Source organism: Streptomyces diacarni (assembly GCF_003323715.1).
Taxonomy (GTDB): domain Bacteria; phylum Actinomycetota; class Actinomycetes; order Streptomycetales; family Streptomycetaceae; genus Streptomyces; species Streptomyces diacarni.
The window spans coordinates 684,310-741,980 of the sequence record NZ_QOIN01000048.1; the positions used below are offsets into that span (position 1 = coordinate 684,310).

At 71.9% G+C, this 57,671-nt stretch carries 42 protein-coding genes (1 of these 42 running past the window's edge); 34 read left to right on the forward strand and 8 right to left on the reverse strand.

The genetic code is table 11. The features are described 5' to 3' along the window. Positions 1–94 precede the first annotated feature (94 nt). The 4 genes from DTL70_RS34425 to DTL70_RS24935 all read left to right on the forward strand — a co-directional run bounded on the left by DTL70_RS34425 (position 95) and on the right by DTL70_RS24935 (position 4,811). Positions 95–1,393 carry an ABC transporter ATP-binding protein gene (locus DTL70_RS34425; RefSeq protein ID WP_245979624.1) on the forward strand — a complete coding sequence of 433 codons (1,299 nt, stop codon included), beginning with the start codon at positions 95–97 and terminating at the stop codon, positions 1,391–1,393. Continuing rightward, a complete protein-coding gene (locus tag DTL70_RS24925) occupies positions 1,390–2,361 on the forward strand; it encodes an ABC transporter permease (RefSeq protein WP_114024175.1) in 972 nt (323 codons plus the stop codon). The genes DTL70_RS34425 and DTL70_RS24925 overlap by 4 nt, the downstream gene beginning before the upstream one ends. Positions 2,362–2,501: 140 nt before the next feature. After that, positions 2,502–3,290, forward strand: coding sequence for an ABC transporter permease (locus tag DTL70_RS24930; protein ID WP_245979701.1), 789 nt, complete (start codon positions 2,502–2,504; stop codon positions 3,288–3,290). Positions 3,291–3,386: 96 nt separating this feature from the next. Beyond that, entirely contained in the window at positions 3,387–4,811 is a 1,425-nt protein-coding gene (locus DTL70_RS24935; protein WP_114024177.1) for an NAD(P)/FAD-dependent oxidoreductase, read from the forward strand. 65 nt (positions 4,812–4,876) lie between these two features. Here the strand turns inward: DTL70_RS24935 and DTL70_RS24940 are convergent, their stop codons facing one another. Both DTL70_RS24940 and gabT read right to left on the reverse strand, forming a co-directional pair. Then, on the reverse strand, positions 4,877–5,584 hold the full coding sequence (locus tag DTL70_RS24940) for a phosphatase PAP2 family protein (protein ID WP_245979625.1): 708 nt from the start codon (positions 5,582–5,584) through the stop codon (positions 4,877–4,879). A 576-nt stretch (positions 5,585–6,160) separates the two neighbouring features. After that, positions 6,161–7,510 (reverse strand): 4-aminobutyrate--2-oxoglutarate transaminase, encoded by a 1,350-nt coding sequence (gene gabT / locus DTL70_RS24945; protein ID WP_114024178.1) that lies wholly within the window; start codon positions 7,508–7,510, stop codon positions 6,161–6,163. 594 nt (positions 7,511–8,104) lie between these two features. Between gabT and DTL70_RS24950 the strand changes: the two genes are divergently transcribed. The 16 genes from DTL70_RS24950 (at position 8,105) to DTL70_RS25020 (ending at position 30,461) form a co-directional block, all read left to right on the forward strand. Continuing rightward, positions 8,105–10,174 carry a type IV secretory system conjugative DNA transfer family protein gene (locus DTL70_RS24950; protein WP_181861064.1) on the forward strand — a complete coding sequence of 690 codons (2,070 nt, stop codon included), beginning with the start codon at positions 8,105–8,107 and terminating at the stop codon, positions 10,172–10,174. A 237-nt stretch (positions 10,175–10,411) separates the two neighbouring features. Further along, positions 10,412–12,592 (forward strand): PucR family transcriptional regulator, encoded by a 2,181-nt coding sequence (locus DTL70_RS24955; protein ID WP_114024180.1) that lies wholly within the window; start codon positions 10,412–10,414, stop codon positions 12,590–12,592. Positions 12,593–12,874: 282 nt separating this feature from the next. Continuing rightward, entirely contained in the window at positions 12,875–14,329 is a 1,455-nt protein-coding gene (locus DTL70_RS24960; protein ID WP_114024181.1) for an aldehyde dehydrogenase family protein, read from the forward strand. 182 nt (positions 14,330–14,511) lie between these two features. Beyond that, positions 14,512–15,114 (forward strand): TetR/AcrR family transcriptional regulator, encoded by a 603-nt coding sequence (locus tag DTL70_RS24965; protein ID WP_114024182.1) that lies wholly within the window; start codon positions 14,512–14,514, stop codon positions 15,112–15,114. A 248-nt stretch (positions 15,115–15,362) separates the two neighbouring features. Further along, positions 15,363–16,271 (forward strand): phosphotriesterase family protein, encoded by a 909-nt coding sequence (locus DTL70_RS24970; RefSeq protein WP_114024307.1) that lies wholly within the window; start codon positions 15,363–15,365, stop codon positions 16,269–16,271. Positions 16,272–16,383: 112 nt separating this feature from the next. Next, a complete protein-coding gene (locus tag DTL70_RS24975; protein WP_114024183.1) occupies positions 16,384–17,151 on the forward strand; it encodes a metallophosphoesterase in 768 nt (255 codons plus the stop codon). A gap of 144 nt (positions 17,152–17,295) precedes the next feature. After that, on the forward strand, positions 17,296–17,442 hold the full coding sequence (locus tag DTL70_RS33700) for a hypothetical protein (RefSeq protein WP_181861065.1): 147 nt from the start codon (positions 17,296–17,298) through the stop codon (positions 17,440–17,442). A 408-nt stretch (positions 17,443–17,850) separates the two neighbouring features. Next, complete coding sequence (locus DTL70_RS24980) at positions 17,851–19,083, forward strand: sensor histidine kinase (RefSeq protein WP_114024184.1); 1,233 nt, start codon at positions 17,851–17,853, stop codon at positions 19,081–19,083. A gap of 33 nt (positions 19,084–19,116) precedes the next feature. Continuing rightward, positions 19,117–19,821: a response regulator gene (locus DTL70_RS24985; protein WP_114024185.1), complete on the forward strand. Its 705-nt coding sequence runs from the start codon at positions 19,117–19,119 to the stop codon at positions 19,819–19,821. Between the two features lie 260 nt (positions 19,822–20,081). Beyond that, complete coding sequence (locus DTL70_RS24990; protein WP_114024186.1) at positions 20,082–22,052, forward strand: acyl-CoA dehydrogenase family protein; 1,971 nt, start codon at positions 20,082–20,084, stop codon at positions 22,050–22,052. A gap of 827 nt (positions 22,053–22,879) precedes the next feature. Further along, positions 22,880–24,145, forward strand: coding sequence for a 1-deoxy-D-xylulose-5-phosphate reductoisomerase (dxr, locus tag DTL70_RS24995; RefSeq protein ID WP_114024187.1), 1,266 nt, complete (start codon positions 22,880–22,882; stop codon positions 24,143–24,145). Beyond that, positions 24,142–25,446 carry a M50 family metallopeptidase gene (locus DTL70_RS25000; RefSeq protein ID WP_114024188.1) on the forward strand — a complete coding sequence of 435 codons (1,305 nt, stop codon included), beginning with the start codon at positions 24,142–24,144 and terminating at the stop codon, positions 25,444–25,446. Before dxr ends, DTL70_RS25000 begins: the two co-directional genes overlap by 4 nt. Positions 25,447–25,616: 170 nt before the next feature. Continuing rightward, the gene (ispG, locus tag DTL70_RS25005) at positions 25,617–26,774 is read left to right on the forward strand and encodes a flavodoxin-dependent (E)-4-hydroxy-3-methylbut-2-enyl-diphosphate synthase (protein WP_114024189.1); all 1,158 of its coding nucleotides are present in this window, start codon (positions 25,617–25,619) and stop codon (positions 26,772–26,774) included. Between the two features lie 296 nt (positions 26,775–27,070). Further along, positions 27,071–27,916 (forward strand): GNAT family N-acetyltransferase, encoded by an 846-nt coding sequence (locus DTL70_RS25010; RefSeq protein ID WP_114024190.1) that lies wholly within the window; start codon positions 27,071–27,073, stop codon positions 27,914–27,916. 153 nt (positions 27,917–28,069) lie between these two features. After that, the gene (locus DTL70_RS25015) at positions 28,070–28,639 is read left to right on the forward strand and encodes a GNAT family N-acetyltransferase (RefSeq protein WP_114024191.1); all 570 of its coding nucleotides are present in this window, start codon (positions 28,070–28,072) and stop codon (positions 28,637–28,639) included. Between the two features lie 112 nt (positions 28,640–28,751). Continuing rightward, positions 28,752–30,461 (forward strand): proline--tRNA ligase, encoded by a 1,710-nt coding sequence (locus tag DTL70_RS25020; protein ID WP_114024192.1) that lies wholly within the window; start codon positions 28,752–28,754, stop codon positions 30,459–30,461. Positions 30,462–30,498: 37 nt separating this feature from the next. Here the strand turns inward: DTL70_RS25020 and DTL70_RS25025 are convergent, their stop codons facing one another. From DTL70_RS25025 to DTL70_RS25035, 3 genes are all read right to left on the reverse strand, one after another. Then, complete coding sequence (locus DTL70_RS25025) at positions 30,499–31,452, reverse strand: aminoglycoside phosphotransferase family protein (RefSeq protein ID WP_114024193.1); 954 nt, start codon at positions 31,450–31,452, stop codon at positions 30,499–30,501. An 86-nt stretch (positions 31,453–31,538) separates the two neighbouring features. Continuing rightward, entirely contained in the window at positions 31,539–32,018 is a 480-nt protein-coding gene (locus tag DTL70_RS25030) for a ferritin-like domain-containing protein (RefSeq protein ID WP_114024194.1), read from the reverse strand. Then, positions 32,015–32,707 carry a hypothetical protein gene (locus DTL70_RS25035; protein ID WP_114024195.1) on the reverse strand — a complete coding sequence of 231 codons (693 nt, stop codon included), beginning with the start codon at positions 32,705–32,707 and terminating at the stop codon, positions 32,015–32,017. Before DTL70_RS25035 ends, DTL70_RS25030 begins: the two co-directional genes overlap by 4 nt. A gap of 386 nt (positions 32,708–33,093) precedes the next feature. On the opposite strand from DTL70_RS25035, the gene rimP reads away from it, so the two are divergent. The 9 genes from rimP (at position 33,094) to DTL70_RS25080 (ending at position 45,542) form a co-directional block, all read left to right on the forward strand. Next, on the forward strand, positions 33,094–33,666 hold the full coding sequence (gene rimP, locus DTL70_RS25040; protein ID WP_114024196.1) for a ribosome maturation factor RimP: 573 nt from the start codon (positions 33,094–33,096) through the stop codon (positions 33,664–33,666). A gap of 2 nt (positions 33,667–33,668) precedes the next feature. Further along, complete coding sequence (gene nusA / locus DTL70_RS25045; protein WP_114024197.1) at positions 33,669–34,691, forward strand: transcription termination factor NusA; 1,023 nt, start codon at positions 33,669–33,671, stop codon at positions 34,689–34,691. 125 nt (positions 34,692–34,816) lie between these two features. Beyond that, entirely contained in the window at positions 34,817–35,155 is a 339-nt protein-coding gene (locus DTL70_RS25050) for a YlxR family protein (protein WP_114024198.1), read from the forward strand. 101 nt (positions 35,156–35,256) lie between these two features. After that, the gene (infB, locus tag DTL70_RS25055; protein ID WP_114024199.1) at positions 35,257–38,289 is read left to right on the forward strand and encodes a translation initiation factor IF-2; all 3,033 of its coding nucleotides are present in this window, start codon (positions 35,257–35,259) and stop codon (positions 38,287–38,289) included. A 226-nt stretch (positions 38,290–38,515) separates the two neighbouring features. Further along, positions 38,516–38,812, forward strand: coding sequence for a DUF503 domain-containing protein (locus tag DTL70_RS25060; RefSeq protein ID WP_114024200.1), 297 nt, complete (start codon positions 38,516–38,518; stop codon positions 38,810–38,812). 202 nt (positions 38,813–39,014) lie between these two features. Further along, a complete protein-coding gene (gene rbfA, locus DTL70_RS25065) occupies positions 39,015–39,491 on the forward strand; it encodes a 30S ribosome-binding factor RbfA (RefSeq protein WP_114024201.1) in 477 nt (158 codons plus the stop codon). 3 nt (positions 39,492–39,494) lie between these two features. Then, positions 39,495–40,421, forward strand: coding sequence for a tRNA pseudouridine(55) synthase TruB (truB, locus tag DTL70_RS25070; RefSeq protein WP_114024202.1), 927 nt, complete (start codon positions 39,495–39,497; stop codon positions 40,419–40,421). 389 nt (positions 40,422–40,810) lie between these two features. After that, positions 40,811–44,398 (forward strand): serine protease, encoded by a 3,588-nt coding sequence (locus DTL70_RS25075; RefSeq protein ID WP_114024203.1) that lies wholly within the window; start codon positions 40,811–40,813, stop codon positions 44,396–44,398. Between the two features lie 196 nt (positions 44,399–44,594). After that, positions 44,595–45,542 carry a bifunctional riboflavin kinase/FAD synthetase gene (locus tag DTL70_RS25080; RefSeq protein ID WP_114024204.1) on the forward strand — a complete coding sequence of 316 codons (948 nt, stop codon included), beginning with the start codon at positions 44,595–44,597 and terminating at the stop codon, positions 45,540–45,542. Between the two features lie 141 nt (positions 45,543–45,683). On the opposite strand, the gene DTL70_RS25085 is transcribed toward DTL70_RS25080, so the two are convergent. From DTL70_RS25085 to eccE, 3 genes are all read right to left on the reverse strand, one after another. Beyond that, positions 45,684–49,031, reverse strand: a complete 3,348-nt coding sequence (locus DTL70_RS25085) for an SCO5717 family growth-regulating ATPase (RefSeq protein WP_245979630.1) — start codon at positions 49,029–49,031, stop codon at positions 45,684–45,686. A gap of 113 nt (positions 49,032–49,144) precedes the next feature. After that, positions 49,145–49,849 carry a hypothetical protein gene (locus DTL70_RS25090; RefSeq protein WP_114024205.1) on the reverse strand — a complete coding sequence of 235 codons (705 nt, stop codon included), beginning with the start codon at positions 49,847–49,849 and terminating at the stop codon, positions 49,145–49,147. Then, entirely contained in the window at positions 49,849–51,228 is a 1,380-nt protein-coding gene (eccE, locus tag DTL70_RS25095; protein WP_114024206.1) for a type VII secretion protein EccE, read from the reverse strand. Before eccE ends, DTL70_RS25090 begins: the two co-directional genes overlap by 1 nt. Before the next feature lie 469 nt (positions 51,229–51,697). Here eccE and eccB point away from each other — a divergent pair, with 469 nt between their 5' ends. The 5 genes from eccB to DTL70_RS25115 form a co-directional block, all read left to right on the forward strand. Further along, positions 51,698–53,224, forward strand: a complete 1,527-nt coding sequence (eccB, locus tag DTL70_RS25100; RefSeq protein WP_114024207.1) for a type VII secretion protein EccB — start codon at positions 51,698–51,700, stop codon at positions 53,222–53,224. 13 nt (positions 53,225–53,237) lie between these two features. Further along, positions 53,238–54,512, forward strand: a complete 1,275-nt coding sequence (mycP, locus tag DTL70_RS25105; RefSeq protein ID WP_114024208.1) for a type VII secretion-associated serine protease mycosin — start codon at positions 53,238–53,240, stop codon at positions 54,510–54,512. A gap of 226 nt (positions 54,513–54,738) precedes the next feature. Further along, complete coding sequence (locus tag DTL70_RS25110) at positions 54,739–55,215, forward strand: hypothetical protein (RefSeq protein ID WP_114024209.1); 477 nt, start codon at positions 54,739–54,741, stop codon at positions 55,213–55,215. A 36-nt stretch (positions 55,216–55,251) separates the two neighbouring features. After that, a complete protein-coding gene (locus DTL70_RS33290; protein ID WP_147266813.1) occupies positions 55,252–57,003 on the forward strand; it encodes a hypothetical protein in 1,752 nt (583 codons plus the stop codon). A gap of 4 nt (positions 57,004–57,007) precedes the next feature. Next, a protein-coding gene (locus DTL70_RS25115) for a S8 family serine peptidase (protein WP_245979633.1) crosses the window boundary here: on the forward strand, positions 57,008–57,671 show its 5' portion. It continues 581 nt past the right edge of the window; only the first 664 of its 1,245 coding nucleotides appear in the window; it begins with the start codon at positions 57,008–57,010; its stop codon lies beyond the right edge, outside the window.

Consider the following 57,671-nt stretch of genomic DNA (forward strand, 5'->3'; position numbering starts at 1 on the left):
GTCGGGCAGTCGCCCGGGCCGGGTTCCGACCTCCCCGTTCGCCGCGGGAGGTCTCTCAGCCCGCCGGGATCAGCCCCTCCTCCGAGGACCGGCCATGACCATCACTCTTTCCGGTATCAGTAAGACGTTCGGCGACATCACCGCCGTCCATCCGCTCGACCTCACCGTCCCCGAAGGCTCCTTCTTCGCCCTCCTCGGCGCCTCCGGCTGCGGCAAGACCACCACTCTCCGTATGCTCGCCGGTCTGGAGGAGCCGACCGGCGGCACCATCCTGCTGGGCGACGACGACATCACGCACCTGCCCCCGCACAAGCGTCCCGTCAACACCGTCTTCCAGAACTACGCGCTCTTCCCGCACCTCGACATCGCCGAGAACGTAGCCTTCGGGCTGCGCCGTCGCGGGGTGAAATCCGTTCGCGAACAGGTGGCGGAGATGCTCGACCTGGTGCAGCTGGGCGACCTGGCCCGGCGCAAGCCACGGCAGCTCTCCGGCGGCCAGCAACAGCGCGTGGCCCTCGCCCGTGCGCTGATCAACCGGCCGCGCGTCCTGCTCCTCGACGAGCCACTGGGGGCCCTCGACCTCAAGCTGCGCCGCCAGATGCAGCTCGAACTCAAGCGCATCCAGACGGAGGTCGGCATCACCTTCGTGCACGTCACCCACGACCAGGAAGAGGCCATGACCATGGCCGACAGCGTCGCCGTGATGCACCGGGGCCGCGTCATACAGCTCGGCCCACCGGCCGAGCTGTATGAGAACCCCCGCTCCACCTTTGTCGCCAACTTCCTGGGCACCTCGAACCTGTTCGAAGCCGAGATCCTCTCCCCCCAGAGCACCCTCGGCCCGCGCGCAGAGGCGGCCGAGAAGGGGTTGAAGCCGGTGGAAGCAGGGATGTCGGCGGAGGGTGAAACACCGGAGAGGGCTGAGACACCAGCGGTTGCCGGGACAGCTGAGGTGTCGGAGGGAACGTCCGCTGCGGAGGTCCCCGGCGAGACTCGGGTCAAGGTGGCCGGCGCGGACGTCACGCTTCGGCTCCCCACGAGCCGCTGCGCCGTCGAAAGCGTCGAGGGCGCTGAGGGCGTCGAGGAGGGCAGGAAGATACTCGTCGGCGTACGGCCGGAGAAGATCGCTCTCCTTCATCCGGGCGAGGCGGAAGCCGTCCCGGCGACCGACAACCAGCTCACCGGCCGCATCAAGGACGCCGGCTACCTCGGGGTGTCCTGGCAGTACCTGGTGGAAACCCCGGCGTGTTCCGATCTCACGGTCTACGAGCAGAACGTCGAGCGCGACACCAGGCTCACCGCCGGAGCCGACGTCGTGCTGCACTGGCGGCCGGCCCACACCTTCGCCCTGGACGCGGCCCAGGACGCGGCAGCGGGCGAGGAGGTCCTGTGACGGCCCTGGCGCCCCTTGCGGGCACCCCCGAGACGCCGCCTGCGCCGGAGAGCGGCGCAGGCCCGGGCGACGGCGCGGGACCGGGCCCCGGCTCGAGCGGACGGCCAGGACGCAGACTGACCCCGTACTGGCTGCTGCTGCCCGCCGGGCTGTGGCTCGCCGTCTTCTTCGTCGCGCCGCTCTTCTACCAGGCCTCCACGTCGGTCCAGAGCGGCTCTTTGGAGGAGGGCTTCCGGGTCACCTGGCAGTTCTCCAACTACAGCGACGCGCTGGCCGCCTACGGCGAACACTTCCTCCGTTCGTTCGGCTACGCGGCCACCGCCACGGTCCTCTGCCTGGTGATCGGCTATCCGCTCGCCTACATGATCGCCTTCAGGGCCGGACGGTGGCGCAACCTGGTGCTGGTGATGGTGATAGCGCCGTTCTTCACCAGCTTCCTCATCCGCACCCTGGCCTGGAAGACGATCCTGTCCGACGGCGGCCCCGTCGTCGGCGCCCTCAGCTCCCTCCATGTGCTCGACGTGACGAGCTGGCTGGGGCTGACCGGTGACGAACGGCTGCTCGCCACCCCCCTCGCGGTCGTCTGCGGGCTCACCTACAACTTCCTCCCGTTCATGATCCTGCCGCTCTACAGCTCGCTGGAGCGGATCGACACCTCGCTGCACGAGGCCGCCCGCGACCTGTACGCCACGCCGGCCACCACCTTCAGGAAGGTGACGTTCCCGCTCTCGCTGCCCGGCGTGGTGGCGGGCACCCTGCTCACCTTCATCCCTGCCTCGGGCGACTACATCAACGCCCAGCTCCTGGGCTCTCCGAACGAACAGATGGTCGGCAACGCCATTCAGAAGCAGTTCCTCAACGTCCTGGACTATCCGACGGCGGCAGCGATGTCCTTCCTTCTGATGGCCCTCATCCTGATCATGGTCAGCGTCTACATGCGCAAGGCGGGAACGGAGGAACTGGTCTGATGCCGACGTCCACCGCCCCGCGCACACCCGGGGCCGCCGGTCCGTCGTCCGCCCCTGCGGCCGGGGGCCCGCCCTCCACCTCCGGGCCCGCTGCCCCGCCCACCTCCGGACCCGCTGCCTCGCGGTCCCTGGGCGCGCCGCTGCGCTGGCTGCGCCGGAACGCCGTCGTCCTGGCCGGGTGCGCCGCGCTGGCGTACCTCCTGCTGCCGAACCTGGTCGTCCTGCTGTTCTCCTTCAACAAGCCCGCAGGGCGGTTCAACTACGCCTGGCAGGCCTTCTCCACGGACGCCTGGACCGACCCCTGCGGGGTCGCCAACCTGTGCGGCTCGCTCGGGCTCAGCCTCCGCATCGCGGTGCTCGCCACGCTGATCGCCACCGTGTTCGGCACCTTCGCCGCCTTCGCACTGGCCCGCTACCGCTTCCGCGGCAAGAGCACCGCCAACGCGCTGATCTTCCTGCCGATGGCCATGCCCGAGGTCGTGATGGCCGCGTCCCTCGGGACCCTGTTCCTCAACATGCGCATCGAGTTCGGCTTCCTGACCATTCTCATCGCGCACGTCATGTTCTGCCTCAGCTTCGTCGTCGTCGCGGTCAAGGCGCGGGTGATGAGCATGGACCCGCGGCTCGAGGAAGCCGCACGCGACCTGTACGCCGGTCCCCTCCAGACGTTCTGGCGCGTCACGCTGCCGCTGGCGGCACCCGGAATCGCCGCGGGGGCCATGCTCAGTTTCGCGCTCTCCTTCGACGACTTCATCATCACCCAGTTCAACGCGGGCCCCTCGACGGTCACCTTCCCCATGTTCGTGTGGGGTGCCGCGCAGCGCGGCGTGCCGGTGCAGGTGAACGTCATCGGATCGGCGATGTTCGTCCTGGCGGTCGCGATCGTGCTCGGCGGCCAGATCGTGGCGAACCGGCGCAAGAAGTCCTGAGACCGCGCCTCCGCGGCGAGCCGAAGCCCGCTCGCCGTGGCGAGCCCCGCAGTCGCCGGGCTCGCACTCGTGTATGAGAACAAGGAGCCGATAACCGTGAGCGATGCCGTGGCCTCTCCAGCTGCCCTCCGCTCTCTCGCCGACGCCCAGCCCGTGCCGTTCTGGCTGGACGACCCCGCACACCGCCCGACCGCGCGCCCCGCCCTCGTCGGTGAGGAACGCTGCGACCTGCTCGTCGTCGGCGGCGGCTACAGCGGTCTGTGGACGGCACTGCTCGCCAAGGAGCGCGACCCGCGGCGCGACGTGGTGCTCGTCGAGAGCGAGGAGGTCGGCTGGGCCGCCTCGGGGCGCAACGGCGGCTTCTGCGCGGCCTCCCTCACCCACGGCTTCGGCAACGGGCTCGCCCGCTGGCCCGACGAGATCGCCCAGCTGGAGCGGCTGGGACAGCGCAACCTCGACGCCATCGAGGAGGCCGTCGCGCGCTACGACCTCGATTGCGACTTCGAACGCACGGGCGAGATCAGCGTGGCCACCGAGCCCCACCAGGTGGCCGAACTGGAGGAGTGGGCACACGAGGCGCGGGAACGCGGCGTGGGGGAGGGGCTGACCTTCCTGGACGAGAGCGCCCTCCGCGCCGAAGTCGACTCGCCCACCTTCCTGGCGGGCCTGTGGGACCGCACCGGTGTCGCCATGCTCAACCCCGCGCGCATGGCCTGGGGCCTCAAGCGCGCCTGCGAACAGGCGGGCGTCCGCGTCTACGAACACACGCCCGCCACCCGGCTGGACACCCGCGGGGCCGAGGTGGCCGCCGCCACCCCCTACGGACGTGTGCGCGCACGGCACGTCGCTCTCGGCACCAACGCGTTCCCCTCCCTGCTGCGCCGGGTAAGGCCCTTCGTCGTCCCCGTCTACGACTACGCGCTGATGACGGAACCGCTCAGCGACGAGCAGCACGCCGCCCTCGGCTGGCACAACCGCCAAGGCCTCGGAGACAGCGCCAACCACTTCCACTATTTCCGCATCACCCCGGACAAGCGCGTCCTGTGGGGCGGCTACGACGTGCTGTACCACTACGGAAGCCGGATCTCCCGGGAGTACCACCAGCGCCCCGAGACGTTCGCCAAGCTCGCCCAGCACTTCTTCCGCTGCTTCCCCCAGCTGGAGGGCCTGCGTTTCAGCCACCGTTGGGGCGGCGCCATCGACACCTGTTCGCGCTTCTCGCCCTTCTTCGGCACCGCCATGGAGGGGCGCGTCAGCTACGCGCTCGGCTACACGGGGCTCGGTGTCGGCGCCACCCGCTTCGGCGCCGAGGTCATGCTCGACCTGCTCGCCGGCCGGGGCACCGAGCGCACCGCGCTGGAGATGGTCCGCAAGAAGCCACTGCCCTTCCCGCCCGAACCGGTGCGCTGGGCCGGCATCGGCATCACCCAGTGGTCGCTGGCCCGCTCGGACGCCCAGGCGGGACGGCGCAACCTGTGGCTGAAAGCCATGGACAAGGTCGGCATGGGCTTCGACAGCTGACGGCTGCCGACCACGCGGGCGCCGACCACACAAGCGCCGACCACAGAAGCGCCGGCCAGGACGGCTCAGGCCGAGGAGTCCGACGGGGGAGAGGCAGAAGAGGCAGGAGGGGCTGAGGCTGCACGACGAGGCGTTCGACGCGACGCGCGAGGGGGCCCACGGCGGGCCAAAGCGGCGGCCGAACAGAGCAGCAGCACGCTGAGGCACCAACTGGCCGCCACGTCCAACGGCCAGTGGTAGCCCCGCCACACCAGCCCCAGCCCGTTGCCCAGGGAGAGCACCACGACACCCGTCCACGCCACGACCAGTAGCGCGCGGGAGAGCCAGGCGGCCACGACAAGCAGCGCTCCACCGAGAGCCACCGTGGTGGTGGCGGCATGCCCCGAAGGGTAGAAGCCGCCGCCTCCCATAGGCCCTGTGCGGTCCGTCCAGTTCTTCACCCCCGTGACGACCAGCGCCATGACGACCATGGACGAGGCGTAGCAGAGCACCGGCCGCCAGCCCCGCCCGCGGGTGAGCCAGAGTGCGAGAGTCATGGCGGCAGCGAGCACCGGCAGAGCCACCGTCATGTTGCCGATGTCCGACAGCAACTCGGCCGCCGTCCGGGGCGGAGCGGCCGCCCGCATCCCGTCACTCAATTCCTCGTCCCAGCGGAACAACTGCCCGTGGGCGAGTACCTGCCAGGTGCACAGCGCGAAGAGAGCACCGCACAGCAGGCAGGCAATCGACCGCAGCACGGGAGCGGCAAAAGGGGAGCGGACGGTGGCGGTCATCGACGTGTTGGGCCGCCCAGGAACCGGGGGGATTCCGGGGCGGCCGTCTCGACCGGGCTCGCACAGGTCCCGGGGGGTGTGGGACAAGCCGTCATCCGATCGAGGAGATTCGTGCGCGAGGGCACGACCGGGCCGGTCTCGGGGAAAGACGGGCTCGGGCCAGGGCACCAGGGTGGTTCCTCCCCGTATCCCGGCAACACGCAAGACCGTACGGCAGACGAGCGTGACCCGACAGACGGGACACGCACCGGACATCGGCCCCGCACACATTCTTCACCCGCACCGCTCCCCTGCTGGTCAACGCCCACAACGGGCACAGCAGGAACGCTTGGACACCTGCCGCTGAGACATCACGTTACTGGGGGCACGGGTGGCCGGAAACGTGGAACACGGGGGGAACACAAGCGCGGCAACGCGGCAACGCACAGGCGTGGGAGAGCGGACCTACGGGAACGTGGAAGCGGGGGAGAGCGGAAGTGCGGGAGAGCGAACGGAGACGTGCGGGAACGCGGAAGTGCGGGCGCCTGAGCGAGCGCCCGCACTTCCGGTGGGTGGGTCACCGAGCCCCGTCGGCTCTCACAGGCCCGAGAGCGCGTCCTCCAGGATGTCGAGGCCCTCGTTGAGCAGGTCCTCGCCGATGACGAGCGGCGGCAGGAAACGGACCACGTTGCCGTACGTACCGGTCGTCAGGACGAGCAGCCCCTGCTGGTGGCACGCCTTGGCGAGCGCCGCGGTGGCCTCCGGGTCGGGCTCCTTGCCGCCGGGCTTCACGAGTTCGATGGCGAGCATCGCACCGCGCCCGCGCACCTCGCCGATGACGCCGGACTGCTCCGCGATCTTCTCCAGCCGCGGCTTCATGATCTCCTCGATGCGGCGGGCCTTGGCCGGCAGATCGAGCTCACGCATCGTCTCGATCGAACCGATCGCCGCCGCACACGCCACCGGGTTGCCGCCGTAGGTGCCGCCGAGCCCGCCGCTGTGCGCGGAGTCCATGATCTCGGCGCGCCCGGTGACGGCCGCCAGCGGCAGGCCGCCCGCGATGCCCTTGGCCGTGGTGATCAGGTCCGGGACCAGCCCCTCGTCCTCACAGGCGAACCACTGGCCCGTGCGGCAGAAGCCCGACTGGATCTCGTCCGCCACGAAAACGATGCCGTTGTCCCGCGCGAACTGCTGGATGCGCGGAAGGAAACCCTTCGCCGGGACGATGAAACCGCCCTCGCCCAGTACCGGCTCGATGATGATCGCCGCGACGTTGTCGGCACCGATCTGCTTGGTGATCTGGTCGATGGCCTGGGCCGCTGCCTCTTCGGCGCAGTTCTCCGGGCCGGTCAGCCAGCGGTAGGGATAGGCGACGGGGACGCGGTACACCTCGGGCGCGAACGGGCCGAAGCTGTGCTTGTACGGCATGTTCTTGGAGGTGAGGGCCATCGTCAGGTTGGTCCGGCCGTGGTAGCCGTGGTCGAAGACGACGACCGCCTGGCGGCCGGTGTGCGCACGGGCGACCTTCACGGCGTTCTCGACCGCTTCCGCGCCCGAGTTGAACAGCGCGCTCTTCTTCGCGTGGTCCCCGGGCGTGAGCGCGGCCAGCTCCTCACAGACCTGCACGTACGGCTCGTATGGCGCGACCATCGCACAGGTGTGCGTGAAATCGTTGAGCTGCTCCGTCGCGCGGCGCACCACCGCTTCCGCGCTGTTGCCGACCGAGGTCACGGCGATGCCGGACCCGAAGTCGATGAACGAGTTCCCGTCCACGTCCTCCAGGACACCGCCGCCCGCCCGCCGCGCGAAGACCGGCAGCACCGTCCCGACGCCACCGGCGACCGAGGCCTGCTTGCGCGCCATCAGCTCCTGCGACTTCGGCCCGGGAATGGCGGTGACGACACGCCGCTCCTGGACAAGGGTAGGCCCTCCGGACAGTTCAGTCATTGCGGTCATAACGCACTCCTCGGGAGAAACGGGGGTCTCGTACCTCGCAGGCTAGGGGCACGTGCGCGACCGACACATGCTCCGCTCCGGAGAAGTGTGTTGCGCCGGTTGGCCACCACGGACATAGGCGGCGGACGGAGGTGGGGTGCGGGTGGCGAGCCCGACGCGGGTGCCGCCCCGCCCGATACGGCCGGCCCCGGTGACCCCGCGCACCGAACGACCCGCCTGCTGATGCGGGCGTGGACCAACTGAGGTGGTCGGCCGCTAGATTGGAGGCAGGAGGGTGTCGGCCCCACCAGGTCGACACGTCGGGGCGTCAGGGAGCTGAGGCAGCACATGGACATGGGGCTTCCCCACCGGAAGCAGGGCTCGGGCAGTCCGGACGGCTCCGCTCACCCATGGCAGGAGCCGTCACCGCGCTACGCGCCGCCCTCCCAAGCCGAGTCTTCATCCGCCGGCCCCGCGACTCCCCCCGGCGTGCCTCCCGCACGCCCCGCGCCGCCGCCACCCACCGCACCGCCCGCGACGGGCGACCTGACCGGTGCCGACGGGGGCGCGATCGGCGCACACGGGGTGGAGACCGGACCACCTCCCATGCCGTCCAGCACACCGCAGTCCGCGCCCCCGCTCGCCGACTGGCTTCGGCTGCCCCGCCCTGACGCCCTGCCCGGCGTGTGGCGCTGCGGTTACCAACCGCGCCCACCGGAGGACCCCGACCGCATCCCCGCCCGGCAACTCGTCAGCGGCGCGCTCGTCTCGTTCCTGATGGGCTGGCTGCTGTGGTCGTTGCTGTGGAACGGGTATTTGGGGAGCTATTGGAAATGGCCACTTCTCGCTCTCACGCCGGATTCCTGGCGGGAGTCTGGTGGCAACCAGATGCTGTACGTCTGGTCGACTTGGATCTATAGCGGACTCGTCCTTCTGGGGCTCATCTTCTTCTTCGGCCGCATCGGCCGATGGGACGAGCTTCTTCGTCGCGTGGGAGCGCTGCTGCGCGGTGACGGTTCACGCAGCCAGGCAGGCGTCACCCCCGACCACGTCACCGAACCCGTCCCCACCGCCCCTCCCCATCTCGACCCCGTCGAGTGGCCCGAGTTGCGGTCTGGTGGGGCCGGGGAGGCCGCCGAGCGACTGGCGGCGGAGTTGCGGGCGGGGAGGATGACGGACGTCGATCACGCCCGCATCGACCGGGCGTGGCAGACGGTGCGCGCACGGCCGCAGCGTTTGCCGGCGTTCGTGGACGGTGTGGTCAGCGAGGGGGCGGGTGCCTGTCGGCACCCTTCGGGCGCTCGGGATCTCCCTGTCAGGGCCGCGCGGCATGATCTGTCGGTGCGGCAGGTGCGGATCGGCAGGGCTGCCGACACGGAGCGCAATCCGCATGAGTACCGGGGGGCGGGAGTGGCGCTGGACCCCACGCTGCTGGGGACGTCGGCGCTAGCTGTCGGGCCGCCGGGGACGGGCAAGACGACGAAGCTGGCCCGGCCCGTGGTGGAGTCGCTGTGTCTGCAGGCGTTGGCGGGGCAGGCCGCGGTGATCGCGGTGAGCCCCGCGGGCTCCCACTTCGTGCACGACGAGTCCTTCGATCTCGTCGTGCGGTTGGGGCACCCGGACTCCACCCACGGCCTGGATCCGTACGGGGGCACGACGGACCCGGACGAGGCGGCAGGCATGCTGGCCGAGGCGTTGGTGGGGGACCTGGCGGCGGCGTTGCCCGGCGGGGACAGCCGTCGGGCGGCCACGGCGTTGGCGCAGCTCATCGGCCCGTTCGCGGCGGTGCACCGGCGTTTCCCCGCGGTGCCGGAGCTGCGTGAGTTGCTGGACGGTGCTCCGGGCGCGCTCGACGCGCTGCGGGAGGCCCTGCGCGCCGAGGGGCAGAGTGCCCAGCTGCGTGAGCTGGACGCCTTCGAGCGTCAGTCCGGGCGTGCGGGGGACGTGGCCGCGCTGCTCGCCGACCGTATCGCGCTGCTGGACAGGCCCGCTTTCGCGGATTTCTTCCTGCCCGAGGGCAGTCCCAGGGCGGAGGGGCGGCGACCCTTCTCGCTGCGGGCGCTGGAGCATCCGCTCAGGGTCCGCGTGGATCTGCCCGAGCGCGGGCACGCGGAGGCGTCGCGCATTCTGGCCCGACTGGTGCTGGCGCAGTTCACCGAGTGTGCCGTGGCGCGGGCCGACCAGTCGCTGTTCACCTGCCTGGTGCTGGACGACGCGGCGCAGACCGTCACGCCTCAGGCGTTGCGCGGGCTTCAGCGGCTGCGCTCGGCGCATGCCGGCGTGCTGCTCACGCTGCGTGCGCTGGACGACGTCCCCGAGCCGCTGCGCGGCCCTTTGCTGGGGGCGGTCGGATGCCGGATGGTGTGTGCGGGGGTCACTCCGTGGGACGCGGAGCGGTTTGCCGAGGTGTGGGGTACGGAGTGGGTGCAGACCCGCACGGTGACCAATCGGCAGCTCGTCTCGGACGAGCCGGTCACGCGGATGCTGCACGCGGTCAGGCGGCTGGCGACAGGGAAGCATGTGACGGCCGAATCGGTCACTGTCCGTAGTGAGCAGCGCGAGCGATGGTCGGCGTCCGATCTGGCCAACGAGTTGCAGCCCGAGCACGCCGTTCTCTCCTTCACCACGGTGCGCGGTGAGCGCACCCCGCCGATCCTCACCAAGCTGGGGGAGTGACCGGCCCCTGCGGACATCAAGCCGGGAAAGCGCCGGAAGGCGCCCGGGGGCGGTCGAAAGTCGGCTGGAAATCGGTTGAAAAGGTGCGGAGGGTGAGCCCAGGAAGAGCTGAGGGCTGATCGGGAGCCGGAGGGAAGCGAGGGAGCCCGGACCGGAAGCCGGGCTGAAACCCGGCGGATCCCGCCCGATCGAGTGAATGACCGAACGGCGGCGGACGCCTGTACGGTGAAATGCGTTATGCCACCGACTCTTGCCACGCTCGTCCAGAACTCCGCGCTCCGTCTCTCCGTGCTCGCGGGGCACGACCGGCTGGACGCGTCCGTGCGGTGGGCGCACGCCAGTGAGCTCTCGGATCCGACGCCGTACATGGACGGCGGCGAGCTCATACTCTTCACGGGCCTCAAGCTGGACGCGGACGATCCCGAGGTGATGGGCGCGTACGTGCACAAGCTCGTCGGCAAGGGTGTGGTCGGTCTCGGCTTCGCCGCCGGGGTCAACTACGACGGGGTGCCAGGGCCGCTCGTCGAGGCGTGCCGGAGCGCGGATCTGCCGCTGCTCGAGGTGCCGCGGCGCACTCCGTTCATCGCGATCAGCAAGGCCGTCTCGGCGGACATCGCGGCGGAGCAGTACCGGGCCGTGACGGCAGGCTTCGACGCGCAGCGCGAGATGACCCGGGCCGCGCTCTCGCGCGAGGGACCGTCCGCGCTGCTCGCCCGGCTGGCTTCGCAGGTTGACGGGTGGGCGGCGCTCTACGACGCGTCCGGCACCGTCGTCGCGACGGCCCCCGCGTGGGCGGTGCGGCGCGCGGCGCGTTTCGTGGGCGACGCCGAACGGCTGCGGGACCGGACGACGCCGGCCAGCGCGGTCGTCAGTGAGGCGGACAGTGGTGACGACCGCGTGGAACTCCAGTCGGTCGGCAGCGGCAGACGCGCCAAGGCCGTACTGGCGGTGGGGACGGCGGCTCCGTTGGGAACGGCGGAGCGCTACGCCGTGAACTCGGCGATCGCCTTGCTGACACTCACCATGGAGCGTTCCCGCGCCCTGCAGGAGGCGGAGCAGCGGCTGGGGGCCGCGGTGATGAAGATGCTGCTCGTGGGCGAGGGCGATCACGCCCGTGCGGTGGCAGGGCAGCTCTACGGGGGTTTGCTGGACGCTCCGATGCGGGTGATCGTCGCGGAGCCCGCCTCCGCTGCCGCTGCGCGGTACGCGCAGGAGAGCATCGCGGCGGCCCATTCCGGCACTTCGTGCAGTTCGGATGCCTCTGGTCTTTCCGGATATCACGCGCGTCCGCTCGGGGTGCCCCGCGCGGGATCGGGGGCCGCTTCCGTCAGCCCCCGTGCCTCTGCGGCGACAGCCGCGGTGCAGGCGTCCACCACCCTCCCCACCGGCTACCTCGCCCGCGCGGGCGAGCCCTGCGGCCTGACCGACCTGGCAGGCTTCTCCGGCGGTGCGCCCACCGTCTCAGCGTCGAGGGAGGCCAAGGCGTCTTCCGGGTCGAGGGAGGCCAAGGCGTCGGCCACGAAGCGGGTCCCCGCCCCGAAGACGGCTCCTTCCGCCCCCTCCGCGCCCAGGGGGAGGCCCGCGTCCTCGACGGCGGCCCCGTCCGCCAAGGAATCCGTGGGCAAGAAGTCCGCCGCCAACGAGAGCGCCGCCGAGGCGCCCTCCGCTCCTGGTCCGACGCACGCGCACGGCTCTGCGCACGCTCCCGGCCCCGTCGCGTCCACGGCGCCCGCCGTGGTGGTCGCCCCGGGGGGCGGCCCGCAGGTCGACGGCTCCGACGCGGGGTGGCTGGGGCAGATCGTCTGGCCGTTGGAAGAGCTCGCCGACACGATCGAGACGGCGGCCGCACGCAACGGAGAAGCCGTGCTCGTGGTGCCCGACGGTGCGCGGTTGGTGGTGCTGGCGGCGGACGGAGGGGCAGCGGTGGCCGCGTGTGCCGAGTTCGCCGCGACGGCCGATGCCGCCCAGCCGGGGCGGCGGCCCGAGGGGGGAGCCGAGGAGGGGCTGTCGATCGGCGTGTCCGCGCCCGCGGGACTGCCGGCCGCCGCCGTCGCGTTCAAGCAGGCCGACCAGGCGCTGTCCGTCGCCAGGCGGCGTGGCGTGCCGCTCGTCGAGCACGAGGACGTGGCTGCGGGCTCCGTACTGCCGCTGCTCGCCGACGATGCCGTGCGAGCCTTCGCGGACGGGTTGCTGCGGGCGCTGCGGGAGCACGACGCGAACGGCAGGGGTGATCTGGTCGCCTCGCTGCGGGCCTGGCTCTCGCGGCACGGACAGTGGGACGCGGCCGCGGCGGAGCTGGGCGTGCACCGGCACACCCTCCGCTATCGAATGCGCCGTGTGGAGGAGATCCTGGGGCGTTCGCTGGACGATCCTGATGTCCGCATGGAGCTGTGGCTGGCTCTCAAAGCCACCAGCTGAGCGGGGCCCGGACCCTCTCTCCACCTGAGTGACCTGCGTGCAGGACGACCGGCTCCAAGTGGGCGACCTCCGTGTGGAGGGCAACCGGTTGCGTGTGAGCGACATCCGTACGGGACGACCGGCTCCGCGCAAGGGACGCCGTGCGGGACGCTCGGCACTGGGACAATGCGTAGCGCGCCGCCGCACGAGTGCTACGTTCCGGACAAGAAGCGGTGGGGCTCGCACGGCCTACGGTGGACGCGGAAACCGAGCCACTCATCCGCATCCGGAAGGCGATCCGCAGTGACGACAGCGAATTCTCCTCACGCATTCTGGCTCGCCGGCCGCAAGGCCACCGGCGACAGCACGCTCGATGTCACCTCGCCGTGGGACGGCAGGCACGTCGGCGCCGTCAGCATTCCCACCGCAGAGCAGGTGGAGGAGGCCGTGGCCGCCGCTGTCGCGGTCGCCGACGAGTTCTCCGCGACGCCCGCCCACGTCAGGGCCGCCGCGCTCGACCACGTCACGCGCCGCTTGGAGGAGCGTGCGGGCGAGATCGCCGAGTTGATCTCCGCCGAGAACGGCAAGCCGATGAAGTGGGCGCGCGGTGAGGTCGGCCGTTGCGTGTCCGTCTTCCGCTGGGCCGCCGAGGAGGCGCGCCGTTTCAACGGAGGCGAGGCCCAGCGCCTCGACTCGGACGCGGGCGGCACGGGCCGGCTCGCCTTCACCCGCCGCTTCCCCTACGGCCCGGTATTGGGGATCGCGCCGTTCAACTTCCCGCTGAACCTGTGCGCCCACAAGGTGGCCCCGGCGATCGCCGTCGGCACGCCGATCCTTCTCAAGCCGGCGCCCGCTACGCCGCTGTCGGGTCTGCTGCTGGGTGAGCTGCTGGCCGAGACGGACCTGCCGGCGGGGTCGTGGTCGGTGCTGCCGGTGCCGAACGACCAGATGCCGGGTCTGGTGCAGGACGAGCGGCTGCCGATCATCTCGTTCACGGGTTCCGCGCCGGTCGGCTGGTCCATCCTCGACTCGGCGCCGCGCAAGCGGGTCACGCTGGAGCTGGGCGGCAACGGTGCCGCTGTCGTCCTGGCCGACTACTCCTCCGAGGCAGACCTCGACTGGGCGGCGCAGCGCATCGCCACCTTCTCCAACTACCAGGCGGGGCAGTCCTGCATCTCGGTGCAGCGGGTGGTCGCCGACGCGTCGGTGTACGACCGCCTGGTGCCCAAGGTCGTGGCCGCGATCGAGGCGCTCAACACCGGCGACCCCTCGGACGAGTCGACGGATGTCGGTCCGCTGGTGAGCGAGGAGGCGGCGCGCCGTGTCGAGTCGTGGGTGGGCGAGGCCGTCTCGCGCGGCGCGAAGGTGCTCACGGGCGGCAAGCGGGACGGTGCCAGCGTCGAGCCGACCGCCTTGGAGAACGTCCCTTCGGACACCCAGATCGGCTGCGAGGAGGTCTTCGGGCCCGTCATGTCGTTCGTGAAGGTGAACGGCGAGAAGGAGGCGTTCGCGGCGGTCAACGACTCCAGGTACGGCCTGCAGGCCGGTCTGTTCACGCATGACGTGCAGGCTGCCTTCCGTGCGCACCGGAACCTGGAGGTCGGCGGTGTCGTCGTGGGGGACGTGCCGTCCTACCGTGCCGACCAGATGCCGTACGGAGGCGTCAAGGACTCCGGCGTGGGCCGTGAGGGTGTGCGCTTCGCGATGGAGGACTACACCTACGAGCGTGTGATGGTGCTCACCGGCCTCGATCTCTGAGCGCCGGCCGACTCTTCCGCGCCGCTGCCGGGCGCCCGTTCCGGGGCGCCCGGCAGCGGCGTACCGGTATCCGGCCCGCTCGCCCCTCCGCGCACTTGTCGCCTTCCCTCCCTCTCCGGTGGGCGGCCGCAGGTGGGAACGTTCCGTACCTACTAGTATGTACGGTGGTCTAGAGTGTCCCCATGAGCGGTACGGACACGGCCAGGAAGCTGATCGAGGCCACCCAGGAACTCCTGTGGGAGCGCGGTTATGTGGGCACCAGCCCGCGCGCCATCCAGCAGCGGGCCGGGGCGGGTCAGGGCAGCATGTACCACCACTTCGGCGGCAAGCCCGACCTGGCACGGGCAGCGGTGCGCAGAAGCGCGGAGGAGATGCGGACGCTCGCGGACGCGGAACTGGCGCGCGAGGGAAGCGCACGCGAGCGCGTGGCGGGGTATCTGCGGCGGGAACGCGAGGTGCTGCGCGGCTGCCGGCTCGGTGGACTGGCCCAGGACCCGGACGTGGTCGCCGACCCGGAGCTGCGCGCGCCGCTCAGCCAGACCTTCGCCTGGCTGCGGACCCGGCTGGCCGAAGTCCTCGAAGAGGGACGCGGAAACGGGGAGTTCGGTCCCGCTCTGGACCCCGCCGGGGTGGCCGCCGCCATCGTCGCGGTCGTCCAGGGGGGATACGTGCTCGCGCGTTCGGCGGGCGCACCCGAGCCGTTCCGCGAGGCGACGGACGGCCTGCTGACGCTGTTGGACGCGCACGCGACCGGAACGGGCGCTGTTACGGGCGCCGCGTCGTGACGCCCGGCTGCGGGGCGTCCCAGGGCGGGAGCCGCGAGGAGGCGAGCCCGGGGGGCGGGATACCGGCCGCCCCCGTGGCCACGCCGTCACCCGGCGACGCGGAGGGCACCGCCCCGTCGTCCCGCGAGGTGCCGGGCACCGCCTCTTTGCCCGGCGGCCGAGAGGGCACCGCCCCCTCACCCGGCGACGCGGAAGGCACGGCCCCGTCGCGCGGCGGCCGAGGGGGCGTCGGTCCGTCCCCCGGCAGCGTGGATGCTCTCGCTGTCCGAACCGTCCTCGGGGATCTGCCCGCAGCCGAGTTGGGTGTCTGTGACAGCCACGACCACCTCTTTCTGCGCAGTCCGCGGCTGCCCGGCGAGGAGCTGACCGACGCCGATGCCGCGGAGCGGCAACTGCGCGAGTTCGCCGCGCATGGTGGGCAAAGCCTCGTGCAGTGGACGCCTTACGGGATGGGCCGTCACACCGGTGGGCTGGCGGAGCTGGCCCGTCGCACAGGTGTCCGGCTGGTCGCGGCGACGGGGCTGCACCAGGCCGTCCACTACGCCGAGGAGCCCCCTGCCGACCTCGCTGAGCTCTTCGTGGAGGAGCTGACCGAGGGGGTGCGTGGGAGCGTCTGCGGTGCGGCACCGAGGGCGGGTCTGATCAAGGTCGCAGGAGACTTCCACGGGCTCGGCCCGCACGCGCGGCGGACGCTGACGGCGGCAGCCGAGGCCCACCACGCGACCGGCGCCCCGATCGCCGTCCATCTGGAGCTGGGCACGGGCGCGGCTCAGGTCCTCAGCCTCCTGTGCGGGCGGTTGGGCGTACCGCCGGCCCGTGTGCTGCTGGGGCATCTGGGCCGGTGTCCGGACCTCCGGATGCAGCGGGAGGCGGCGCGCTCCGGGGCCTGGCTGGTGTTCGACGGTCCCTCACGTGCGCATCACGCAACGGACTGGCGGCTGTTCGACAGCCTCGCGGACCTGGCGGAGCGCGGGTATGGCGACCGCCTGCTGCTGGGAGGGGACACGGTCACGGCGGCGGCGCGGGCCGAGGGCGGCGTACCGCAGGTGAGTCGCGTGCTGCGGCCGCGTGTGGAGCGTGAGTTGGGCGAGGGCCTGGCCCGACGCGTCTTCGTCGACAATCCCGCGCAGGCTTTCGCCGTCGACTGGAAGGGCTGAGCCCCATCCGCTGACCGACACCGGCTGCCGGCGACACTCTCCGTCAGCCCTGGAAGACGCGTATACGGCCCCGCACCGACCCGAAACGATCCGACCAGCCAGGAGTCCTCTCTTGTTCGTCTTTGCGCAGATCAGTGACATCCATCTCGGTCAGGACCGGGGGGACGAGGGGGTGCGGGCGCGGGCTCGTGCCGAACGGGTGCTGGCCTCTCTCGCGGCTCTTCCGGGCGAGTTGGACGCCGTGCTGCTCACCGGGGACATCGCCGACCACGGGACGGTGGGCGAGTACTGGCTGGCGGCCAAGCTGTTCGCCGAGCACGGGGTCATGCCACTCATCTGTCCGGGCAACCACGATGTGCGGGGCCCGTACCGCTCCGTCCTGCTGGGCGGGGACGGGGCCGACGCCTCGCCCGTCAACCAGGCACACCACCTGCTCGGCGCGACGCTCCTGATGTGCGACTCCAGTGTGCCCGGCAAGGGGCACGGCTACCTCGACGACACGACGCTCGCCTGGCTCGACGCGGAGCTGACCGCGGCGCCGGACGACAAGCCGGCCTTCGTCTGTTTCCACCACCCGCCCGTCCCGCTGCACGGCCAGTACGTCGATGCGATCCGGCAGTTCGGCGAGGAGCGTCTTGCCGAGGTCGTCGGCCGGCACGGCAACGTCGCCGGTCTGCTGTGCGGGCACAGCCACACCCCCGCGGTCACCACTTTCGCGGGGCTGCCGTTGGTGGCGGCACCGGGGGTGGTCTCGACGCTCAGGATGCCCTGGGAGGGTGAGGACGACGGCCCCCTCGACCACGAACTGCCGCCACTGATCGCCTTCCACGTGTACGACGACGAGGGGAGGCTCACCACCCACTTCCGCGTCGTACCGTGACCGGATCCTGCTCCGTCCGGTAAGGGTCCTGGACCGGCCCTCCCTCTGCGCAGCCCGGTTACAGTGCTCGACAGTGCTCAGGTGAACGCAGTTCCGCAGTACTCGCGTGCGAGGTGGCCGCATCCACAGGGGAGGTGGGGATCGATGTCCTTGCGTGAACAGTGGCAGCGGCGGCGCGTCGGCCGCACCCTGACGACCGCCGTGGCGGGTATCGCTCTGCTGCTGTTGCTCGTGGTCCTCGTCCTGATGCTGACCGGTCACTACACGCCGCCGGACGACGCGACACCGTGAAGCGGCGCGCGCCGCACGCACAGCGAGGAGCGGCACGTCAGCGCGGCACACAGCGGCGCATCCGCACAGCGACGGGCGATACGCCTGCACAGCGACGGGCGACACGTCCGCACCAGGAAGAGGGCAGCGTCCGCGCAGTGAACAGCGCCACGTCCTGGGGCTCTCAGCGGGCGCGGCCTCCCCCCGGCCGCGGCCTTGCTCCCCCGGTCCCCGGGACGTGGCGCTCTTCCTGGAACCAGAAGGTACGCGGGTGGCGGCTGTCCGGTCGTCACCGTACGGCGGTAAGTGGAACCTGTCCTTCTGCGGTAGCCGGCGCGCAGATGTCGTACCAGCGCGGTAGAAGGCGTGCCGCCCACACAGCGCGTCCGGTGGATGTTGGCCGTCCGCAGGGGTGGCTACGCTGCGACGATGCTGAGCACGACGGCCTGGACCCAGCTGCGCCGCGCGGTCGAACGCGTACCGGCGTGGGCCTACGACGGTGCCATCGCGCTCGCCATCACGGCCGTCAGCCTCCTGCTGGGCCACGACCGCACCCCCCTGGGCTGGTCGGGTCTGGACACGGTGGGCACCCTGCTGACCTGTGCGGTGAATCTTCCGCTCGCCTTCCGGCGGCGGAATCCGGTCATTCTGTGCCTCGGCGTCCTCACGGTCTGGACCGTGTACGTCGCCCTGGACTACTGGCCCGTCGTCAACACCCTGGGACCGCTCCTCGCGCTGTACACCGTCGCCTCCTCCCGCCCGCTGCGCTCGGCGCTCCCGTGCGCGCTGCTGCTGGCCGGGGTGTGGAACTTCGCGGGGACGACGGGCCACGAGAGCGCGTGGGCCACCGTGCTCGGGCAGAGCCTGCTCTACACCAGCGTCATCTGCGGATTCGGCTACCTGGCGCGCAAGTCGGCACAGCGCAACGTCGAACTGGCGGACCTCACCGGGCAGCTGCGCCGTGAACGGGCCGGGGCCGAGCGCCGCGCCGTCGCCGAGGAGCGGGTCCGCATCGCCCGGGAGCTGCACGACGTGGTGGCGCACCACATGTCGGTGATCTCCGTCCAGGCGGGCCTGGCCGGATACGTCTTCGACTCCGATCCGGGGACCGCGCGAGGTGCCCTCGGCACCATCTCCGACACCTCCGGGGAGGCCCTGGCCGAACTGCGGCGGCTGCTGGCGGTGTTGCGCATCGAGGACGGCGACCGTCTGGACGGCGGTGACGCGCGGCTCGTCGAGCGTGGCAATACGGACGCCGCGTTCGGCCCCGCCCCCGGGCTCGACCAACTGCCCGAGCTGGCGGAGCGCGTCCGCGGGGCGGGCATAGCCGTGCGCGTCACGGTCACCGGTGAGCCCCGCGATCTGGCGCCCGGTCTCGGACAGTGCGCCTACCGTGTCGTCCAGGAAGCGCTCACCAACGTCCTCAAACACGCCTACCCCGCCCAGGCTTACGTCACCGTCAGCTACGAGCCACGCCAGTTGGCCGTGACCGTCACGAACGACGGCCGTCGTACGCCCGTGCCGCCCGGCCTGGGTTCGCCCCCTCCCAGCGGGCACGGCTTGATTGGGATGCGGGAGCGCGCAAGGATCTACGGGGGCCGGTTGGAGGCCGGGCCCCGGGCGAGCGGCGGTTTCGAGGTGCGACTGCTCCTTCCCGCCTGAGAGCCCTGACAGCGCAGGGGGGGGAAGAACACGGTGACGACCAGGGTTCTCGTCGTCGACGACCAGGTGCTCATCCGGGCGGGGGTCGCCGCCCTGCTGCGGGCGGCGCCCGGTATGGAGGTCGTCGGCGAGGCGTCCGACGGGGACGAGGCGGTCAGCTTGGCCGCGGAACACCGTCCGGACGTCATCCTCATGGACATTCGGATGCCCGGCACCAGCGGTATCACCGCCACCGAACGCATCCTGGAGGCGAGCGGCGAGCCTCGCCCCCGCATCCTGGTGCTGACCACGTTCGACCTCGACGAGTACGTCTACGCGGCGCTGCGCGCCGGTGCGTGCGGTTTCCTGCTGAAGGACACCGGGCCGCAGCGACTGCTGGCCGCCGTCGCCGCGGTCGCCGAGGGGGACACGCTCTTCTCCCCGAGCGTCACGCGCCGACTGATCGAGGCGTACGCGCCGGCGGTGGACCAGAGCGCGCCGCCTCCCGAGACTCTCGAGGTGCTCACCGGCAGGGAGGTGGACGTGCTCAGGCTGGTCGCGGGCGGCCTCTCCAACCCCGAGATCGCCGAAACCCTGGTCATCAGCGAGTCCACGGTCAAGACGCATCTCAACCGCACCATGGCCAAGCTCGACCTGGGCAGCCGTGCCCAGGCCGTCGTCCTGGCGTACGAATCCGGTCTGGTCACCCCGGGCGGCGGCCACGCGGGCGGAACCCACCCGGCCGGAGCGGGCGCGTAGAGCAGCCTCTGGTCCGAAGCGGGCACGTGGAGCAACCCTGGTCCGAAGCGGCCACTGGAGCAGCCTCTGGCGAGGCACCTGGCGCGAGGACGGTGGGCCGGTTGTGCCGGCATCGTGCGCGCGGTGAATGGTAGGGGCGGAACGAATCGGGTACACACGACCGAGCAGGATGTGACCGTGACCGCCCCGAGGGCGCCTGCCGGGCACCACCACCGTCACGGACCGCGAACCGCCTCCCACACTTCTTTGAGGTGAGTGAGATGACCGTCTCCGAACGCGAAGCCCGCGAAGTCGCCGAGGCGGCCAGGGAGAAGGACTGGCGCAAGCCCAGCTTCGCCAAGGAACTGTTCCTCGGCCGCTTCCGCCTCGATCTGCTCCACCCGCACCCGGAACCGGCGGCCGAGGACATCGCGCGGGGCGAGGAGTTCCTGGCCAGGCTGCGCGACTTCGTCGAGACGACGGTTGACGGGCCACTGATCGAACGTGAGTCCAGGATCCCGGACGAGGTGATCACCGGCCTGAAGGAACTCGGGGCGCTCGGCATGAAGGCCGGCACCGAGTACGGCGGGCTCGGACTCACCCAGGTGTACTACAACAAGGCACTCGCCCTGGTCAGCTCCGCCAGCCCGGCGGTGGGCGCACTGCTGTCCGCACACCAGTCCATCGGCGTACCGCAGCCCGTGAAGATGTTCGGCAGCCAGGAGCAGAAGGACGCCTTCCTGCCGCGCTGCGCCCGCAGCGACATCTCCGCGTTCCTGCTGACCGAACCCGACGTGGGCTCCGACCCCGCACGGCTGGCGACCACCGCCGTGCCCGACAGTGGTGGCACCTCCGGGCCCCACGAGGCAGAGGGCGAGGAAGACTACCTGCTCGACGGGGTGAAGCTGTGGACCACCAACGGGGTGATCGCCGACCTGCTCGTCGTCATGGCACGCGTGCCCGAGCCCGCCCCCGACGCCCCGCGCCGCGCCGCGGGGCACAAGGGAGGCATCACCGCGTTCGTCGTCGAGGCCTCCTCCGAGGGCATCACCGTGGAGAACCGGAACGCCTTCATGGGGCTGCGCGGCATCGAGAACGGTGTCACGCGCTTCCACCGGGTGCGCGTCCCCGCGGCCAACCGCATCGGTCCCGAGGGCGCCGGGCTCAAGATCGCGCTCACCACGCTCAACACCGGCCGTCTCTCCCTGCCCGCCACCTGCGTCGGTGCGGGGAAATGGTGCCTGCGCATCGCCCGCCAGTGGTCCCGTGAACGCGTCCAGTGGGGCAGGCCAGTCGCCGAGCACGAGGCCGTCGGCGGCAAGATCTCCTTCATCGCCGCGACGACGTTCGCGCTGGAGGCCGTGCTCGACCTGTCCTCGCAGATGGCCGACGAGGAGCGCAACGACATCCGCATCGAGGCCGCGCTCGCCAAGCTCTACGGCAGTGAGATGGCCTGGAAGATGGCCGACGAGCTGGTCCAGATCCGCGGCGGGCGCGGTTTCGAGACCGCCGCGTCCCTCGCCGCCCGCGGCGAACGCGGCGTCCCCGCCGAACAGCTCTTGCGCGACCTGCGCATCAACCGCATCTTCGAGGGCTCGACGGAGATCATGCACCTGCTGATCGCCCGCGAGGCCGTGGACGCGCACCTGTCCGTCGCCGGCGACCTCATCGACCCGGCCAAGACGTTGACCGACAAGCGCAAGGCAGCCGTCACGGCGGGCACCTTCTACGCCAAATGGCTGCCCCGCCTCGTCGCCGGCTCGGGCCAGCTGCCAGGCGCCTACGCCGAGTTCGGCACGCTCGCCCCGCACCTGCGCCACGTCGAGCGCACCGCACGCAAGCTCGCCCGCTCCACCTTCTACGCGATGTCGCGCTGGCAGGGCCGGATGGAGACTAAACAGGGCTTCCTCGGCCGCATCGTGGACATCGGTGCCGAGCTGTTCGCGATGAGCGCCGCCTGTGTGCGCGCGGAGAAGCTGCGGCGCGACGGCACCGACGGTGCCGAAGGACAGGCCGCGTACCAGCTCGCGGACGCGTTCTGCCGCCAGTCCCGCATCCGCGTCGACGAGCTGTTCGACCGCCTGTGGGCCAACACCGACTACCTCGACCGCAAGGTCGTCCGCGAAGTCCTCGGCGGTTCCTACACCTGGCTGGAGGAAGGCGTCATCGACCCCTCAACCGACGGCCCGTGGATCGCGGAGGCGGCCCCTGGACCGTCCACGAAGGAGAACGTCCATCGACGTATCCGCTGAGCGCACGCGCCAGGGGGTCGTCCTGGACCACGTGGCCCGCGCCGGCGAGGCCGACCCGCTGGTGCCCGTCTCCGCGTCCGCGGCCGACGCCGGATCGGGCGGCGATCCCTCCGGCTCGTCCGAACGTGCAGCAGACCGGCGCCGCCGCGCCCGCTGCGCACAGCGGTGCTGTTGGAGGGCCGCCGCGGCCGTACGGCAGCCCGGATACCGGGCGAGCACATCGGCGCTCCATTCCGCGGCCGAAGCCCCTCCTGGGGGGGGGCGAACGCCGGCCACGTCGCGGGGAAGCGGCAGGGGTTCCGGCTCGGCAGGCACCCGCGGCGGCGCCGGCCCCAGCAGGCCGTACAGGTGTTCCCGCAGCGGGCAGGCGGGCAGGCGTCCCCGGCCGGGCGAAGGCACCGGCCGCCGCCTGCCGTACGGGCGGGCCGGTGCTCCGCCAGCCGGCACGCGCTCCACCTGCTCCTCGTAGGGCGCCCGCTCCAGCCTTAGCCCGGATGCGCCCTCCGCCAGGTCCGCCGTGGGGGGGCGCCACGCGCCACCGAGCAGCTCGCTCCCGCCCTCGTAGGCCCCCACCGGCGGACCGGGCGCCGCCACGTAGAGCGCCGTCGGTCCTGTACGCCGTATTCCCGGTCGGGCGGCGTTCCCGGGTGTGCGCTCGACGGCGTGGCCGTGACCGTACTGGGGCGTGCCGGGTCCTCCGGGCGGGACCGGTGGGGGCGGGGGCGGCGGGCCGCGCGCCCCCGGGTGCGCCTGTCGTCGGGTACGCCGGGGGTGGCGTACCCCGGTGCGCTGTCCTGGCCGGCTCAGGGAGCGGACACAATAGGGGCATGACCGACTCCCTCGCTGACCCGCATCTGCGATACCCCGGCGCCGCGCCGGAAGCGGGCACCGCACCGCGCGACATCGTGATCCTCGGCTCGACGGGTTCCATCGGCACCCAGGCCGTCGACGTGGTGCTGAAGAATCCCGGCCGGTTCCGGGTCACCGCGTTGGCCGCGTCCGGCGGCCGGGCGGAGTTGCTGGCCCGGCAGGCGCGCCAACTCGGCGTCCGTACCGTCGCGGTGGCCCGTGAGGAGGCGCTGCCCGTGCTGCGGGAGGCGCTCCGTGCGGCCTACGGGGCGGGGGAGCCGTTGCCGGAGGTGCTGGCGGGTCCTGACGCCGCGACCGAGTTGGCCGCCTCGGACTGCCACACGGTGCTCAACGGCATCACGGGGTCCATCGGTCTGGCGCCGACACTGGCGGCGCTGGAGGCCGGGCGGGTGCTGGCGCTGGCGAACAAGGAGTCGCTCATCGTCGGGGGTCCTCTGGTGCGGGCGGTCGCCAGGCCGGGGCAGATCGTGCCGGTCGACTCGGAGCACTCGGCGCTGTTCCAGGCGCTGATGGGCGGTACCCGTGCGGAGGTGCGCAAGCTGCTGGTCACCGCGTCGGGAGGGCCGTTCCGGGGGCGGAGCAGGGCGCAGCTGGCGGACGTGACGCCCGAGGAGGCGATGGCCCATCCGACGTGGGACATGGGCCCGGTCATCACCATCAACTCCGCGACGCTGGTCAACAAGGGCCTTGAGGTCATCGAGGCGCACCTGCTCTACGACATCCCGTTCGAACGTATCCAGGTGGTGGTGCACCCCCAGTCGGCCGTCCACTCGATGGTGGAGTTCACCGACGGGTCGACTCTCGCGCAGTGCGGCCCGCCGGACATGCGGCTGCCGATCGCGCTGGGCCTGGGCTGGCCGGAGAGGGTTCCCGAGGCAGGCCCCGTCTTCTCCTGGACCGAGGCGATGTCCTGGGACTTCTACCCGCTGGACACGCAGGCGTTCCCCGCTGTCCCGCTGGCGTGCCACGTGGGCGCGACGGGTGGCACGGCCCCGGCCGTCTTCAACGCGGCGAACGAGGAGTGCGTCGAGGCGTTTCTTGCGGGAAGGCTGCCGTTCACAGGCATCGTGGATACGGTTGCGGCTGTGGTGGAGGAGCACGGCACCCCGGACGGAACCGGTCTGACCCTTCCCGATGTCCTCGCCGCAGAGACCTGGGCGCGCGCCCGCGCCCGTGAACTGGCGGCACGGCCCGCCACAGCACCAGCGGAGGCTCGCGCATGACGGCGTTCATGACCATCCTCGGCATAGTCGTCTTCGTCGTCGGCCTGCTCTTCTCCATCGCCTGGCACGAGCTGGGGCACTTCTCGACGGCCAAGATGTTCGGCGTCCGGGTTCCGCAGTTCATGGTGGGCTTCGGTCCCACGATCTGGTCCAAGCGCAAGGGCGAGACGGAGTACGGGGTCAAGGCGGTGCCGCTCGGCGGCTACATCCGCATGATCGGCATGTTCCCGCCGGGTGACGACGGGGCGGTGCGCCAGCGCTCCACCTCGCCGTTCCGCGGGATGATCGAGGACGCGCGCGCGGCGGCGTACGAGGAGCTCCAGCCCGGCGACGAGCACCGGATGCTCTACACGCGCAAGCCGTGGAAGCGCGTCGTGGTGATGTTCGCCGGGCCGTTCCAGAACCTGATCCTGGCCGTGGTGATCTTCCTGACGGTGCTGATGACCTTCGGGATCAACACCCAGACGACCACGGTCTCCACGGTGTCCGACTGTGTGATCTCCGCCTCGGCGCAGACGGACAAGTGCCCCGGTTCGGCGAAGGACTCCCCGGCCAAGGCGGCGGGGCTGCGGCCGGGCGACACGATCGTCTCCTTCGACGGCAGGCCCGTCGAGGACTGGGACGGCCTGCAGCAGCGGATCCGGGACACCACGGGCCCCGCCACGCTCACCGTCGAGCGGGACGGCGACCGGCGTACGCTGCACGCCGACCTGATCGAGAACAAGGTCGCCAAGACCGACGGCAACGGCGGCTACGTGCCCGACGAGTACGTCACGGCGGGCTTCCTCGGCTTCACCCCGGCCAGCGGCGTCGTGCAGCAGTCGTTCCCGCAGGCCGTGGACCGGATGGGCGACATGATGGTCAACGGCGTCCACGCGCTGATCGACCTGCCGGGCAAGGTGCCGGACCTGTGGAACGCGGCGTTCGACGGCGGGGAGCGCAAGCAGGACTCGCCGATGGGCGTGGTGGGTGCCGCCCGGGTGGGTGGCGAGGTCTTCTCGCTCGACATCCCGCCGAGCCAGCGGGTGGCGACGATGCTGCTGCTGGTGGCGGGGTTCAACCTGAGCCTGTTCCTGTTCAACATGCTGCCGCTGCTGCCGCTGGACGGCGGGCACATCGCGGGGGCGCTGTGGGAGTCGCTGCGCAGGAATGTCGCCAAGGTCTTCCGGCGCCCCGACCCGGGTCCGTTCGACGTCGCCAAGCTGATGCCGATCGCCTACGTGGTGGCCGGGGTCTTCCTCTGCTTCACTCTTCTGGTGCTGGTGGCCGACGTGGTGAATCCGGTCAGACTCACCGGGTAGCCGGATGTGCGTTCGCCCACCGTGACGCCCGTGCGATTCCTGTGCGGGCGTCACTTTATGCGGCATTTTCCGGGGAACGATGTGCCCGGCGGGTCACCCGTGCCGTAATCTCGGGAGCCTGGAGCCCGCCGAACCCGGGACTTGAACGACACCGTTGGGGTTGCACGCTGATGACAGCGATTTCGCTCGGAATGCCGGACGTTCCGGCCAAGCTCGCCGACCGCAGGGTCAGCCGGAAGATCCAGGTAGGAACGGTCGCCGTCGGTGGAGACGCGCCGGTGTCCGTGCAGTCCATGACCACGACCCGGACCTCGGACATCGGTTCGACGTTGCAGCAGATCGCGGAGCTGACCGCCTCCGGCTGCCAGATCGTCCGGGTGGCGTGTCCCACTCAGGACGACGCCGACGCGCTGGCCACGATCGCCCGCAAGTCGCAGATCCCTGTGATCGCCGACATCCACTTCCAGCCCAAGTACGTCTTCCAGGCGATCGACGCGGGATGTGCCGCCGTCCGCGTCAACCCCGGCAACATCAAGCAGTTCGACGACAAGGTCAAGGAGATCGCCCACGCCGCGTCAGCGTCGGGCACGCCCATCAGGATCGGCGTCAACGCGGGCTCGCTGGACAAGCGGCTCCTGGAGAGGTACGGCAAGGCCACCCCGGAGGCGCTGGTCGAGTCCGCGCTGTGGGAGTGCTCGCTGTTCGAGGAGCACGGCTTCCGGGACATCAAGATCTCGGTCAAGCACAACGACCCCGTCGTCATGGTCAACGCCTACCGGCTGCTGGCCCAGCGCTGCGACTACCCGCTGCACCTGGGTGTCACCGAGGCGGGCCCGGCCTTCCAGGGCACCATCAAGTCGGCCGTCGCCTTCGGCGCGCTGCTGTCCGAGGGGATCGGCGACACGATCCGCGTCTCCCTCTCGGCGCCGCCGGCCGAGGAGGTCAAGGTCGGCATCCAGATCCTGGAGTCCCTGGGGCTGCGCCAGCGCGGCCTGGAGATCGTCTCCTGCCCGTCCTGCGGGCGTGCCCAGGTGGACGTCTACAAGCTGGCCGACGAGGTCACCGCCGGTCTTGAGGGCATGGACGTCCCGCTGCGGGTCGCCGTCATGGGCTGTGTCGTCAACGGTCCGGGTGAGGCCCGCGAGGCCGATCTGGGTGTGGCCTCCGGCAACGGCAAGGGGCAGATCTTCGTCAAGGGCGAGGTCATCAAGACGGTCCCCGAGGCGAAGATCGTCGAGACGCTCATCGACGAGGCCATGAAGATCGCCGAGCAGATGGAGAGGGACGGTGTCACCTCCGGCGAGCCCGTGGTGACCACGGCGGGCTGAACGGAGCCCCGGCGTGCTTCCCGCGGGCCGGCTCGTCCGGGCGTGGCTCCGGAGGGCCGGCCCGCGTCGCGCGGGCGGCCGCCTGTGACGGCGGCGTAGACCGTCGCCGGACCGAGGCCGCCCCACGCCCGCCCGCAGGCTCCGTCCGTCCGCTCCGGCCGCACGACCCGCCCGCACGCTCCCTCGCCGCGCGGCCGGCCGCGGCCGTCGTCCGGCGGCGTGATGCTCTGGCCCCGGGTACAGTGCCAGCAGATCATTCCCCACGCCCACGGGCCGTACGGTGAGGCGCCGAGACGTTGCTGACCACCACCTCCCTCAGGGTCGTCGGACCCGCCGAGCTGCCGGAGGCGCTCCGCGTGCTCCGCCGGGAGCCGGTGAACAACGCCTTCGTCACCGCCCGCGTGCTGGCCTCCGGCCTGGACCCGTGGCGTCTCGGCGGCGAGATGTGGGGCTGGTACCGGGACGGGCGCCTGGAATCCCTCTGCTACAACGGTGCCAACCTCGTTCCGCTGTGCGCGGGCCCCGAGGCGGTCCGCGCGTTCGCCGAGCGGGCGCGCCGCCAGGGCCGCCGCTGCTCGTCCCTCGTCGGACCTGCGGGCCCGACGCGGGCGCTGTGGGCAGCGCTGGAGCCGTCCTGGGGTCCGGCCCGCGAGGTGCGGGCCAGCCAGCCGCTGATGGTCGCCGACCGGATGCCGGACCAGGTGGTGCCCGACCCGCTGGTGCGCCGCGTCGCCAAGACCGAGATGGACCTGGTGCTGCCGGCGTGTGTGGCCATGTTCACCGAGGAGGTCGGGGTCTCTCCGCTGGCCGGGGACGGCGGGCTCGTCTACCAGGCGCGGGTCGCCGAACTCGTGGGTACCGGACGTTCGTTCGCCCGCATCGAGGGCGGCCGCGTGGTCTTCAAGGCCGAGATCGGCGCCGCCACCCCGGAGGCCTGCCAGATCCAGGGCGTGTGGGTGGCGCCAGAACGGCGCGGCGAGGGGCTGTCCGAGACGGGGATGGCCGCCGTCCTCGCCTACGCGCTGCGCGACGTCTCGCCGCTGGTGAGCCTGTACGTCAACGACTACAACGCCCCGGCGCGAGCCACCTACCGCCGCGTCGGCTTCCGCGAGATCGGCACCTTCACGAGCGTCCTGTTCTGACCGCCGGACACGACCGCTGCGCCGAGCACGACCGCTGTCGCCGGGCACGGCCGCTCCGCCGAGCGCGACCCGTCGTCCGGCCCGGCTTCCGCCCCCGGTCGCCGTTGTGCCGCCTCTTCGCGCGGACACGGTGGAGGAAGTAGCCTCCCCGCCATGCCGCACACAGCCGGGGCGCAGCTCCCGGACCCCCGGGAAGTGGTCACCGGTTCGCTCGACCTCACCGCCCGCGTCGACGAGGCGCTCGCCGTGCAGGCCGTCGCCTTCGGCCTGACCGACGACGAGGTGGGCGTGCGCAAGTACATCGTGCAGCGCCACATGACCTCGCCGGGCGCGCGGGCGCTGGGCGCCACCACCGAGGGTGACCGTCTCGTCGGCTTCGTCTACGGCATGCCGAACGACCGCTCGCACTGGTGGTCCACGGTGGTCGATCCCTACCTGCGCCAGGAGGGGAACGAGGGCTGGCTGGAGGACGCCTTCGTCATCACGGAGTTGCACGTCCACCCGGCCTTCCAGCACCGGGGGATCGGGAGGGGACTGATCACCCGCCTGACCGACGCAGCGGCCGAACCCCGTTCGCTGCTCTCGGCCCTCGACACCGACAGCCCGGCCCGCGCCCTCTACCACGGCCTCGGCTACCGCGACCTGGCACGGCGGGTGCAGTTCCCGAGCGCGCCGCAGCCGTACGCGGTGATGGGGGCGCCGCTGCCGCTGCGGGGGCGGTGACATTCGGTTTCCGTGCGGTCGGTCCGTGCGGATAGGCTCCGCATCAACGAGTTTCGTCGAGTTCCGTCGAGTTCCGTCGATGGCGCCAGTACCGCCCCGAGCAGGAGTCCCCATGGCAGCCCGTGTCCAGCGTTTGTCCCGGTCGATGCTGAAGACGCTGCGTGACGACCCGGCCGACGCCGAGACGCTCAGCCACAAGCTGCTGGTCCGCGCCGGGTACGTCCGCCGCACCGCCGCCGGTATCTGGACGTGGCTGCCGCTGGGCAAGCAGGTGCTGGAGAACATCACGCGCGTCGTCCGCGAGGAGATGGACGCGATCGGCGGCCAGGAGGTGCTGCTCCCGGCGCTGCTGCCCAAGGAGCCCTACGAGGTCTCGGGCCGCTACGAGGAGTACGGCGACCTGCTCTTCCGCCTCAAGGACCGCAAGGGCGGCGAGTACCTGCTGGGCCCCACCCACGAGGAGATCTTCACGCAGGTCGTCAAGGACCAGTGCACCTCGTACAAGGACCTGCCGGTCACGGTCTACCAGATCCAGACGAAGTACCGCGACGAGGCCCGCCCCCGCTCCGGCATCCTGCGCGGCCGCGAGTTCACCATGAAGGACTCCTACTCCTTCGACGTGTCGGACGAGGCACTGGCCGAGTCCTACGCGGCCCACCGCGTCGCCTACCAGCGCATCTTCGACCGTCTCGGGCTGGACTACCGGATCGTCTCGGCGATCTCCGGTGCCATGGGCGGCTCGGCCTCCGAGGAGTTCCTCGCGCCCGCCGCGGCCGGTGAGGACACGTTCGTGCAGTGCCCGCAGTGCGGTTACGCGGCCAACACCGAGGCCGTCTCCGTCACTGTGCGGCCCGCCTCCACGGAGGGCCACGGACCGGTGGAGAAGCTGGACACCCCCGACACCCCCACCATCGAGACCCTGGCCGCGCACCTGGGCGTGCCCGCCTCCGCCACGCTGAAGAACCTGCTGGTGAAGGTCGACGGCGAGATCACCGCCGTCGGCGTCCCCGGTGACCGCGAGGTCGACCTGGGCAAGCTCGCCGAGCACCTGGCGCCCGCCGAGGTCGAGGTCGTCACAGCCGAGGACTTCGAGGGCCGCGACGACCTCGTACGCGGCTACATCGGCCCGCAGGGCGGCATGGCGGGCAAGGCCTTCCGCTACCTGGCCGACCCGCGCGTCGCCCCGGGCACCGCGTGGGTCACCGGCGCCAACGAGGAGGGCAAGCACGCCCGCAACGTGGTCTGCGGTCGCGACTTCGAGGTCGACCAGTACCTCGACGTGGTCGTCGTCGAGCCCGGCGACCCCTGCCCGAACTGCGGCGCGGGCATCGAGCTCGACCGCGCCATCGAGATCGGCCACATCTTCCAGCTCGGCCGCAAGTACGCCGACGCGTTCGAGCTGGACGTGCTCGGCCAGAACGGCAAGCCGGTCCGCGTCACGATGGGCTCCTACGGCATCGGCGTCTCCCGCGCGGTCGCCGTGCTCGCCGAGCAGAACGCCGACGAGCAGGGGCTGTGCTGGCCGCGCGAGATCGCCCCCGCCGACGTGCACGTCGTGGCGGCCGGCAAGGCGCAGCAGACCGAGGCGGCGCTCGAGATCGCCGAGCGGCTCGGCGCGGCGGGCGTCCGCGTGCTGGTCGACGACCGCTCCAGCGTCTCTCCCGGGGTGAAGTTCACCGACGCCGAGCTGATCGGCGTCCCGACCATCCTGGTCGCCGGGCGCGGCATCAAGGACGGCCTCGTGGAGCTGAAGGACCGGCGCACCGGTGAGCGCGAGGAGCTGCCCATCGACGAGGCGGTCGCCCGCCTCGCCCGGGACTGACCCACCTGTGCGGGGCCCCGCCGTGCCGGGGCCCCGGTCACAGCCAGGCGGCGAACTCCAGCAGCATCTCGGCGTCGGGCCCGTTGCCCGCCGCGTGCTGGCGGCAGGCGGACTCGACCGCGCGGTAGAGGGCCCACTGGCGCACGCGCTCGCGCGGTACGTCCAGGGAGTCGGCGAGCTTGTTGACGCGTCTGCGGGTGGCGGCCGCCGAGCCGGTGGACGCCATCAGGTCGTGCAGCCGGTCGCGCACCAGCCGTGCCAGATCGTAGGCGGGTTCTCCGACGAGCGGGTCAGGGCCCACGGTCAGCCAGCGGGCCCGCTGTTCGGGCGTGGCGGCGGCCAGCACGGCGCCCTGCCGGAAGTCGCCGTGCAGCAGAACCCCGGGCCCGGGCGCCGGCTCGGCCAGCATCGCCTCGCGCGCCTCCAGGGCCGCGGCCACCAGCGGTTCCGCGTCCGGCGGTACGGCGGTACGCATCGCCGCCGCCTCGGACGCCGTGTGGTCGGGCACCGTCTCCAGACGGTGCCCGGCGGGCGGCGGTACCCACAGGCGCCGGACGACGGAGACCGCCTCCAGCGTGGCCTTGGCCTCCGGCAGCGACCGCAGCGACACTTCGCACCGCAGCCGCTCCAGCAGCAGCACGCCCTCCTCTGCGGCCGCGCGCAGCACCTGCACGGCGCCCAACCCGTGCCAGGCGGCCAGCGTCTCGTGCTCGCGGGCGGCCCGCACCGGCGCGGGCGCGTCCTGCGGGGCGAACAGTTTCAGCGCACCGGGCGTGCCGTCCGCCTGTCTGACCAGCACGATGAGGCTGCTGCGTCCGCCCGGGGTCACCACCCGTTCCGCTTCCAGTCCCCACTGCTCCAGCCACCGCCGAAGCAGCGCGGGCAGTCCCCGCAGCCAGGCCCGCGCGGCCTCGGCCGCCTCCGGGTCCGGTTGCGCCTCCAGGGCACGTACGAGCCGCTGCGGGGGGTCGAGGGGCAGCACGGAAGCCATTCCGGGGCGGACCTTTCGTCAGCGCGACACGACAGTGGGGTCTGGCGGCAGCGGGTTCTACGGGCGGTCGGGGGCGGTCACGGCGATCACAGAGCATCGGGAGTGCCCGAGCCGTTCGGCCCGCCGGAGGGGGAGGCGGGCGCTTCCCCCGCTCCCAGCTCGGTGAGACCGGGGAAGGCGACGCCGCTTCCTTTCCAGCGCACCGAGCGGACCGCGGCCTCGCGGAGCGCGTCGGCAGCGGCACGCCGCCGCCGTCCCTCGCTTGCCCGCACCAGGTCGGCGTACACCCCCGCGAGGCGGTCCTCCAACTGTGCCGCGAGGCGCACGGCGGCGTCGCTGTCGGGCACGGCGAAGGGCAGCGCGTAGGCGGCGGCGGCCGGCTCCGGGTCGCCGCCCAGCGAGCGGATCGTGCGGCGCAGCGCGTCCCGGCGGGAGCGGTGGGCGTCGTAGCACTCCCGCACCTGGCTCTTGCGGTCGGCAGCTATGCGGCCACCGACGACTCCGTAGCCGTAGACGGCGGCGTGTTCGGCACGCAACGCGGCCTGCACGGCGTTCAGTTCTTTCATTCGTCCGTCGCCCCCTCGCCCTTTCCGCCGTCGTCCTTGCCGCCGCCCCGGCCGTCTTGTTCGGCTCCCCCCGAGGCCTTGCCGGGCTCGCCCGAGGCCCTGCCGTGCTCGTCGAGGAGGAAGCTGTGCGCCGCACCGCAGGCGGCTATCGAGGCGAGCAGCCGGGCGATCTGTGGCTCCGCCCCGGCCAGCGCCTTCGTCCGCGCGGAGGAGAGCCGCCGCTCGGCTTCGGCGAGCGCGGCGAGGGCCTTCTTCTCGTCCTCGGGCACCGAGGAGGTGTCCGGGCTGGGCGGCTTGGCCGACGGCTCGGGGCCGGTACTGCTGCCCGGCTGCCGGCCCCGCCGGGGCGCGCCCGAGGGGGAGGGGGAGCCGGTGCCGGACTCGCTCCCGCGCAGCACTCTGACGTGCCGGGCGACCTCCGCGCGCAGCGGGCGCAGCCGCGCGGCCGTGGCCGGATGCACCTTCGCGGTGCCGTCGTAGCGGGCCAGCAGGTGCTCGCTGTCGCGGGCCGCGCGGTGGCGCAGGCCCGCGGCCGCTCCCCGGTGCCCCGCGTCGTCCGTCGCGTCCCTCCCGTCCGTACAGCCCGCGGCGAGCGGAGTCGCGAGAGCCGCGCCACCGGCGCCGAGCGCGCCGGTCAGCAGCGACCTGCGGCGCGGTCGGGCCGTTGCCGGTGACGGCGTGAGCGACATGGGCACTCCCTGGGGGTGGGCGGCGGGCTCGGCTCGGGCGGGACGGACGGTCGGCCCGATGGGCGGGCACGCGCGGGGCGGTTCCTGACCTGGGGCGCCGTGGCGGCACGCCGCTCACCGCCCCGCGAGAGTACCCGGGCTGCTTCCCCGAGCCGCCGCGGGCCACCCCGCCGGGACGCGCGCGCACCCGGACGCCGCACACCGGACACCTGTCGCGGCACACGTGACGCCGTCGTCCGGGCGGCTCACCGCGGGGCCGTGGTTCCGGCAGCCGCGCGTTCGGCAACCGGGTCCGCGCGGCCCGCCACAGACGATAGGCTTGGTCGGCGACACGCCCCTTCCACGAGGCCCCCTACAACAGCACACGCGGCCGAGGAGTCACCCGGATGAGCACCACCCAGAGCGAGAGGCTGCGCGGACTGCTGGAACCGCTTGTCAGCAAGAGGGGGTTGGATCTCGACGAGATCGCAGTGACCCCGGCCGGAAAGCGGCGCGTGCTGCGCGTCGTCGTGGACGCTGACGACGGGGTCCAGTTGGACACCTGCGCGGAGCTGAGCCGTGCCTTCTCCGAACTGCTCGACGAGAGCGACGCGATGGGCGGCGCCCCGTACGTGCTGGAGGTCACCTCGCCCGGGGCCGACCGCCCGCTGACCGAGCAGCGGCACTACCGCCGCGCCACCGGGCGGCTCGTCAAGGCGCAGCTGACCCCCGAGGCGGGCGGTGGCGAGGTGATCGCCCGGATCGTCGGTGTCGACGAGGAGGGCATCGACCTCCAGGTACCGGGGGTCAAGGGGCGCAAGCCGACATCCCGCCGCTTGGCGTTCGAGGAGATCGCCAAGGCGCGGGTCGAGATCGAGTTCAACCGCAAGGCCGCGGACGCCGTCGGCGCAGCGCGGTCCACGTCCGCGGCTGACGGCGCGGAAGCCGCCGAGGACGACGAGAAAGAGGAGGAGGCGTAGCCGTGGACATCGACATGAGTGCCCTGCGTGGGCTGGTCAGGGAGAAGGAGATCTCCCTCGATCTGCTGATCGAGGCGATCGAGTCGGCCCTCCTCATCGCGTACCACCGCACCGAGGGCAGCAGGCGCGACGCCCGCGTCGAGCTGAACCAGAAGAGCGGGCACGTGACGGTCTGGGCGAAGGAGAGCGCCGAGGAGCTCGAAGAGGGCGCCCAGCCGCGGGAGTTCGACGACACCCCCACCGGTTTCGGCCGCATCGCCGCGACGACGGCCAAGCAGGTCATCCTGCAGCGGCTGCGGGACGCCGAGGAGGAGGTCACCTTCGGCGAGTACGCGGGCCGCGAGGGCGATGTCGTGGCGGGCGTCGTGCAGCAGGGCAAGGACCCCAAGAGCGTGCTGGTGGACATCGGCAAGCTGGAGGCGATCCTGCCGCCGCAGGAGCAGGTGCCCGGCGAGGACTACGCGCACGGCACGCGGCTGCGCACCTACGTGGTGCGGGTGGCGAAGGGCGTGCGCGGCCCCTCCGTGACGCTGTCGCGCACCCACCCCAACCTCGTGAAGAAGCTCTTCGAGCTGGAGGTTCCGGAGATCGCGGACGGTTCGGTGGAGATCTCCGCCATCGCCCGCGAGGCCGGCCACCGCACCAAGATCGCCGTGCGGTCGACGCGCTCGGGGCTCAACGCCAAGGGCGCCTGCATCGGCCCGATGGGCGGCCGGGTGCGCAACGTCATGGCGGAGCTGCACGGTGAGAAGATCGACATCGTGGACTGGTCGGAGGAGCCGGCGGATCTGGTGGCCAACGCGCTCTCTCCCGCGCGGGTCAGCAAGGTGGAGATCATCGACCTGGCCGCCAGGTCGGCGCGCGTGACCGTGCCGGACTACCAGCTGTCGCTGGCCATCGGCAAGGAGGGGCAGAACGCCCGGCTCGCCGCCCGGCTCACCGGCTGGCGCATCGACATCCGTCCGGACACGGCGGACGCCGCCGGCGCGGCTGACGGCGCCAGCCAGGTGGCCGACCAGGGCTGAGATCCGCCGCCTGTGCGCGATCCGGCCACGGAGTGTGGTCGGCTACGTGCGTTCCGGCTGCGAAAGGGTAACGACGTCCGCACCCCCCACGGGGTTACGGGGCTTCGGGGAGGTAGACTTAATCAGTGTCTGGCCGGACGCGCGGTCGGTCGCGCCCTCAGCGCACCTGCGTGGGCTGCCGGGAGTGCACCGACAAGGGCGCTCTGCTGCGAGTGGTGCTGACCGGGGGCAGCGTGATCCCCGATCTTCGCGGTAGGCTGCCCGGTCGGGGTGCGTATCTGCACCCCGTTCCCTCCTGTCTTGAGCAGGCCGTCCGGCGCCGGGCGTTCAACCGGGCCTTCCGGGGTCCGGGACCGTTCGACGTCGCACAGCTGCGCGAGCAGGTGGAGCGCACCGCACAAGCACCGAAAGAGACCCGTACGGAGCGTCCGTACCGGGAGAGGTACCTCGCGAGTGGGAAGTAGGTCGAGATTGCGATGAGCACTCGATGAGTACGCGATGAGTACGCCCATGCATCAGTAGCGAAGGTCCGGCGGACGATCTCCCCCGGGCCGTAAGGAGCGAAGTGGCTAAGGTCCGGGTATACGAACTCGCCAAGGAACTTGGAGTCGAGAGCAAGGTCGTCATGGCCAAGCTCCAGGAACTCGGCGAATTCGTCCGTTCGGCGTCCTCGACCATCGAGGCGCCGGTTGTCCGAAAACTGACTGACGCGTTCGACGCGAGCGGTGGCGCGAAGAAGTCCGCCGCGAAGCCCGCGGCGCCCAAGAAGGCCGCCCCCGGGTCGGCCGCGCCCAAGCCGGGTGCGAGCGCACCCAAGCCGGGCGCGCCCAAGCCGGGCCCCAAGCCGGCCCAGCCGGCCCCCGAGGCCCCGGTCACCCCCGCGCCGAGCCCCGCCCAGGGCGAGGCCGCCCCCGCCGAGACCCCGAAGCCGGGCCAGGGCCCCAAGCCCGGGCCCAAGCCGGGTCCGCAGCCCGCCGCACCGGCCAAGCCGGACTTCCAGGCACCGCCGGCCCCGAGCGGGCCGAAGCCGGGCGGCCAGGGCCGTCCGCAGGGCGGAAACCAGGGCCCCAAGCCGGGCCAGGCGCCGAGGCCGGGCGGCCAGGGCCGTCCGCAGGGCGGCGGCCAGGGCGCCAAGCCGGGCCAGGCCCCCAAGCCGGGCGGTCGTCCGGCGGGTCCGCGCCCGGGCAACAACCCCTTCACCTCCGGTGGCTCCACCGGCATGGCGCGCCCGCAGGCGCCCCGGCCGGGTGGCGCGCCCAAGCCGGGCCAGCCCCCGAAGCCGGGTGCGCCCAAGCCGGGCCCCGGTGGCGGCGGCGGTGCCCAGGGCGGTCCGCGTCCGCAGGCCCCGGGTGGTCAGCGTCCTTCGCCGGGCAACATGCCGCGGCCGCAGGCCCCGCAGGGCGGCGGCCCGCGCCCCGGCGGTAACCGTCCGAACCCCGGCATGATGCCGCAGCGTCCGGCCGCGGGTCCGCGCCCCGGCCCGGGCCGTGGCGGTCCGGGCGGCGGTGGCCGTCCGGGCGGCGGCGGCGGTGGCCGTCCCGGCTTCGGCGGTCGCCCCGGTGGCGGCGGCGGTGGCCGTCCGGGTGGCGGCGGCGGTTTCGCCGGTCGTCCGGGTGGCGGTGGCCGTCCCGGCTTCGGCGGTCGTCCGGGTGGTCCCGGTGGCCGTGGCGGCACGCAGGGTGCCTTCGGCCGTCCCGGCGGTCCGGCGCGTCGCGGTCGCAAGTCGAAGCGGCAGAGGCGCCAGGAGTACGAGCAGATGCAGGCGCCGTCCGTCGGCGGTGTGATGCTGCCGCGCGGCAAGGGCGAGACCGTCCGGCTGTCGCGTGGTGCCTCGCTCACGGACTTCGCGGAGAAGATCAACGCCAACCCGGCGTCGCTGGTCCAGGTGATGTTCAACCTGGGCGAGATGGTCACCGCGACCCAGTCCGTCTCCGACGAGACGCTGCACCTGCTCGGCGACGAGATGAACTACGTCGTCCAGATCGTCAGCCCGGAGGAGGAGGACCGCGAGCTGCTCGAGTCCTTCGACATCGAGTTCGGCGAGGACGAGGGCGGCGAGACGGCGCTCATGCCGCGTCCGCCGGTGGTGACCGTCATGGGTCACGTCGACCACGGTAAGACGCGCCTGCTGGACGCGATCCGCAAGACCAACGTCATCGCGGGCGAGGCCGGCGGCATCACCCAGCACATCGGTGCCTACCAGGCGGCGACGGAGGTGAACGGCGAGGAGCGCCGGATCACCTTCATCGACACCCCGGGTCACGAGGCGTTCACCGCCATGCGTGCCCGTGGTGCCAAGTCGACGGACATCGCGATCCTCGTGGTCGCGGCGAACGACGGCGTGATGCCGCAGACCGTCGAGGCGCTGAACCACGCCAAGGCGGCCGAGGTCCCGATCGTCGTCGCGGTCAACAAGATCGACGTCGAGGGTGCCGACCCGACCAAGGTCCGCGGCCAGCTGACCGAGTACGGGCTGGTGGCCGAGGAGTACGGCGGCGACACGATGTTCGTGGACATCTCCGCGCGCGAGGGTCTGAACATCGAGGAGCTGCTGGAGGCGGTCGTCCTCACGGCTGACGCCTCGCTCGACCTGCGGGCCAACCCCGACCAGGACGCGCAGGGCCTCGCGATCGAGGCCCACCTCGACCGCGGCCGCGGCGCCGTGGCCACCGTGCTGGTGCAGCGCGGCACGCTCAAGGTCGGCGAGACGATGGTGGTGGGCGACGCCTACGGCCGCGTCCGCGCGATGCTCGACGACAAGGGCGAGAACATCAAGGAAGCGGGTCCCTCGACCCCTGTCCTGGTGCTGGGTCTGACCAACGTCCCGGGCGCCGGCGACAACTTCCTGGTGGTGGACGAGGACCGCACGGCACGGCAGATCGCCGAGAAGCGCGCGGCGCGCGAGCGCAACGCCGCCTTCGCCAAGCGGACCCGCCGCGTCTCCCTGGAGGACCTGGACAAGGTGCTCAAGGCGGGCGAGGTGCAGCAGCTCAACCTCATCATCAAGGGCGACGCGTCCGGTTCGGTGGAGGCCCTGGAGTCCTCCCTGCTCCAGCTCGACGTCGGCGAAGAGGTCGACCTGCGCATCCTGCACCGCGGTGTGGGTGCGGTCACCGAGACCGACATCGACCTGGCGACCGGCTCCGACGCCATCGTCATCGGCTTCAACGTCCGCGCCGAGGGGCGTGCGACGCAGATGGCCGAGCGCGAGGGCGTGGACGTCCGCTACTACTCGGTCATCTACCAGGTGATCGAGGAGATCGAGGCGGCCCTCAAGGGCATGCTCAAGCCGGAGTACGAAGAGGTCGAGCTGGGTACGGCGGAGATCCGCGAGATCTTCCGCTCGTCCAAGCTGGGCAACATCGCCGGTGTCCTCATCCGCTCCGGCGAGGTGCGCAGGAACACCAAGGCCCGCGTCGTGCGCGACGGCAAGGTCGTGGCGGAGAACCTCAACATCGAGGGCCTGCGCCGCTTCAAGGACGACGTCACCGAGATCCGCGAAGGGTTCGAGGGCGGTATCAACCTCGGCAACTTCAACGACATCAAGATCGACGACATGATCGCCACCTACGAGATGAGGGAGAAGCCCCGCGGCTGACGGTTCCCTGCCGCTCGGACCACCACCCTGAGAGGTGGTGGTCGGGCGACGGGCGGGCGAGGGAGAGGCCGCGCGGCTGATCGCGTCTCGTGATCCGGGGTCGACCGGCGGAAGTAATTCCGTCGATCGGCCCCGGCCGGTGCGTGTACGGTGCGAGTGACGCGTACGCCACCGGCTGCCGCCGGCGGCGCCCCAAGTGCCCCACGGGTGGCATGACCCGCACTGTATGTACGTAGGGACGCTGTCCTTCGATCTGCTTCTCGGCGACGTGCACTCGCTCAAGGAGAAGCGCTCCGTCGTCCGCCCCGTCCTCGCCGAGCTGCAGCGCAAGTACGCGGTGAGCGTGGCGGAGACGGGTGAGCAAGGTCTCTACCGCAGGACCCGTATCGGTCTGGCGGCGGTCTCCGGGGACGCGGGGCATCTGACCGACGTGCTCGACCGCTGCGAGCGGCTGGTCGCGGCACGCCCCGAAGTGGAGTTGCTGTCCGTCCGGCGGCGGTTCCACGGCGAAGACGACGAGTAGGCAAGCCGGAAGCGAGACACCCGGGCTTCCGGAATCGGGAGCGGGCCGGCACCGGGCCGAACCCGCAGACGGACGAACATCGGGAACCCACCCCCGTACGGGCCCCCGGGCCCACCGAGTGGGAAAGATACGCGGGAACGCGAACAGAGGCAGGAAGCCGCCGCGCGTGCGAGCGGGCGGCGCGGAGCAAGGAGACGGACCAGTGGCCGACAACGCACGGGCCCAGAGGCTGGCGGACCTCATCCGTGAGGTGGTCGCGGAGAAGCTGCACCGGGGGATCAAGGACCCGCGGCTCGGCACACATGTGACCGTCACGGACACCCGGGTCACCGGGGATCTGCGGGAAGCGACGGTCTTCTACACCGTTTACGGTGACGACGAGGACCGCAAGGCGGCCGCGGCCGGGCTGGAGAGCGCCAAGGGTGTGCTCCGCACGGCGGTGGGCCAGGCGGCGGGCATCAAGCACACGCCGAGCCTGGCGTTCGTGGCGGACGCGCTGCCGGAGAACGCCAAGACGATCGACGACGCGCTCGCCCGCGCCCGGGCCGCCGACGAGGAGGTGCGCAAGGCCTCCTCGGGCGCCTCGTACGCCGGGGAGGCGGACCCGTACCGCAAGCCGGGCGAGTTCGACGCCGACGGCCCCCAAGACGGTGGAGACGGCGAGGACGAGAGCGCCTGAACCGTGGCACGCAAGAGAGACAACGGCCCCGGCGGGCTGATCGTCGTCGACAAGCCCGCCGGGTTCACCTCGCACGACGTCGTGGCCAAGCTGCGCGGTATGGCGCGCACCCGGCGCGTCGGTCACGCGGGCACGCTCGACCCGATGGCGACGGGCGTGCTCGTCCTCGGCACCGAGCGGGCGACCCGGCTGCTGGGACACCTCGCCCTCACCGAGAAGGAGTACGTGGCCACCGTCCGGCTCGGTCAGGAGACGGTGACCGAGGACGCCGAGGGCGAGATCACCGGCGTCCAGGGCGCCAAGGGGCTGGAGCGGGCACGCGTGGACGCCGCCGTGGCCGCGCTGACGGGACGGATCGAGCAGGTCCCCTCCGCGGTCAGCGCCGTCAAGGTCGACGGCAAGCGTGCCTACGCGCGGGTGCGTGAGGGCGAGGAGGTGGAACTGGCCGCACGGCCCGTCACCGTCTCCTCGTTCCTGGTGCACGACGTGCGCGAGGAGGCGGCCGAGGACGGCACCCCGGTCACCGACCTGCTGGTCTCGGTGGTCTGCTCGTCCGGCACGTATGTGCGGGCGCTCGCCCGAGACCTGGGATCGGCCCTCGGTACGGGCGGCCATCTGACGGCACTGCGGCGCACACGCGTCGGACCTTACGGACTGGACGGCGCGCACACGCTGGCACAGCTCCAAGAGCGGGTGGACGCGGAGCAGCCGCTGCCTGTCGTCCCGCTGGGGCAGGCCGCGGCGGCGGCGTTCGCACGCTGGGACGTCGACGAGGACCAGGCGCGCCGCATCGGGAACGGCGTGCAACTGCGCATGCCGGCGGGGCAGTTCGGTCCCGGCCCTGTCGCGGTGTTCGCTCCCCGGAAGCGGTTCGTCGCTCTGGTGGAGCAGCGGGACGGCAAGGCCAGGAGCCTGGCCGTCTTCGTGTGAGGGACGCCTGCGGCCGCCGTCGCCCCGCGCGGCGTCGGCCCCTGCGGCCACCACCGTCTTCGTCTCCGTCGTCATCCCGGATTTCGCATGGGTGACGGCGCTGCTCCAGTCGGCCGTGCCTTGGCCTTCGTCTCCGTGTGGGTGACGGCGCTGCCCGAGTCGGCCCTGCTCTCGGCTCCGTTCCCGTCTTCGTGTGGGTGAGCGCCTCGCTCCAGTCGGATGCGCCCTCGTCTTCGTGTGGGGGACATCGCTTCACCCGGGCGGGCGGGCGCTCGGTGTGAAGCGCGGGCGCGCACGGGGGCGCTTTCGTGCAGAACCTGTCGCCGCTGATCAGCACCGCTCTACGGTCGAGTCTGCGAGGTGGGCGGGGTCAGCGCGGAGGTGCACGGATGGCGGTGGTGTGCGGCAGACCCACGCTGGTGCGCGTGTGCGACCTGGCGGGCAGGGAGCGCGGGGTCGGCTTCCTCGCCGACGAGTCGGGCACCGTCGTCACCAGTCACGAAGCCGTGGACGGCCTGGCCAAGGTCGTCCTCCACGCGGGCACCGGCACCTGCCTGGCAGCGGACGGCGACATCACCCAGCTGCCCGAGTGGGACCTGGCGCTCGTCCGCACCCAGGGGCTTGACCTCGCGCCGCTGGTGATCGGACGCGAGCGTCCGCACGCGGGCGGCCAGGTCGGCCTGCTCACCCCCGACGGCACCGTCTCCGCCACCCTGAGCGGACCCGCGGGTGCCGTCTACACCTCCACAGTCCGCTACCACCGGCTGGAGCGCCTGCTCAGGCTCGATCTGCCCGAGGCGGACCGCACCCGTCTGCACCTGTCCAGCAGGGCGACAGGCACTCCCGTCGTGGACTCGGCCACCAGCGCCGTCCTCGGCGTCCTGGGCACCGCGCTGCACGCCTCCCCGGAGGCGCCCCACGCCCTCGCGGTGCCGCTGCACGCCGCCGCTGAACTTACGCCCGACGGGCCGCTCGGCCTGCTGCTGCGGCGCAACGCCGCCTGCGCGCCCGGATTCGGACCCGATCTGAACCTGGCCGGGGTGCTGCGGCTGGCGGCGGCCTCGGTGAGCCGGGCGACGGAGCGCTGCGCGCACGCGGTCGCCCGACCCCTGGTGGCCGAGACACTCGACCGGTTCACGCGCAGCTCGGCCACCGTCGTCGCCCTGACCGGCGATCCCGGCGCGGGACGCACCACGGAGCTGGCGGCTCTCGCCGCCCGCCGTGCGCACGGCACCGTCCCGGCTCCCAGCGTGTGGCTGCGCGGCGCCGATCTGCGGCCGGACGACGGCGGTCTGCGGGACGCCGTCGGCCGCGCACTCGCGGTGGCAGGCCGGGACCTCGCCGCTCCTTCCCCCTGCGCCCGGGCGGGAGCGGGAGACGGTGCGCCCGTCACCGGCGATCCCCCCGACACGGACCCCGACGTGGCGGCCCGCCTGGCACGTGCGGCGGGCCGTCCGCTGCTGGTCCTCCTGGACGCGCCGGAAGAGATGCCGCCCTCCCTCGCGTCGAGGCTGCGCCAGTGGGTTCTTCGCACTGCCGGCTGGCTGCGCACGGCCGGCGTGCGGCTCGCCGTGGCCTGCCGCCCCGCACACTGGGAGCAGACGGGTGCGCTGTTCCCTCCGGACATGCTGTTCACCGCGCGGGGGACTGCCGGGTGCGTACGGTTGGGCGCGCTGCCACCGCGGCAGGCCGCCCGCGTCCGCGCCGCGTACGGTCTGCCCGACGCGGCCCTGGCTCCTCGCGACGCGGGGCACCCTCTCGCCATCCGGATGCTCGCCCAGGTACGTGCCGCACAGGGCCTCCGAGGCGGCGAGAGCGCCGAGCGGCAGGGGGCGCGAGACGAGTCCGCGTCCGCCCGTGGTGCGTCCCTGCCGCCGTCCGCGGGAGGTGCCTGCGAGTCGTCTGCGGGCAGCGCGTGCGCGTCGCTGTCGGCCGGTGGAGCGCCCCGGCCGGCGCGGCACGAGATCCTCTCCGCCTTCTTCGACCTGCTCTGTCTGCGCGTCGCACACCGTCTCGCCGCACGCGAGGGAAGCGACGCGACGACGGCCGACGCCGACCGCACCCGCACGGCGGAACGGGCCCCTGCGACGCCGCGCCGAGCGGCACCACTCTCCGCGGCACCACTCTCCGCGACACCATGTCCTGCGACCGTCCTCAGACTGGCCGCGCGGGTGTCGGGCCAGCTGCACGACGCCGCACGGCGCTGCCTGGAAGACGGAGGCGGAGAGTTGAGCCGTGCGCTCTTCGACACGCTCTTCCCCTGGAGCGGTGGATGGGCCTCCGCCGTGCTCGCGGAGGGCGCCCTCGCGCCGGCGGGCGACGGATACCGCTTCGTGGACGAGGAACTCGCCGACTGGCTCCAGGGCGGCCATGTGCAGCTCGACGCGGCGTTGGAGACGCTCGTGCACAAGAGGAGCGGTGCTGTCGCGGCGCCGGTGCCGCGACACCGCATCGGGCCCGTTGTCCAGGCGCTCCTGTGGTGTGACCGCAGGGAGGGTCCGGAAGGCCTCGTGCCGCGGCTGCGGCTGCTGGTGGACGTCCTCGCAGCGGGAGGCACGGACACCGACGCGGCATGGTGGGCCGCGCACCTGCTGGGGCAGGCACTGCCGCGGGTGCCGGACGCGTATCCCTACGCGCGGGTGCTCAGGAGCCTGGCCGAGTACGTGGCCGAACGGGAGTCCGACGAGCCGTCCGACGAGCCGTCCGACGCCGCGACGGAGGACGCGTTCGGGCCCGGCTTCTGGCGTGCGCTGCCGTTGAGGACCGACCACAAGGCGGAGCTGCTGCGTCTGCTGCTGCCCGCCGACCCGCCCGCCGACGCTCTGGGACGGGGCCAGGGGCGCCGCCGGGACCGGTACGTGGACGTACTGGGCGAACTGCTGGCAGCCGAGCCCCGCGCCCTCCAGCCACTGCTGTGCGAGTGGTTCAGCGACCTGCGGCCGCTGCGAAGACGAGCCGACATGCGGATCGAGCCCCCGCCCACCGTCGCAGGAGCCGCACAGGCGCTCCTCCACACCCACCGTGGGCGCGCCGTGGACGACCTGTGCGACGCGCTCGCGGCGGCCGCGCACTCCCGCGCGGACGATCTGCTCGCCGAGCTGGCCGACGACGAGCCCTCCGCGCTGTGCCGAGCGGTGCACCGGTGGGCACGGGACCCGCGCGGCCAACGGGCGGTGACGTCCGCCACCTACGCGCTACGGCTCGCCCGCCGCAACGGCACGCAGAGCGACCGCGAGTCGCTGCGCCGGGCTGCCCGCGCGCTGCTCAGTCGCGCGGAGGTCCGCGATTCCCACGAGATCGCGCTCACCGTCCTCGTCCGTGATCCGCACAGCCGTCCCCGCCACCTGGGAGCCGCGCTGCGGCGTTTCGCCGAGTCGGGAGGCAGCGAACTGGCCGCCGCGCTCAGCAACGCGTGCACGACCCACCCGGAGCAGGTGTTCGCCGCCTTCCACGCGCTCCTGACCGATTCCGCCTCCGCCACGGCACGCTCCCAGGCCGTACGATCCCTTGCCTGCCTGCGCACCCCTGCCCTCGCCCGGAGGGCGGCGACGCTCGTACGGCAGCACGCCGCGGTGAGCCCCGGGCTCGCCCGCGAGGACGTGGCCGCCTACGTGGCGATCAGGCTTCGCCACGGCCCCGCCGCCCGCGCGGTGCTGCGCCCCTTGGTGGGAGAGCTGCTGCGCGACCAGGGGCCCGCGTTCCGGACGCGGCTGGCTCGTGCGCTCGGTGCCGGCCGCGGCCGCCTCCGCGACGAACTGCTCGACCTGCTGGTGACCGGCGAGTCCGAAACCTCCGTCCTGCAGGCCGCGCTGGAGGCGGCGATGCGGGGCAAGACGCTGCCGGCCCCTCGACAGGGGGACGAGAACCCGGAGGATCAGCTGCTACGGCGGATCGGGCTCCGTATGGGCACCACCGCGCAGGGGGCCGCCGCCTTCGACCGTACGCGTGCCCTGCTCACCCCTGAACGGCCCGAGTGAACCGACGGCGGAACGACCGTCCGACGAGCGGCCCCTGCGGGCCGCTGACATCCGCCGCTCCGGTTTCCCCGCCCGGCCTGGAGGTGGGTCCGTGCGGGGCCCAGGCGCACGGCATGGCACCCTTGGACCGGCGAGACCCATCGTCATCACCATCGGCTGAAGACACTGGCGAACCAGGTAGCGACGAGGAGCAGACGTGCAGCGCTGGCGTGGCTTGGAGGACATCCCCGAGGGCTGGGGGCGCAGCGTCGTCACCATCGGCTCGTACGACGGGGTGCACCGGGGGCACCAGCTCATCCTCGGGAAGGCGGTGCAGCGCGCCAGGGAGCTGGGGGTACCCGCTGTCGCCGTCACCTTCGACCCGCATCCCAGCGAAGTGGTGCGGGCGGGCAGCCACCCCCCGCTGCTGGCGCCGCACCACCGGCGTGCGGAACTCATGGGCGAACTGGGCGTGGACGCCGTCCTCGTGCTGCCCTTCACCGCCGAGTTCTCCCAGCTCTCGCCCGCCGACTTCGTGGTGAAGGTCCTCGTGGACAAGCTCCATGCGCGCAGCGTCGTGGAGGGGCCCAACTTCCGGTTCGGCCACAAGGCGGCAGGCACCGTGGCGTCCCTCACCGAGCTGGGGGAGACCTACGACTACGAGGTGATCGTCGTCGACCTCTTCGAGCGTGACCGCAGTGGTGAGGCGTTCTCCTCCACCATGGCGCGTCGGCTGGTCGCCGAGGGCGATGTGCGCGGTGCCGCCGAAGTGCTGGGCCGTCCGCACCGGGTCGAGGGGATCGTGGTGCGTGGAGCGCAGCGCGGCCGGGACCTGGGCTACCCCACGGCGAACCTCGACACGCTTCCGCACACCGCCGTTCCGGCCGACGGCGTGTACGCCGGCTGGCTCACGGTCGAGGGCGAGGCCATGCCCGCGGCGATCTCCGTCGGAACGAACCCGCAGTTCGAGGGCACCGAGCGCACCGTCGAGGCGTACGCGATCGACCGCGTCGACCTAGACCTGTACGGCATGCACGTGGGGGTCGACTTCCTCGACTACATCCGCGGTCAGGAGAGGTTCGACACGCTCGACGCGCTCACGGCACGGATGGCGCAGGACGTGGACGAGGCACGGGCGAAGGTCGCGGCGGCCGACGAGAGCTGAATCCGCCTGCACGGAGGGGGACGGGAGCGGAACTTTCCTGCACGAAGGGGCCTGCGGAGTCATCCGCAGGCCCCTTCGTGCGAGGTGGCCCCCCGGGCCCGGCCCGCTCTCAGTCGCGACCGGGCCGGGCCGAGCCGGTGGCTACTGCTGCCAGCCGCTGCCGGGTTGGGGCTGCCCGGGCCGGCCCGTGCCACCGGGCGGACCGGGATATCCGTAGCCCGGGCCCCCACCGTAGGGGGGCTGCTGCTGAGCGGCCGGCTGACCACCGGGCGCGGGAACGCCCGGCTGTCCCATCGGGGCCTGCCCCGGCACACCGCCCTGGCCGGGCATCGGCGGGGCGAGTTGCGGCGGCGGATTGCCGTCCGCCGTCCACAGCCCCTGCTCGCGCTGAGCACGCACGAAGTCCTCGGCGATCATCGCGGACAGGTTGAAGTACGCCTCCCTCGTGCGCGGCCGCATCATGTTCAGGTCGAGCTCGGCACCGGCCGACAGGTGCTCGTCGAACGGGACGGTCACCACGCCGCGGCAGCGCGTCTCGAAGTGGGAGACGATGTCCTCGACCCTGATCATCTTTCCGGTCTCGCGCACCCCGGAGATCACGGTGATGCTCCGCTGCACGAGGTCCGAATAGCCGTGCGCGGCCAGCCAGTCCAGCGTGGTGCTCGCGCTGCTCGCCCCGTCCACGGACGGGGTGGAGATGATGATCAACTGGTCGGCCAGGTCGAGCACTCCCCGCATGGCCGAGTACAGCAGGCCCGTGCCCGAGTCCGTCAGGATGATCGGGTACTGCTTGCCCAGGATGTCGATGACGCGCCGGTAGTCGTCGTCGTTGAACGTCGTCGAGATCGCCGGGTCGACGTCGTTCGCCAGGATCTCCAGGCCGGAGGGTGCCTGCGAGGTGAACCTGCGGATGTCCATGTAGCTGTTGATGTACGGGATCGCCGTCACCAGGTCGCGGATCGTCGCGCCCGTCTCACGGCGGACCCGGCGGCCCAGCGTGCCCGCGTCCGGATTCGCGTCGATGGCGATGACCTTGTCCTGGCGCTCGGTGGCGAGCGTGGATCCCAGAGCCGTTGTCGTCGTCGTCTTGCCGACACCGCCCTTGAGGCTGATCACGGCGATCCGATAGCACGACAGCACCGGCGTGCGGATCAACTCCAGCTTCCGCTGTCGCTCCGCCTCCTCCTTCTTGGCGCCGAACTTGAAGCGCCCGCCCTTGTTGCCCGACTGCGGACGCGGCTTCTTCTTGCTGTTGATCAGCCGGTCCGAGGACAACTCGACCGCTGCCGTGTACCCCAGCGGTGACCCCGACTGGTCCGTCCGCCGCGGGTCGACAGCGCCCGGATACGGCTGGACCGGAGCCTGCGGCTGAGCCGGTACCTGTCCCTGCGGCTGAGCCGGGAGAGCCGGGTGCTGCGGGTGGGGCGGTGACTCGGGCAGTGCTTGAGGGTTCGGCACCGGATATGCCGGCGAGGCAGGCGGCTGGTCCTGTTGCTGGTCCTGGCCCTGCCCCGGCAGGTGGGACTGTTGCTGTTGCTGTTGCTGTTGCTGCGGCAGCGGTGGCTGCTGCTGGGGCGGAACCGGCTGTCCGGGGAGATGGCTCTGTCCCGGGGCCGGATACTGCCCGGGCTGGCCCTGCTGCCCCTGCGGAGGTGCGGGCGGCTGCTGCTGCCCGTACGCCGCCTGACCCGGCTGCACCTGCTGCGGCGGTGACGGGTAGCCCGGCTGTCCCTGCGGTTGACCAGCCGGCTGCGCGGGCGGCACCACGACACCGCCGTGGGGCTGCTGCTGTGCCGCCGGGCCCTGCGGATAGCCGTAGCGGCTCTCTTGACCGTACTGAGGCCCCTGCTGGCCCTGTTGTTGGCCCGGTTGCTGCTCCGGGAGACCGGGCTGCGGCAGTTGTTGCGGCTGTTGCGGTGCGTGAGGGGAGGCAGGGGCGTCGTGCCGCGCCGCGTCAGCGGCCGGCGCGGGTGCCGCGGGCTGGAAGTCGGGCGGCAGCGGCGGAAGTGGCTGTGCGCCACCGGCCCCGCCGCCCGCCGTACCGCCAGGGCCGGCAGCGGGCGAGCTGTCGGCGACGGGAGAGGCGGACCAGGGGGCCGCCCCCTGCGGCGGGGCTGCGGGCGAGAGGGGATGGGGCGGCACCGCGTCCTGCGGTTCCGCGTCCCGCGGCTCGGCGGGCGCCGGCGCGGGCGGAGCGTCGTACCGGCGCTCCGCGGAGGGGGCCGCCAGGTCGAAGTCGTAGGAGGAGGGGGCCGCGTCCTGCGGCTCCCGCCCGCCGTCCGTACGCTCCTCACCCTCAGGGGTGGCCGCCTCCGGGAAGTCGTCGGCTGCCACGGAGGTCCCGTCCTGGGCGGCCTCGTCCTGCCTGCGTTCCTCCTGCTCCGCATAGGCGGCGATCTCCCGGCGCAGCTCGGATGCGGAGAACCGCATGGTCGCGCCGTCCTCGCCCTGCACCCGTGCGGGGGTCTCCTGGCGCTCTTCCGGCGCCTCCTGACGCTCCTGTCCCTCCTCGGGGCTCGCGGCGGACGAAGCGCGCCAACTCGGCGCGACGTCGTCCCCCTGGGAGGTGTCGGCCGCCTCGCCCTCCTGCGCCGCCTCCGTCTTATCCTGCTCCCGCTGCGCCGCGTACTCGTGTGCCTCGTCGGAGCCGGACGGCAGCGCGACGTCGTCCGGGACAGCGAGGTCCGTGTCGTTGGCGCGCTCGCCTGCCCCTGGTACGGACGCGGAAATCGACTGCGCCGACATGCCGGGCGAGTCCGCGCCGAAGGAGTCGGGCCCCAGCCCGTCGTCTGCCTCGTCCGCCCGCTCGCCCGTCTGAGCCGTCCGCGGTGCGACGGCATCGCTCTCCTCGGCGGTGTCGGCGAACGTCCCGGGCACGTCGGTGAATCCGCCGGCGGCGTCGGCGAACCCGCCGGAGGGAGCCGGGGCGGAGTTCAGTCCGTCCGCCTCGTCGCCACTCGTCCCCGCCGCCTCTTCTCCGCTGCCCCGCACAGAGGTGTCACTGTCACGTACGGAAGCGTCGGGGTCCTGCACGGAAGCGCCGCTGTCCCGCGCTGGGGCCTCGCTGTCCGCTTCCGGAGCGTTCTGCTCACCGAACGGCTGCAGCGAGGGAAAAGCGGGGAGTTCGGAGCCGGGAGCCGCGCCGGCGGTTGGGCCCGCGCCAGGGGCCGTGTCGGGGGCGGGCGGCGCGGCAGGCGGGGGCGGTGTTGGCGAACTCGCCCACCAGTCGCCCTGTTCGGCACGCGCACCGGCGGCCTCCGCGCCGCCCGATGAGGCGTCCGCGCTGTCCGTCCCGGCCGCGCTCCCCGAGGGCGCCTCGGGCTCCGGTCGGCCGCCACCCGCGTCCTGCGTGTACCAGGCGGGCGGTGTGTAGTCGATGGTGAACTGGCCCGTCGACTCCACCTCGCTCTCGGCATCCGCTTCCGCGTCGAGCTGATCCGAGCCGGGCATGGTCCCGCGGACGCGGATCTCGTCCCGGTCGCTGCTCACAATGCCTCCTGCTGTGGTCATTCACCCCGGTTTGCCGCGCGCCCGCCCACGCGCGTCCATCCAGCCTAATCATCACAACTACCGCTACGGGAGTGCGGTCCGCGGTCGGACGCTCAGTCGAGCCGCCGCGCCGTCCCCAGGAGCCCCGACTCGGCGTCCGTCGGCTGCGTCAGCGCGTAGCTCCGCTCGCGGCGCGTGCACCACAGCGTGACGCCGTCGCCCAGCGTGGACAGCGCGTCCACGTCCTGCTGCGGAAGCTGCATGATGCGGCCGATCTGCTGGGCCTCGTCCGGCGAGACCCGCTGGATCCCGGCCAGCCCCGCGCCCCGGAGCAGGCGAGGGGCCACCGGGCTGAGATACGGCAGCAGGGTCAGTACCGACTGCCACGGCATGGAGGCGACCCGGCCGCGCGGTGGCCGCATCCCGCAGTCGCGCACGACCAGCACCGGGCTGCTGACCGTGGGCCCCATCGGCGGTACGCGGCCGACGTCGTAGAGCGTGATGCACTCCTGCCCCGCGCCCGCCGCCTGCACCAGGTTCGTCCACACATGGGCGCGGCCGGTCTCCACAGCGATCCGGGCGCCTGTGCCGGCGAGCCGCAGCGCCAGCACCTGTGCCGTCCACAGTCCGCCCACCAGCACCACGTCGTACGACGTCGGATGGTGGAAGCCGACCACCTGGGGGCGGCCCTCCGCATCGTTGCCGACGACCACGCCGTCGTCCCCGATCGGCAGTGACAGCGCGGCCAGATGGTCCCCGGGAACCGCGTGTTCGGTGCGGCGCGGGCCGAGCAGGCCCTGGCCGTAACGGCTCGCCATCAGCGCACCCCTCCCAGCGGAAGCGTCGCGAGGGCGCCGGGAAGCTGTTCGCGGTCCAGGCGCAGCAGGCCCAGGCGGGCCGAACGCGCCGACCGCTCCAGTTGGCGGCGGGCCGCGGCCAACTCGTCGTCCGAACGGCCCGTCAGACGCACGTAACCGCTGAGGGTGACGGCGCTGCGCCGTGCCGAGCGGCCCAGCGTCAGGCTGAACGTCGTCGTCAGCGTCGGCACGGACGTCAGCAGCGCCACCAGGCGAGGCAGCGGGGTGGCCGCCCGCCCCAACTCGGGCCACCGGCCCACCGCGTAGGAGGTGTGCCAGCGATCGTCGCACCGCCAGGCGCGGGCCGTCTCGGCCGTGCGCCGCGCCGGCGCCGCGTCCGGCCGGCTCGCGCGGGCCGTCGCCACCGGGTTGACGCACGCCGAGGTCGACAGCGCGGCTATCAGCTCCTGCTCGTTGAGCACCGTCGCCACGAAACCCGCGCCCGTGACGCGGCTCGCCAGGTGGTCGGCCGCACGCACCAGGCAGCGCTGCGCCCCCTCCAGTCCGCCGCCGCGCGCCTCGACCGCCTCCGGCGACAGCTCCGGGTCGAACTTGAGCGCCACCCAGGTCAGCCGCAGGGCGGGCGACCCGGTCTGCTCCTGCAGCGGCCCGTAGCTGCGCCGCGCCACTGACTGGTCCGGCAGATGGGGCGCGGGGGCCGGCTGGACGTGCTGGACGATCTGCACCGATTCCAGTGCGATCCCGTCGACGTCGAGCGCGTCGTGCATCAGGCCCAGGGGGAGGACACGTGCGCCGAACGCCGGACGCAGCGCGCTGGGCGCCGCCTCGATCCGCACGAGCGCCGTCAGGAACGTGCCGTCCCCCAGCATGCCTATGGTGCGCCGCTTCTTGTCGAGATACGCGTACGTGCGCAGCCCCGGCGCCGTCTCCACCAAGGGCAGGAAACCGGCGTCGACGCGCTCGCCCTCCTCGTCCAGCACCATCGCCGCCGTCAACGGCTGGGCCGCAGCCCGCCGTCGAGCGCGCAACGCCAGGACCGTGCTGCCCCAGTCGCGCAGCGAACGCCGGTGGCGGCGGATGACGGCCAGCGCCACGAGAGCGGCGGCGACCACGACGGCGGGCACGAGCAGCAGCCGGTCGACGGCGGCCGCGATCAGCAGCACGGCGGCGGCGAGCTCCAGCAGCACGAGCTGTTGCAACTGGAAGGGGCCCAGACGGCTCGTCCGCGACTCGGTACGCGGTGTCGTCGAGGCCGGGACCCGGGGCCGGGGCTGGGCTGCCCGCGTGGCGGACGCGTCGGCCCCCGGGTGCCGGGAAGCCCCCGGCCCAGGGCGCCCCGCGGTGCTCGCCGCACCCCGCGCCCGCGTCGCAGATCCCATCCCGGAAGGCCCCCTAAAGTCCGAATCGGCCCCACTCGTCGGGGGCGTTGGGCGGGCGATCACGATACCGGAGCGGCACGAGTCGATCCCCAACGGGCATAGTAGGGGCCCGGTCCGACAATCGGCAGCGCCGCCGGGCGCTGCCGGGCTCGTGCATCCGCGCGGCGTGGGGCGAGCGGGGTCGCTTGTGCGTGGAGCGACCGTGCGGGGAACGTGTCCCGTGAGCGGACGGGCGCGATCCGTCGTCCGCGGTTCACGATCCGAGGTCCGCGATCTGTGGCTGTGGCTGTGGTTCGCGGTTCGTGCGCGGGCGCTGGCGCGTGCGCGTGCGCGGCGGGATGGGCCGGGAACGGACCGGTTGCGGACCGGATACGGTCCGGCGAGCGGGATGGTTCCGGACCGTCCTGGGCCCTTCAGGGCCTCGGCGGTGCGGGGGACAGCAGGGACTTCCAGGGAGCGTCTTTCACTCATGGCATCACGGCGCGACGAGCTCAACGCCTACACCTTCGCGAAGAAGCGGCTGGTGGCGGCGTTCCTCCAGCCGTCACCGACAGGCACGGAGGAGGGCGCGCCCCGCCCCCTGCGCGGCATCCTGCCCGGCTTCGTCGTCGGCGCCCTCATCCTCGCCGGATTCGGGGCGTGGGGCATGTTCAAACCGAAGGCGCCCGAGGGCTGGGACAAGCCGAAGGAGAAAGTCATCATCGGCTCCGAGTCGACCACCCGTTACGTCGTCCTGGAGACCGACGGCAAAGCACAACTCCACCCGGTGCTCAACCTCGCCTCCGCCAAGCTGCTCCTCGACCCCGGCAAGGGAGAAGTCGTCAAAGTCGACGAGAAAGTGCTCGACAACGGCGACATCCCGCACGGCGCCACCCTGGGCATCCCCTACGCCCCCGACCGGCTCCCGGAAGCCAAGGAAGCGGGCCAGAAGAAACGCTGGGCCGTCTGCGAGCGTCCCGGCGAGGGCGGGCGTGCCGTACAGAAGGCGGCCTTCGTCCTGGCCGACCGCGACAGCGGCAAGGTGGAGGGCGGCAACCGTCTGCGCGCAGGGGAGCTCATCTACGTGCAGGGCCCCGACGACCGGCTCTACGTCGTCGACAAGAGGGGCACCAAATACCGCGTCCCCGACGACGAGACCCTGCTGCGCGTCCTGGCGGACAACCGCGCACCCCAGCGGGTCTCCCGCCAGTGGCTGGCCACCCTGCACACGGGCGACGACATCGCCTTCCCGCAGATCAGCGGAACCGTCGGAGCGGACGCAGGCGTCCAGGGGCTCGGCTCCCGCACCAACCGCGTCGGCACCGTCATCCAGGCGCCCTCGGGCAACCACTGGCAGCACTACGTCGTGCTCCAGGGCAAGGTCATGCCGATCAGCGACTTCATGGCCCAGCTCCTGCTGTCCTCCAAACAGCTGCTGCCCCTCCAGCAGAACAGCCAGGCCCTCAAGGTGAACGCCAGCGCCTTCTCCCCGACCAAGAAGAAGTACGGCGAGTCCCTGACGTGGCCCGCCCAGAAGGCACACGCCGTCAACTCCGCCAACCCCCAGTCCGACAGCCGCAACGTCGCCTGCAACGTCCTGCGCAAGGTGGACGGCAAGACCGGCAAGACCACTCTGAGCACCTGGTCGGGCACGGAGTTTCCCGCCCAGCTGCCCGCGGGCACCTCCAGCGCCTACGTCACGCCGGGAACCGGCCAGCTCTTCCGCCAGATCAAGGGGCGCAGCACCCGCTCCGGCGGCATGTTCCTGGTCACCGACACCGGACTGCGGTACGCCATGCAGGCCAACGCCGACAGTGCGCACGACGACTCCGGCATCGGCGAGGACAAGAAGAAGAAATCCAAGAAGGAACAGCAGCAGCAAGAGGACCAGAACGCGCAGCGCAGGCTCGGCTACGAGAAGGTGAAGCCCGCCCTCGTCCCGGCGGAGTGGGCCTCCTTCCTGCCCACCGGGCCCCGCCTGTCCACCGGCGACGCGCTCCAGCCGCAGGGTTCCTGAGGAGAGTAGGACGATGCGCAGCTCCATCCGGGCTCTCGCGGCCCTCCGCCGCCTGGCGGCAGCGACCGCGGCCACCGCCCTCACCACCTCGGGCCTCACCCTCGCGGCAGCCCCACCCGCCGCCGCGGACACCAGCGCACAGTGCGGCTTCCCCGCCAAGCCGTACAAGGGCCGCCCCTGGTCGCTCCAAAGGGTCCTCCTCAACGAGCTGTGGCAGGACACCGACCAGGGCGCAGGTGTCCGCGTCGCCGTCATCGACACGGGCGTCGACATCAAGAACGAACAGCTGACAGACGCGGTCGACGCGGGAGCCGGCAAGAACTTCCTCCCCAAGAAGCGCAAGAAGGACGAAACAGGCCGCACCACGCCGCGCGGAAAACCCACCACAGACGAGGTCGGACACGGCACGAAGGTCGCCGGCATCATCGCCGCCCGCCCCGCCGACGGCACCGGCTTCGTCGGGCTGGCCCCCAAGGCGACGATCATCCCCGTCAAGCAGAACGACGCCAACGGCAGCGGCACAGCAGGAAGCCTCGCCAGGTCCATCGACTACGCCGTCGACGCGGACGCCGACATCATCAACATCTCGCAGGACACGGCCGAAGCCCTCCAGGCGGACTCGTCCCTCGAAAGATCCGTCCAGCGCGCACTGGCCGCCGACGTCGTCGTCGTCGCCTCCGCCGGCAACGACGGCCTCGGCGGCAACGTCAAGAAGACCTACCCCGCCTCCTACCCAGGCGTCCTCGCCGTCGCCTCCTCCGACCGCAACAACGAACGCGCCCCCTTCTCGCAGTCGGGAGAGTTCGTGGACGTGGCGGCGCCCGGCGTCGACATCATCTCCACCGTCCCCAAGGGCGGCCACTGCGCCGACAACGGCACCAGCTTCTCCGCCCCCTACGTGGCGGGCGTGGCGGCACTCCTGCGCGCCAAACACGGCAAGGGCCCCGACCGCTGGACCCAGGAGAACATCGTCGCCCAGATCGAGCAGACCGCCGAGCGCTCCATCCCCGGCCACGACCGCCTCGTCGGCTGGGGCGTCGTCGACCCCGTGGCCGCCCTCACCGAGGACGGCAAGCGCATCGACCACCCCGTCGCCGAAGAAGGCGTCGAAACCGACGAGAAACCGGCCCCCGCCGCACTCGAACTCGGCGAAACCGAACAGGAACGCAACGAGCGCCTCGGCACCTACGTCCTCCTCGGCGGCGGCACCCTCGTCGCGATCGTCGCGGGGTCCTCCCTCGTCTACCGCGACTGGCGCCGCCGCAGGCACCCCACGGGCAGCCGCTGAGGACCTCCTCACACGGGGGCCGACGCCATGTCGGATGTCGGTGCCCGCTGGTATCAAGAGAGATGTGTCACGCACAAGCAACAGCACTGCTACGACAACTGCCCCGCTTCGGATTCGCAGTTGGGCCCCACCTAGGGTGTGGCTACAGTGACACACAGCGCACAGTGGGCAACGGCAGCCGCCACAGCAGAGCCCGCGACGGGTGGACGCGCACGGGGAGGGCGAGATGAGCGAGCCGAAGGGCACGCCCAAAAGTGAACCGAAGGGCAAGAAGCCTGACCTTCTGCGGGGCGAGGAAGTCCTCAAGAAGTTCAAGAAGAAGATCGACGACGCCCTGAGGGAACTACAGGACTCCGCAGGCGGCCGGCTCGCACTGGAAGCCCAACGGCTCACCCCGACCTCGGTCCACGGAGAAGTCGCCTTCCCCGAGGCGACAGGCGTGCTCGCGCAGTACAACAAGGTCCACAACCACCTGACCGAGCTGTCCAGAAAGCTCGACGACCAGATCTTCATGTTCGGCATCGCCGTCTCCGACGCCGACAAGGGCTTCGACCAGATGGACGAGGACGAGAAACGGCGCTTCTGGGCGATCCAGGCGGAGTTGGAAGAAGAGAAGCGGAAGGCCGAGGCGGCCAAGCACGACAAGCATGAGACGAAGAAAGCCGACGCCCCTCGAAACGAACAGTCCCAATCCAAGTACTGAGCATCAGACGTCGGCGACTTTGACGGAGGCATTCCCGTGGGTGGAACAGACGGCGGCGGCGCGCCAAAGCCCGGGGCGCCCGACCTGGACAACCCCAGCGCCGGTGCGAACATCGCCATGCGCGACCTGGCACGATACGGGCTGTTCACGTCCCCGTTCGCGATGCTCTACCTTCCGGGGGCGACGACCGATTTCGAGAAGAAGCCCCTCGGTGAGCTGCTCGACATGGTCAGGACCGCGAAGCCATCCGACCTGGAGACGGTGGCCAACGCTCTCTACAACGCGTCCAAGGCCATCAAGTCGGCCGGCTCGTGGCTGCAGACGGAAGCCGAGCGCGCCGAATGGGAGGGCGAGGCGGAGCGGGCCTGCAAGAAGTGGGCCGTCCAACTGGGCAAGAACACCCAGCACATGGGTGGCTACGCGGAAACGGTCAGCACCGAGCTGTCCGTGATGAGCCTCGGGCTCGCCGGGACCCAGGGCTCGATGCCCAAGGACGAAGAGGTCGAGATCCGCGATGTCGAGGAGATCCCGAAGGACAAGCGGAACGAGGACAATCCCAAGTACAAGCAGTACAAGAAGAACCACAACGCCGCACTGATCCAGATGAACCGGATCGCGTCGTACTACGACGTCTCGGGCCGGAACATGGCAGCGGCGGAGGGGATGATTCCGCACTTCGAGCAGATGCCGAACATCGGTGTGCCGCCGCCCCGCAATGAGGTGTCGGGTCCGGGAGGTGGTCCGGCTGTTCCGCATGAGGCGATGCAGGCGCGTAACAGTGCGGGAGCTGTCGTGCCCGGGTCCGTCCTCACCCCCGCGGAGACGGGAGGCGGTGAAGGAGATGGAGGGATTTCGGCCGTGCCGCACGGCAGTATGGCTCCCCCCGCACACGTCGTCCGCCCTGACGCAGGCGTTTCTACAGCCATCGACACGGTGTCGACGCCTCCTGCGCCGGTTGACCCCGTCCAAACGCACTCGACTCCGCCCGGCCCCGGGCCGACGACCACAGGCGGCCCTAGCCAGCCGCCCACGCTTCCGGGTCCGCTGCCACAGACAGGGAGGATTACCGGGCCGGGCATGACCAAGACGACGGGTCCGATGCGGCCTTCGCCCGCCCCCATGCGGCCCGGACCAGTACCTCCGCCCCCGACGGGGCGGCAGCCGACAGGGCCAACCGGACGCTCGCCAGTGACCGGACTGCCCACGAACGCTGCTTCCAAGGACCAGCAGGCCGCCGGAGGTCGCACCAGCCCGATGGGGCGGCCCGGAATGATGCATCCGGGCATGACGCAACCCAACAACAGCACCAACAATGCCGGCCGTGGAAGTGGCTCGGGAACGGCACGTGCCTCTCAGCCCGGCGGGATTGTGGGAGGCACCCCCAGCCGTTCCAGTCCGCGTCCGAGTTCCCCTGGCATCCCGCGCGGAACGGTTGTCGGCACCGAGGGGGGCACCTCTGCCAGGCGCGCCCCGATGGGAGTACCGCCAATCGGCAGCCGCACGGGTGAAACGAAGTCGAAGAAGGACTCCCAGGGCCGGAGAGTGGCGTCCGCTCCCGGAGGCATCGTCGGCACGCCCCGCAAGCAGGAGTCGGACCGGAGGCGTGGCGGCCGTGGGTTCACCTCGGGAGGCTCCGGACTCGTTCGGGAGGACGGAGAAGACACGTCGTCGACGGATGGCATATCCAACCCTCCGGAGGACCGTCACGCGGAGGGTTCGGACGACCCGGCAGTGCGTGCGGCTCCGCCCGTGGGCCGGCCCAACTCCGTGCCCCCGGTGATCGAGTAACAGAATGAGTGATTCCATGACGCTCGGCGGCGAGCGACCCGCCCGGTCCGTGTTGCAGCGCTCTATATCCGGAGCGATGGCAGTTGGCGCCCTCGTCGCCCTGCAATGGGATGCGGCCTCGTCTGTCGCCGCGCAGGATGTGCGCTCACAGCAGTGGTACCTGGGCGCCATGCAGGCCGAGAAGATGTGGAAGGTCAGCACGGGCAAGGGCATCACCGTCGCAGTCGTGGACACCGGAGTTGACCCGTCGACGCGGGCCTTGCAGGGGCAGGTCCTGCCGGGGAAGGATTTCGCCAGCGCGCCTGGCGACGAGACGAAGGACGACACTGGTCATGGCACGACTATGGCCGAGTTGATCGCGGGAACGGGGAAAGACGGTACCCTGAAAGGCCTTGCGCCCGACGCCAAGATTATCCCCTACCGAGCAGGCCTCGAAGGGGTCGAGGGGCGCAAGAAAGGGGCGCTTTCCCATGTACCCCAGGCTATCCGGGCCGCAGCGAACAGCGATGCAGAGATCATCAACATGTCCTTCGGCGGTCCGCCAGGCACCGATGTCGCAAAAGCCATCGAATACGCCGCCAAGAAGGGAAAGCTGATGTTCTCGTCTGCCGGGAACGAGGCGGACGAAGGAAACCTGCAGTCCTATCCTGCGGGCTACCCTGATGTCG

What these genes read in the sequence shown, in the direction of transcription:
- DTL70_RS34425 (WP_245979624.1), top strand. Translation starts at nt 95, where the DNA reads ATGACCATCACTCTTTCCGGTATCAGTAAGACGTTCGGCGACATCACC.
- DTL70_RS24940 (WP_245979625.1), bottom strand. Translation starts at nt 5,584, where the DNA reads ATGACCGCCACCGTCCGCTCCCCTTTTGCCGCTCCCGTGCTGCGGTCG.
- gabT (WP_114024178.1), bottom strand. Translation starts at nt 7,510, where the DNA reads ATGACTGAACTGTCCGGAGGGCCTACCCTTGTCCAGGAGCGGCGTGTC.
- DTL70_RS24950 (WP_181861064.1), top strand. Translation starts at nt 8,105, where the DNA reads ATGCCGTCCAGCACACCGCAGTCCGCGCCCCCGCTCGCCGACTGGCTT.
- DTL70_RS24955 (WP_114024180.1), top strand. Translation starts at nt 10,412, where the DNA reads ATGCCACCGACTCTTGCCACGCTCGTCCAGAACTCCGCGCTCCGTCTC.
- DTL70_RS24965 (WP_114024182.1), top strand. Translation starts at nt 14,512, where the DNA reads ATGAGCGGTACGGACACGGCCAGGAAGCTGATCGAGGCCACCCAGGAA.
- DTL70_RS33700 (WP_181861065.1), top strand. Translation starts at nt 17,296, where the DNA reads ATGTCCTTGCGTGAACAGTGGCAGCGGCGGCGCGTCGGCCGCACCCTG.
- DTL70_RS24980 (WP_114024184.1), top strand. Translation starts at nt 17,851, where the DNA reads ATGCTGAGCACGACGGCCTGGACCCAGCTGCGCCGCGCGGTCGAACGC.
- DTL70_RS24990 (WP_114024186.1), top strand. Translation starts at nt 20,082, where the DNA reads ATGACCGTCTCCGAACGCGAAGCCCGCGAAGTCGCCGAGGCGGCCAGG.
- dxr (WP_114024187.1), top strand. Translation starts at nt 22,880, where the DNA reads ATGACCGACTCCCTCGCTGACCCGCATCTGCGATACCCCGGCGCCGCG.
- DTL70_RS25000 (WP_114024188.1), top strand. Translation starts at nt 24,142, where the DNA reads ATGACGGCGTTCATGACCATCCTCGGCATAGTCGTCTTCGTCGTCGGC.
- ispG (WP_114024189.1), top strand. Translation starts at nt 25,617, where the DNA reads ATGACAGCGATTTCGCTCGGAATGCCGGACGTTCCGGCCAAGCTCGCC.
- DTL70_RS25015 (WP_114024191.1), top strand. Translation starts at nt 28,070, where the DNA reads ATGCCGCACACAGCCGGGGCGCAGCTCCCGGACCCCCGGGAAGTGGTC.
- DTL70_RS25020 (WP_114024192.1), top strand. Translation starts at nt 28,752, where the DNA reads ATGGCAGCCCGTGTCCAGCGTTTGTCCCGGTCGATGCTGAAGACGCTG.
- DTL70_RS25025 (WP_114024193.1), bottom strand. Translation starts at nt 31,452, where the DNA reads ATGGCTTCCGTGCTGCCCCTCGACCCCCCGCAGCGGCTCGTACGTGCC.
- DTL70_RS25030 (WP_114024194.1), bottom strand. Translation starts at nt 32,018, where the DNA reads ATGAAAGAACTGAACGCCGTGCAGGCCGCGTTGCGTGCCGAACACGCC.
- DTL70_RS25035 (WP_114024195.1), bottom strand. Translation starts at nt 32,707, where the DNA reads ATGTCGCTCACGCCGTCACCGGCAACGGCCCGACCGCGCCGCAGGTCG.
- rimP (WP_114024196.1), top strand. Translation starts at nt 33,094, where the DNA reads ATGAGCACCACCCAGAGCGAGAGGCTGCGCGGACTGCTGGAACCGCTT.
- DTL70_RS25060 (WP_114024200.1), top strand. Translation starts at nt 38,516, where the DNA reads ATGTACGTAGGGACGCTGTCCTTCGATCTGCTTCTCGGCGACGTGCAC.
- DTL70_RS25075 (WP_114024203.1), top strand. Translation starts at nt 40,811, where the DNA reads ATGGCGGTGGTGTGCGGCAGACCCACGCTGGTGCGCGTGTGCGACCTG.
- DTL70_RS25090 (WP_114024205.1), bottom strand. Translation starts at nt 49,849, where the DNA reads ATGGCGAGCCGTTACGGCCAGGGCCTGCTCGGCCCGCGCCGCACCGAA.
- eccE (WP_114024206.1), bottom strand. Translation starts at nt 51,228, where the DNA reads ATGGGATCTGCGACGCGGGCGCGGGGTGCGGCGAGCACCGCGGGGCGC.
- eccB (WP_114024207.1), top strand. Translation starts at nt 51,698, where the DNA reads ATGGCATCACGGCGCGACGAGCTCAACGCCTACACCTTCGCGAAGAAG.
- mycP (WP_114024208.1), top strand. Translation starts at nt 53,238, where the DNA reads ATGCGCAGCTCCATCCGGGCTCTCGCGGCCCTCCGCCGCCTGGCGGCA.
- DTL70_RS25110 (WP_114024209.1), top strand. Translation starts at nt 54,739, where the DNA reads ATGAGCGAGCCGAAGGGCACGCCCAAAAGTGAACCGAAGGGCAAGAAG.